General features: G+C 63.8%; 47 protein-coding genes and 1 tRNA gene (1 of these 48 cut by a window edge). 25 read left to right on the forward strand and 23 right to left on the reverse strand.

What is annotated here, in order from left to right; genetic code table 11:
• Nucleotides 1–282: 282 nt before the first annotated feature.
• The 3 genes from RMO51_RS15735 to RMO51_RS15745 all read left to right on the forward strand — a co-directional run bounded on the left by RMO51_RS15735 (nt 283) and on the right by RMO51_RS15745 (nt 2,904).
• Nucleotides 283–951 carry a sugar transferase gene (locus tag RMO51_RS15735; RefSeq protein WP_310396203.1) on the forward strand — a complete coding sequence of 223 codons (669 nt, stop codon included), beginning with the start codon at nt 283–285 and terminating at the stop codon, nt 949–951.
• 7 nt (nt 952–958) lie between these two features.
• A complete protein-coding gene (locus tag RMO51_RS15740) occupies nt 959–1,642 on the forward strand; it encodes an acetyltransferase (RefSeq protein WP_310396204.1) in 684 nt (227 codons plus the stop codon).
• Nucleotides 1,643–1,740: 98 nt separating this feature from the next.
• The gene (locus tag RMO51_RS15745) at nt 1,741–2,904 is read left to right on the forward strand and encodes a DegT/DnrJ/EryC1/StrS family aminotransferase (protein ID WP_310396207.1); all 1,164 of its coding nucleotides are present in this window, start codon (nt 1,741–1,743) and stop codon (nt 2,902–2,904) included.
• Between the two features lie 39 nt (nt 2,905–2,943).
• On the opposite strand, the gene RMO51_RS15750 is transcribed toward RMO51_RS15745, so the two are convergent.
• Nucleotides 2,944–3,345 (reverse strand): PIN domain-containing protein, encoded by a 402-nt coding sequence (locus tag RMO51_RS15750; RefSeq protein ID WP_310396210.1) that lies wholly within the window; start codon nt 3,343–3,345, stop codon nt 2,944–2,946.
• On the reverse strand, nt 3,335–3,589 hold the full coding sequence (locus RMO51_RS15755; RefSeq protein ID WP_310396212.1) for a DUF2673 domain-containing protein: 255 nt from the start codon (nt 3,587–3,589) through the stop codon (nt 3,335–3,337). Before RMO51_RS15755 ends, RMO51_RS15750 begins: the two co-directional genes overlap by 11 nt.
• 297 nt (nt 3,590–3,886) lie before the next feature.
• Here RMO51_RS15755 and RMO51_RS15760 point away from each other — a divergent pair, with 297 nt between their 5' ends.
• Both RMO51_RS15760 and RMO51_RS15765 read left to right on the forward strand, forming a co-directional pair.
• A complete protein-coding gene (locus RMO51_RS15760) occupies nt 3,887–4,465 on the forward strand; it encodes a hypothetical protein (protein WP_310396214.1) in 579 nt (192 codons plus the stop codon).
• Nucleotides 4,466–4,578: 113 nt separating this feature from the next.
• A complete protein-coding gene (locus RMO51_RS15765; RefSeq protein ID WP_310396215.1) occupies nt 4,579–6,366 on the forward strand; it encodes a glycoside hydrolase family 15 protein in 1,788 nt (595 codons plus the stop codon).
• A gap of 239 nt (nt 6,367–6,605) precedes the next feature.
• Here RMO51_RS15765 and RMO51_RS15770 read toward each other — a convergent pair whose 3' ends face one another.
• The 5 genes from RMO51_RS15770 to atpD form a co-directional block, all read right to left on the reverse strand.
• Nucleotides 6,606–8,786 (reverse strand): bifunctional alpha,alpha-trehalose-phosphate synthase (UDP-forming)/trehalose-phosphatase, encoded by a 2,181-nt coding sequence (locus tag RMO51_RS15770; RefSeq protein WP_310396216.1) that lies wholly within the window; start codon nt 8,784–8,786, stop codon nt 6,606–6,608.
• A 109-nt stretch (nt 8,787–8,895) separates the two neighbouring features.
• Nucleotides 8,896–9,579 carry a membrane-associated protein gene (locus RMO51_RS15775; protein WP_310396217.1) on the reverse strand — a complete coding sequence of 228 codons (684 nt, stop codon included), beginning with the start codon at nt 9,577–9,579 and terminating at the stop codon, nt 8,896–8,898.
• A 236-nt stretch (nt 9,580–9,815) separates the two neighbouring features.
• Nucleotides 9,816–10,937, reverse strand: a complete 1,122-nt coding sequence (locus RMO51_RS15780; protein ID WP_310396219.1) for an aminotransferase class I/II-fold pyridoxal phosphate-dependent enzyme — start codon at nt 10,935–10,937, stop codon at nt 9,816–9,818.
• 66 nt (nt 10,938–11,003) lie between these two features.
• Nucleotides 11,004–11,249 (reverse strand): ATP synthase F1 subunit epsilon, encoded by a 246-nt coding sequence (gene atpC / locus RMO51_RS15785; protein ID WP_310396220.1) that lies wholly within the window; start codon nt 11,247–11,249, stop codon nt 11,004–11,006.
• A gap of 90 nt (nt 11,250–11,339) precedes the next feature.
• Nucleotides 11,340–12,845 carry a F0F1 ATP synthase subunit beta gene (gene atpD / locus RMO51_RS15790; RefSeq protein WP_310396222.1) on the reverse strand — a complete coding sequence of 502 codons (1,506 nt, stop codon included), beginning with the start codon at nt 12,843–12,845 and terminating at the stop codon, nt 11,340–11,342.
• Nucleotides 12,846–13,122: 277 nt separating this feature from the next.
• Between atpD and RMO51_RS15795 the strand changes: the two genes are divergently transcribed.
• The 5 genes from RMO51_RS15795 (at nt 13,123) to RMO51_RS15815 (ending at nt 16,902) form a co-directional block, all read left to right on the forward strand.
• Nucleotides 13,123–13,195, forward strand: a tRNA-Gln gene (locus RMO51_RS15795).
• A 205-nt stretch (nt 13,196–13,400) separates the two neighbouring features.
• Nucleotides 13,401–14,327, forward strand: coding sequence for a ribose-phosphate pyrophosphokinase (locus RMO51_RS15800; RefSeq protein WP_310396224.1), 927 nt, complete (start codon nt 13,401–13,403; stop codon nt 14,325–14,327).
• Between the two features lie 386 nt (nt 14,328–14,713).
• Nucleotides 14,714–15,286 (forward strand): 50S ribosomal protein L25/general stress protein Ctc, encoded by a 573-nt coding sequence (locus tag RMO51_RS15805; protein WP_310396226.1) that lies wholly within the window; start codon nt 14,714–14,716, stop codon nt 15,284–15,286.
• A 177-nt stretch (nt 15,287–15,463) separates the two neighbouring features.
• Complete coding sequence (pth, locus tag RMO51_RS15810; RefSeq protein WP_310396227.1) at nt 15,464–16,030, forward strand: aminoacyl-tRNA hydrolase; 567 nt, start codon at nt 15,464–15,466, stop codon at nt 16,028–16,030.
• Between the two features lie 461 nt (nt 16,031–16,491).
• The gene (locus RMO51_RS15815; RefSeq protein ID WP_310396228.1) at nt 16,492–16,902 is read left to right on the forward strand and encodes a BLUF domain-containing protein; all 411 of its coding nucleotides are present in this window, start codon (nt 16,492–16,494) and stop codon (nt 16,900–16,902) included.
• Nucleotides 16,903–17,190: 288 nt separating this feature from the next.
• Here RMO51_RS15815 and metG read toward each other — a convergent pair whose 3' ends face one another.
• Entirely contained in the window at nt 17,191–19,233 is a 2,043-nt protein-coding gene (gene metG / locus RMO51_RS15820; protein WP_310396230.1) for a methionine--tRNA ligase, read from the reverse strand.
• A gap of 233 nt (nt 19,234–19,466) precedes the next feature.
• On the opposite strand from metG, the gene RMO51_RS15825 reads away from it, so the two are divergent.
• A complete protein-coding gene (locus RMO51_RS15825) occupies nt 19,467–20,219 on the forward strand; it encodes a hypothetical protein (protein ID WP_310396231.1) in 753 nt (250 codons plus the stop codon).
• Between the two features lie 106 nt (nt 20,220–20,325).
• Here RMO51_RS15825 and RMO51_RS15830 read toward each other — a convergent pair whose 3' ends face one another.
• The 3 genes from RMO51_RS15830 to msrB form a co-directional block, all read right to left on the reverse strand.
• Nucleotides 20,326–20,682 carry a hypothetical protein gene (locus tag RMO51_RS15830; protein ID WP_310396233.1) on the reverse strand — a complete coding sequence of 119 codons (357 nt, stop codon included), beginning with the start codon at nt 20,680–20,682 and terminating at the stop codon, nt 20,326–20,328.
• A gap of 79 nt (nt 20,683–20,761) precedes the next feature.
• A complete protein-coding gene (locus tag RMO51_RS15835) occupies nt 20,762–21,553 on the reverse strand; it encodes a DUF3050 domain-containing protein (protein ID WP_310396234.1) in 792 nt (263 codons plus the stop codon).
• Between the two features lie 161 nt (nt 21,554–21,714).
• Entirely contained in the window at nt 21,715–22,266 is a 552-nt protein-coding gene (gene msrB / locus RMO51_RS15840; RefSeq protein WP_310396237.1) for a peptide-methionine (R)-S-oxide reductase MsrB, read from the reverse strand.
• 230 nt (nt 22,267–22,496) lie between these two features.
• Here msrB and typA point away from each other — a divergent pair, with 230 nt between their 5' ends.
• Both typA and RMO51_RS15850 read left to right on the forward strand, forming a co-directional pair.
• Nucleotides 22,497–24,308, forward strand: a complete 1,812-nt coding sequence (gene typA, locus RMO51_RS15845; protein WP_310396239.1) for a translational GTPase TypA — start codon at nt 22,497–22,499, stop codon at nt 24,306–24,308.
• 119 nt (nt 24,309–24,427) lie between these two features.
• Nucleotides 24,428–24,760 (forward strand): hypothetical protein, encoded by a 333-nt coding sequence (locus tag RMO51_RS15850; RefSeq protein ID WP_310396240.1) that lies wholly within the window; start codon nt 24,428–24,430, stop codon nt 24,758–24,760.
• Here the strand turns inward: RMO51_RS15850 and RMO51_RS15855 are convergent.
• Nucleotides 24,757–25,584, reverse strand: coding sequence for a TrmH family RNA methyltransferase (locus RMO51_RS15855; RefSeq protein ID WP_310396241.1), 828 nt, complete (start codon nt 25,582–25,584; stop codon nt 24,757–24,759). The two genes, RMO51_RS15850 and RMO51_RS15855, sit on opposite strands and share 4 nt — an antisense overlap.
• A gap of 81 nt (nt 25,585–25,665) precedes the next feature.
• On the opposite strand from RMO51_RS15855, the gene RMO51_RS15860 reads away from it, so the two are divergent.
• From RMO51_RS15860 to nth, 4 genes are all read left to right on the forward strand, one after another.
• Nucleotides 25,666–27,156 carry an ATP-binding protein gene (locus RMO51_RS15860; RefSeq protein ID WP_310396242.1) on the forward strand — a complete coding sequence of 497 codons (1,491 nt, stop codon included), beginning with the start codon at nt 25,666–25,668 and terminating at the stop codon, nt 27,154–27,156.
• Between the two features lie 101 nt (nt 27,157–27,257).
• Nucleotides 27,258–27,668 (forward strand): response regulator, encoded by a 411-nt coding sequence (locus RMO51_RS15865; protein WP_310396243.1) that lies wholly within the window; start codon nt 27,258–27,260, stop codon nt 27,666–27,668.
• Nucleotides 27,669–27,926: 258 nt separating this feature from the next.
• Complete coding sequence (locus tag RMO51_RS15870; RefSeq protein ID WP_310396244.1) at nt 27,927–28,901, forward strand: hypothetical protein; 975 nt, start codon at nt 27,927–27,929, stop codon at nt 28,899–28,901.
• 129 nt (nt 28,902–29,030) lie between these two features.
• Complete coding sequence (gene nth / locus RMO51_RS15875; protein WP_310396245.1) at nt 29,031–29,807, forward strand: Fe-S cluster assembly protein HesB; 777 nt, start codon at nt 29,031–29,033, stop codon at nt 29,805–29,807.
• A 109-nt stretch (nt 29,808–29,916) separates the two neighbouring features.
• Here nth and RMO51_RS15880 read toward each other — a convergent pair whose 3' ends face one another.
• From RMO51_RS15880 to RMO51_RS15900, 5 genes are all read right to left on the reverse strand, one after another.
• Nucleotides 29,917–31,104, reverse strand: coding sequence for a glycosyltransferase family 4 protein (locus tag RMO51_RS15880; protein WP_310396246.1), 1,188 nt, complete (start codon nt 31,102–31,104; stop codon nt 29,917–29,919).
• A gap of 174 nt (nt 31,105–31,278) precedes the next feature.
• Nucleotides 31,279–32,481 carry a threonine synthase gene (locus RMO51_RS15885; RefSeq protein ID WP_310396247.1) on the reverse strand — a complete coding sequence of 401 codons (1,203 nt, stop codon included), beginning with the start codon at nt 32,479–32,481 and terminating at the stop codon, nt 31,279–31,281.
• Nucleotides 32,482–32,544: 63 nt separating this feature from the next.
• Nucleotides 32,545–33,450 carry a LysR family transcriptional regulator gene (locus RMO51_RS15890; protein ID WP_310396248.1) on the reverse strand — a complete coding sequence of 302 codons (906 nt, stop codon included), beginning with the start codon at nt 33,448–33,450 and terminating at the stop codon, nt 32,545–32,547.
• Nucleotides 33,451–33,496: 46 nt separating this feature from the next.
• Entirely contained in the window at nt 33,497–34,627 is a 1,131-nt protein-coding gene (locus RMO51_RS15895) for an ATP-binding protein (RefSeq protein WP_310396249.1), read from the reverse strand.
• 426 nt (nt 34,628–35,053) lie between these two features.
• Complete coding sequence (locus RMO51_RS15900; RefSeq protein WP_310396251.1) at nt 35,054–36,625, reverse strand: L,D-transpeptidase family protein; 1,572 nt, start codon at nt 36,623–36,625, stop codon at nt 35,054–35,056.
• 351 nt (nt 36,626–36,976) lie between these two features.
• Here RMO51_RS15900 and RMO51_RS15905 point away from each other — a divergent pair, with 351 nt between their 5' ends.
• From RMO51_RS15905 to RMO51_RS15925, 5 genes are all read left to right on the forward strand, one after another.
• Nucleotides 36,977–42,526 carry an MG2 domain-containing protein gene (locus RMO51_RS15905; RefSeq protein ID WP_310396252.1) on the forward strand — a complete coding sequence of 1,850 codons (5,550 nt, stop codon included), beginning with the start codon at nt 36,977–36,979 and terminating at the stop codon, nt 42,524–42,526.
• An 8-nt stretch (nt 42,527–42,534) separates the two neighbouring features.
• A complete protein-coding gene (locus RMO51_RS15910) occupies nt 42,535–43,410 on the forward strand; it encodes a hypothetical protein (protein WP_310396253.1) in 876 nt (291 codons plus the stop codon).
• 86 nt (nt 43,411–43,496) lie between these two features.
• Nucleotides 43,497–45,908: a penicillin-binding protein 1C gene (pbpC, locus tag RMO51_RS15915; RefSeq protein WP_310396254.1), complete on the forward strand. Its 2,412-nt coding sequence runs from the start codon at nt 43,497–43,499 to the stop codon at nt 45,906–45,908.
• Between the two features lie 183 nt (nt 45,909–46,091).
• Complete coding sequence (locus tag RMO51_RS15920) at nt 46,092–46,562, forward strand: MaoC family dehydratase (protein WP_310396256.1); 471 nt, start codon at nt 46,092–46,094, stop codon at nt 46,560–46,562.
• A gap of 118 nt (nt 46,563–46,680) precedes the next feature.
• Nucleotides 46,681–48,726: a S9 family peptidase gene (locus tag RMO51_RS15925; protein ID WP_310396258.1), complete on the forward strand. Its 2,046-nt coding sequence runs from the start codon at nt 46,681–46,683 to the stop codon at nt 48,724–48,726.
• A gap of 315 nt (nt 48,727–49,041) precedes the next feature.
• On the opposite strand, the gene RMO51_RS15930 is transcribed toward RMO51_RS15925, so the two are convergent.
• Together RMO51_RS15930 and RMO51_RS15935 are read right to left on the reverse strand one after the other, a co-directional pair.
• The gene (locus RMO51_RS15930; RefSeq protein WP_310396259.1) at nt 49,042–49,443 is read right to left on the reverse strand and encodes a DUF779 domain-containing protein; all 402 of its coding nucleotides are present in this window, start codon (nt 49,441–49,443) and stop codon (nt 49,042–49,044) included.
• A 168-nt stretch (nt 49,444–49,611) separates the two neighbouring features.
• A complete protein-coding gene (locus RMO51_RS15935; protein ID WP_310396260.1) occupies nt 49,612–51,141 on the reverse strand; it encodes an aldehyde dehydrogenase family protein in 1,530 nt (509 codons plus the stop codon).
• A gap of 279 nt (nt 51,142–51,420) precedes the next feature.
• Here RMO51_RS15935 and RMO51_RS15940 point away from each other — a divergent pair, with 279 nt between their 5' ends.
• Complete coding sequence (locus RMO51_RS15940; RefSeq protein ID WP_310396261.1) at nt 51,421–52,353, forward strand: AraC family transcriptional regulator; 933 nt, start codon at nt 51,421–51,423, stop codon at nt 52,351–52,353.
• Between the two features lie 73 nt (nt 52,354–52,426).
• Here RMO51_RS15940 and RMO51_RS15945 read toward each other — a convergent pair whose 3' ends face one another.
• Together RMO51_RS15945 and RMO51_RS15950 are read right to left on the reverse strand one after the other, a co-directional pair.
• Nucleotides 52,427–53,353 carry a bestrophin family ion channel gene (locus RMO51_RS15945; protein WP_310396263.1) on the reverse strand — a complete coding sequence of 309 codons (927 nt, stop codon included), beginning with the start codon at nt 53,351–53,353 and terminating at the stop codon, nt 52,427–52,429.
• 42 nt (nt 53,354–53,395) lie between these two features.
• The gene (locus RMO51_RS15950; protein ID WP_310396265.1) at nt 53,396–53,917 is read right to left on the reverse strand and encodes a GreA/GreB family elongation factor; all 522 of its coding nucleotides are present in this window, start codon (nt 53,915–53,917) and stop codon (nt 53,396–53,398) included.
• Between the two features lie 232 nt (nt 53,918–54,149).
• Here RMO51_RS15950 and RMO51_RS15955 point away from each other — a divergent pair, with 232 nt between their 5' ends.
• Entirely contained in the window at nt 54,150–55,295 is a 1,146-nt protein-coding gene (locus RMO51_RS15955; RefSeq protein WP_310396267.1) for an MFS transporter, read from the forward strand.
• 91 nt (nt 55,296–55,386) lie between these two features.
• Complete coding sequence (locus RMO51_RS15960; protein WP_310396268.1) at nt 55,387–55,923, forward strand: hypothetical protein; 537 nt, start codon at nt 55,387–55,389, stop codon at nt 55,921–55,923.
• Here RMO51_RS15960 and rfbD read toward each other — a convergent pair.
• Nucleotides 55,920–56,783, reverse strand: a complete 864-nt coding sequence (rfbD, locus tag RMO51_RS15965; protein ID WP_310396271.1) for a dTDP-4-dehydrorhamnose reductase — start codon at nt 56,781–56,783, stop codon at nt 55,920–55,922. The two genes, RMO51_RS15960 and rfbD, sit on opposite strands and share 4 nt — an antisense overlap.
• 159 nt (nt 56,784–56,942) lie before the next feature.
• Nucleotides 56,943–56,989, reverse strand: the 3' portion of a protein-coding gene (locus RMO51_RS15970) for a TIGR03915 family putative DNA repair protein (protein ID WP_310396273.1). The gene runs 880 nt beyond the window's last position; only the last 47 of its 927 coding nucleotides appear in the window; the start codon falls outside the window, past its right edge; the stop codon is at nt 56,943–56,945.

A 56,989-nucleotide genomic window follows, 5' to 3' on the forward strand; every position in this document is an offset into this window, starting at 1 on the left:
CGGAACCCGGTAGATCAGCGTTCGTCCTGACTTCTCCAACTCGATCCGCTTGCGTTCGTTCAGGGCCGTCTCACGACGGTGCAGGGCGAGACGCTTCAGGTTGAACCGGATGCGCAACCTCACCCCCGGCCCCTCTCCCCAGGAGAGGGGAGCCTGACAGACCAACACACAAACTTGAAAAGTGCTCTAACAATGAAGAATTTAAGTGGCGGGATGATTCAACTCCTTCTGCCTTGCCGGTTCGCAAAACTACCACCCAAGCCGAGTCGGCTACTTTTGTGTATGCCCGCGGCCATTCCTCATTCTTCATTCCTCATTCCTCATTCCTTCTACCCCCGGTTCGGCAAGCGGCTTTTCGACGTGATGCTGGCCGGGCCGCTGCTGCTGCTGGCCCTGCCGCTGCTGGCGGGTGCGGCGGCCCTGGCGGCGAGCCAGAACTACGGGCGCTGGCTGTTCCGCCAGCGGCGGCCGGGCTGGCGCGGGCGCCTGTTCACGCTCTACAAGCTGCAAACCATGACCGACGCGCGCGACGCCCAGGGCCAATTGCTGCCCGACGCCCAGCGCCTGCCGGCCGTGGGCCGCTGGTTGCGGGCCACTTCGCTCGACGAGCTGCCCCAGCTCTGGAACGTGCTGCGCGGCGACCTCAGCCTGGTGGGTCCGCGCCCGCTGCTGCCCGAGTACCTGTCCTTGTACTCACCGGCTCAGGCCCGGCGCCACGCCGTGCGCCCCGGCCTCACCGGCTGGGCCCAGGTGAACGGCCGCAATGCGCTGGCCTGGGAAGAAAAATTTGCCCACGACGTGTGGTACGTCGAGAATGTGTCGTGGGCGCTGGACCTGACCATCTTGTGGCGCACGGCCGGCCAGGTGCTGCGCGGCCGCGGCGTGACCGCGCCGGGCCAGGCCACCACCACGCCGTTTCGGGGCAGCCCCCCGCCCCCGGTTTCCTCGTAGCTTCTTCATGACCAAGTTATTTTCTTCAGGATACGAAGTGGCCGAACCCGCTCCACCGCTGGTAATTTTCGGCGCCGGTGGCCTGGGCCGCGAGGTGCTGCTGCTGCTGCACCAGCTCAACGAAACCCGCCCCACCTGGGACGTGCGCGGCTTCTACGACGACCGCGCCCCCGCCGCCGCCCCCGTGGCCGGCCTCCCCTACCTGGGCACCAGCGCCGACCTCAACGCCGCCCCCGGGCCGCTGGCCGTAGCCGTGGCCGTGGGCAACCCCGCCAACCGGGCCGCGGTGGTGGCCCGGCTCACGGCGCCGCACCTCACGTTCCCAGTGCTGGTCCACCCGCGGGTGGACCTGGCCCCGCACCAGCGCGTCACGCTCGGCCCGGGCTGCATCGTGCAGCAGGGCTGCGTGCTGACCTGCGACATTACGCTGGGCCGCTTCGTGCTGCTCAACCTGGGCTGCACCGTGGGCCACGACGCCGTACTGGGCGACTTCTGCTCCCTGATGCCGCACGCCAACGTCAGCGGCGGGGCCCGGCTGGCGGCCGGCGTGTACCTGGGCACCAACGCCACCCTTATCCAGGGCGTGAGCATCGGAGCCAACACCATCGTCGGGGCCGGCGCCGTGGCCGTCCGCGACCTGCCCGCCAACGTCACCGCCGTGGGCGTACCCGCGAGGATAATTAAGAATTAAGAATTAAGAATTAACAGTCGGACGCGGTAGACGCGATGGACGACAGAAATATTCATTTTTAATTATTAATTGTTAATTATTAATTCTTAATTATCCACATGCGTAGCCAGGACCACGACCGTCTTTTCCTCTCCCCGCCCCACCTCGGCCGGCACGAGCTGAACTACGTGCACAAGGCCATTGAGGACAACTGGGTGGCGCCGGCCGGGCCCAATCTGGCGGGCTTCGAGGCCGACATTTGCGCGGCGGTGGGCGTGCCCTACTGCGTGGCGCTCAGTTCGGGCACGGCGGCCATTCACCTGGGGCTGCTGGTGTTGGGTGTGGGGCCCGGCGACGAAGTGCTGTGCCCCTCGTTCACGTTCGTGGCCACGGCCAACCCCATCCTGTACCTGGGGGCCACGCCGGTGTTTGTCGACAGCGAGCCCGACACCTGGAACATGTGCCCCCGGCGCCTGCGCGAGGCCCTGGATGACCGCATTGCCCGGGGCAAAAAGCCCAAAGCCCTGCTGCTGGTGCACCTTTATGGGATGCCCGCCAAGCTGCCCGAGTTGCTGGCCCTGGCCGCCGAATACGACCTGCCGGTGCTCGAAGACGCGGCTGAGGCCCTGGGCGCCAGCTGGCAGCTGCAGCCGCTGGGGGGCTTTGGGCGGGTGGGCGTGTTTTCGTTTAATGGCAACAAAATCCTGACCACCGGCGGCGGCGGCGCCCTCGTCACCTACGACCGCGCCCTGGCCGAGCGGGTGCGCTTCCTGGCCACCCAGGCCAAGGACGATGCCCCCCACTACCAGCACTCCGAAGTGGGCTACAACTACCGGCTGAGCAACATCCTGGCCGGCATTGGCCGCGGCCAGATGGAGCTGCTGCCCGACCGCGTGAAGCGCCGCCGCGAGATATTCGACTGGTACCGCCGGCACCTCGCCGACCTGCCGGGCCTCACGGTGGCCCTGGCCCCGGAGCCGGCCGGCAGCCACGCCAACCGCTGGCTCACCACCATCCTGCTCAACCCCGCCGACCCGGAAGACGCCGGTGCAACCGCCGCCACGCCCGAAACGTTGCGCCGGCACCTCGAAACCCGCAACGTCGAGAGCCGCCCGCTTTGGAAGCCGCTGCACCTCCAGCCGCTGTTCGCCGCCGCGCCCACGTACGGCGGCGCAGTGTGCGCCGACTTGTTTGCCCGGGGCCTGTGCCTGCCCAGCGGCACGGCCATGACCGACGCCGACCTGCGCCGCGTGGCCGAGGCGTTGCGCGAGGCGCTGGGGTGAGTGATGGTCTACTCCGTCAGCCCGGCCCGTGCGCCAATCCTATAGCTCTTTGACCAAGATGAGCCCCAACGGCAGCAAATGGTCGAAATCGTGGTCGGCCGTGTGCAAGGGCATGTCTAGGTCGAGCGCCGTGGCTGCAATCCAAAGGTCGTTTTTACCCATGTTGCGGGCCGTGAGACCAGTCGGCAACGGCTGGCCGATGAGCTTGCCCTGGCTGTAGGCATCCACGTGGGCGTACAAGTTGGTTAAGTCTTCAATGATGGCCACCACGGGGTATTGTCCGAACAAGTATTCCAAAAAAGCCACGCGCTGATAACCCCAGTTGCTTTTCAACACGAATGCCCTCAACTCGCCCACAACGACGACGGGTAGAACGGCACGGGCGGGCAAGAGCTGCTTCCGCCGAATGTGCGCGATAACCGCATTCGTGTCAAAGACCATGAGCAGCGGCTTCGCGCTCTTGGCGCAGTACTTCGTCCATAGTTTCGTTTTCCTCGTCCGTAAAGCCTAGGTCGGGTATTTCCAATGGTTCTTTCCGGGCGACCGCATCCAGGAAACGCTCAACTCCCCAACGCTTGATGTCGGCGGGGGAATAGACGTTGACCCGGCTTGGCCGCATGGCGGGAATGGCGTCGGACTGAGTGTCAATGGACATGATGTGGCCTTGAGTGGTGAAAAGCAGCAACCTGACAACTCCTTTGCCTAGGTCAGTGGTTCATCGAAGATACTGCGTTGCCACCTCGACGGCCACGGTGTCACAATCTGTTCATTGTTAAGCTTGCTCCATTTACCGACTACTGCCTCGGTCTGTGCCAGATACGGGGGCAACGTGCGCCGACCTGCGCCGCGCGATTGGGGCCGTGCTAGAACGCCCGAGCTAACGACAACTAGTTGGACCTGGCGCCATTCTTGCCCCTGCGCGCCGGCCGCAGACCATTTGGGCCTGCTTTGCCGTTATAGGCTCGTTCCTCTTTTATTCGCCATGAATTCCACTCCTCGTTTTTTCGCCGCCCTGCTGCTGGCCTTACCCCTGGCCGCCGCGGCTCAAACCACGCCCGCCGCCCGCCCGGCCGCGCCTAACCCCCGCCAGGTTACCGAAGTCACCGAAGACCTGGACCCGGCCACGGGCAAGGTGGTCCGGCGCACCACCCGCACCTACGTGCCCGCCGACACGCCCGCCACGGCCGGCAGCCCGGCGCCCGCCCGGACGGTGCCGGCCCGGACGGTGCCCGCGCCGGCCGCCGTGGCCGACGGCCGCGCCACCGATGCCCAGGTCACGGCTTTCCTGCGCCGCAAGACGGCCGTGGCTACCCTCAGCGCGCCGGCCTTGCTCAATGTGTACGCCGCCTTTCTGGAGCGGGTGAATGCCGACCGCCACGGCTGGCGGGCCGCCGACTGGGCCACCGCTGCCAACGTGCTCAGCGCCCTCAACGCCCGCTACGAGCAGCTTCGCACCTCTTTTTCGTTCGAAGACAAGCTCACCATCCGGTCGCAGCAGGCCGAGTTCCAAACGCTGCGCACCGCCCGGCAACTCTCCGACCAGGTGTCGGATAAGCTGTAGGAAACCACGCGTTGTGGTAACCCCGGCCGGCGGGACGCGGTATTAGCGGGTGGGGCCGCCAGGGGGCGGCCCACTCATGCGGCCGCAATGCCGACCGCGTAGCCCCACTTTTGATGACGAAACACACCTATGACCTGGGCCTGATTGGCAACTGCGCCTTTCTGGGCCTGATTGGCACCGACACGGCCGTGCGCTGGCTCTGCTGGCCGCGCTTTGATAGCAGCTTCGTGTTCGGCAGCTTGTTGGATGAGCAGAAGGGCGGCGAGTTCAGCGTGCGGCCGGCCGGCGGGGCCTCGTTTACTTCGAACCAGTACTACGGGCCCAACACCAACGTGCTGCACACGGAAATCACCACGGCCGACGGGCGCTACCGCGTCACGGATTTCGCGCCCCGCTTCGCGCAGTACGAGCGGTACTACAAGCCGCTGATGCTCATTCGGAAGCTGGAGCCGCTGGCCGGCACGCCCCGCGTGCGGGTAACCTGCCGGCCCGTGGGCCAGTACGGCGAGCTGGCGCTGACGCGCCGCCGCAGCTCCAACCACATTGCCTTTCTGGGCCTGGAAGAGGAAATTCGCCTCACCACCAACATTCCCCTGACCTACGTGCTGGACGAGGAGGATTTCGTGCTGAACGAGCCCCGCTACCTGGTGCTCACCTACGGCGCGCCGCTGGAAGCCCCGCTGGAAAGCACCGCCGAGCAGTTTTTGCGCGGCACCACCGCCTACTGGCAGCAGTGGGTGAAGAGCACCAGCATCGGCACCTTCCACCAGGGTGCGGTGATTCGCTCGGCGCTGGCCCTCAAGATGCACCAGTACGAGGACACCGGGGCCATCATCGCGGCCAGCACCACCAGCCTGCCCGAGGCCCCCGGCAGCACCCGCAACTGGGACTACCGCTTCTGCTGGATGCGCGACACCTACTACATCCTCACGGCCTTCGACAACATCGGCCACTTCGAAGAGATGGAGCGCTACTTTCTGTTCATCGCCAACATCACCGGCAAGGTGCAGGACAAGTACCAGCCGCTCTACAGCATCGGCGGCCGGGCCGACCTGGTGGAAACCGAGCTGCCGCTGGCCGGCTACCTGGGCAACCAGCCCGTGCGCATCGGCAACGACGCCTACACCCACATCCAGAACGACGTGTACGGCCAGGTGCTGGTGGCGCTGCTGCCGCTCTACGTCGACGCCCGCTTCGTGAACCCCACCCAGCTGCCGCCCGAGAAGCTGGCCGCCGAAGCCCTGCATTACATGGAAACCACCCTCGACCAGCCCGACGCCGGCCTCTGGGAATTCCGCCACATCGCGCAGCGCCACTGCTACACCTTTCTCTTCCACTGGGCCGGCGGCCACGCCGCCCGCCAGGTGGCCCGCACCCTGGGCAACGCCGCCATGGAAGCCCGCGCCACCCGCCTGATTGAGGCCGCCAGCGCCCGCATCGAGCATTGTTACGACGCCGAGCGCGGCGTGTACACCAATGCCATCGGCTCCGCCAACCTCGACGCCAGCACCCTCCAGCTCATCCTCATGGGCTACCTCGACCCGGCTTCGGAGCGGGCCCGCCGGCACCTGGCGGAGCTGGAAAAAGAGCTGCGAACCCCCGAGGGCCTGTTCTACCGCTACCGCCACCCCGACGATTTCGGCACGCCCGAAACCACGTTTCTCATCTGCTCCTTCTGGTACGTGGAAGCGCTGGCCTGCGTAGGCCGCCTCGACGACGCCGCCCGCGAGTTCGAGAAGCTGCTGGCCTACACCAACCACCTGGGCCTGCTCTCTGAGGACGTGGACGCCCGCACGGGCTCGCAGTGGGGCAACTTCCCGCAGGCCTACAGCCACGTGGGCCTGGTGAACGCCGCCTACCGCATCGCCCAGCGGCTGGACAAGCCGCATTTCGTGGGGTGAGACGCTGCGCTTAATGAGCAGTGAGCAGTGAGCAGTGAGCAGTGAGCAGTGCGCAGTGCGCAAAAAGACCGTCATGCTGAGCGTAGCCGAAGCATCTCGCGTGTAGTAGTAACTCAATCGTGCAGCGAAGCGGGCGAGATGCTTCGGCAAGCTCAGCATGACGGTCTTTTTGCGCACTGCTCACTGCTCACTGCTCACTGCTCATTCCTCATTCCTCATTCTCAATTAAGCGCAGCGTCTCACCCCAGCAGCTTGCGCAGCAGCTCGCGCACCTCGGTGGGCGAGGCCACGTGGAACCGCGCCGACGAATGCGCGGCTGACCCCACGCGCACGGTGAAGGCCTCCGGGGGCAAGGCCCGGAAGGTGTCCTCGTCGGTGCGGTCGTCGCCCAGGGCCAGGGTGAAGGCGGGGTTGTATTGGCTGAACCAGCGGGCCGCGGCCGTGCCCTTGTTGACGCCGGCATTTTTGATTTCCAGCACCTTGTTGCCCTCCAGCACTTGCAGGTCGGTGTTGGAGGTCATGAACGTGAGGTGGTTGAGCAGCTCGCGCGAGCGCACCACCCCCAGCTCGTCGTCGGCGCGGCGGTAGTGCCAGGCCAGGGAATATTCCTTCTCCTCAATGAACGAGCCGGCCGTGCGGGCCACGTACAGCTCCAGCACCGGGCGCAGTTCGCGCTTCCAGTCGTTGCGCAGGGGCTGAAACAGGCTCCATTCTTCCCCGGCCGCCCGCAGCCACACCCCGTGCTCGGCAATAAAGTCGACGGGCAGGTGGCCCAGCCAGTTTTCCAGGGTGGCCCGGTCGCGCCCGCTGATGATGACCACCCGGTTCCGAGCATCGTCGGCGAGGGCGCGCAGCAGCAGCAGCAGCTCCCGGTCGGGCTGGGCGCGCTGCGGGTTGGGGTGGAAGGGCACCAGCGTGCCGTCGTAGTCGAGCAGCAGCAGGCGCTGTTCGGCGGCGTGGTAGGCCTGCAGGAGCTGGTCGGTGGGGGCCGGGGCCAGGGTTTCGGTGGCCAGGGTTTGCTGTTTCATCTTCGTGTAGGCCAGCTGGTTCAGAAAAAGCCGGGTCCAGGAAAACACGTTGTAGCGCTGCACGAGGACCTGCATGGCGGCCATGCGCTGCACCTGCTCTTCCTCGGGCATCACGAGGGCCTCGTGCATGGTTTCGGCCAGTTGGTTGATGTCGGTGGGGTTGATGATGAGGGCGTCGGACAGCTCGCGGGCGGCCCCGGCCCGCTCGCTCAGGATGAGCACGCCGCGCTGGTCGGTGCTGCTGGCGATGTACTCTTTGGCCACCAGGTTCATGCCGTCGCGCATGGGCGTCACGAGGGCCACTTCCGCAATGCGGTAGAGCGAGGCCAGCTCTTCCAGCGGCAGGGAGCGGTAAAAGTAGAGGATGGGGTTCCAGCCGACGGTGCAGTACGCGGCGTTGATGCGGCCCACCAGCTCGTCAATCTCCTCCTTCAGCGCCGCATACTGGGCCACCTGGTCCCGCGAGGGCACCACCAGCATAATCAGGCTCACCTGCTCGCGCCATTCGGGGTAGCGCTGCAGCAGCACTTCGAAGGCCCGGATGCGTTGGGCAATGCCCTTGGTGTAGTCGAGCCGGTCGATGGACAGGATGACCCGGGTGTCGCGCAGGGCCGCGCGGTACACGGCCTCGTGCTGGCGGGCCGCCGCCGAGTTGGCCGCCTCAGCGTAGCGCTCGTAGTCAATGCCCATGGGAAAAGCGTCGACGCGCACGGCGCGCTGCCCCACCTCAATCTGGCCGTTTTGGGCCGAATAACCCAGCAGCTGCGACACGGCGCTGAGGAAGTGCCGCAGGTAGCCAAACGTGTGGAAGCCGATGAGGTCGGCCCCCAGCATGCCGGCCAGCAGCTGGTTGCGCCAGGGCAGCACCCGGAGCAGCTCGTACGACGGAAACGGGATGTGCAGGAAAAAGCCGATGGTGGCATCGGGCCGGGCGCGGCGCAGCAGCTCGGGCAGCAGCAGCAGCTGGTAGTCGTGCACCCAGATGATGTCTTCGGGGCCCGACTGCGCCAGCACAACCTGGCAGAACTTCTCGTTCACGGCCACGTAGGCGTCCCAGTGGGCCTGCTCGTAGGTGGCAAATTGGGTGAAGTAGTGAAAGGTGGGCCAGAGCGTGGAGTTGCTGAAGCCCTCGTAGAAATCCCGGATTTCGGCTTCCGTCAGAAACACCGGGGCCATGCTCTCGGCGTGGAGCTGTTCGGTCACGTACTGTTCCTCGGCCGCGTCGGTCACGTACAGTCCCGGCCAGCCCACCCACACGTTGCCCGCCTGGCGGTAGATGGAGCCCAGCCCGGTGGCGAGGCCGCCTTCGCTGGGCTGAAAGGTCAGGAGGTTTTCTTCGGAACGCAGAACTTTGGTGGGGAGGCGGTTGGAGACGATTATCGTGCGGGGCATGAATGAAAAAGCGGATGGTCAACCCTTGAGCTTACGGTTTCAGACCAGATTCCGCCGATATTTCCTGCCCACGCCACCCGCATCAGAAGCTGAGTTGCCGACCGCCGGCCTACGCCAACTCGGCCGCGGCCGGCGCCACCGTCGCGCTTGCGGGCGGGGCCGGCTGCCGAAACACCTTGCGCAGCAGCAGGTGCGTGGGCAGGTAGCACACCACGAACAGCGTGGCCATCCAGCCCAGCAGGTACACCGGGCCCGGCAGCCAGGTCTGGGCCTTGGCGTCGTCGAACCCAAACACGTAGTTGATGTTGACCGGAATCTTGGGGTCGGCCATCACCGTGCCGGCGGGCGGCAGGAAGAAGTAGGCCCCCAGGCACAGGGCCCAGCCCAGGCCCGTCCAGGCCCCCAGGGCGCGGCGGTCGTAGCCCAGGCGCTTCACCAAAAAGACCAGCAGAAACGGCAGCCAGCCGTGGAAGAACGAGAGCCCGCGCAGAAACAGCGAGCGGTTGGGGTCGAACATGTACGCCGTCAGGCCCACCAGGTGCACTCCCACCAGCTCACCCAGAAAATCGAGGCACCACAGCGCCTGCGGCAGCAAAATGCCCACGGCCGCCATCGAGGCCGGCAGCGCCCGCTCCGTCCAGAGGCTGATAAAGCACAGCAGCAGGGCAATGTCGCAGAAATACAAGAAGTTGGTGGGGCCGTAATTCTGGTAGTACACCGGCACCATCACGGCCAGAAAAGCCGTGAGTAAGAGTTTGAGCGCAAGCGGTAGTCGGGGCGAAGCGGGGGCCATGGGTGGGTGATGAGTTGGAGTAAAAGTATTGACGCCACAAGCTAGCACCATTATCGGTCAGCTAACCGCTGCGAAATACGTCAACCGCCGCCCAAGGCCCCGCCAGTAAAACGCGACTTCGGGATTTCGCCGGCCGTTCTTCCAGCACCGTAGACCACAATCCATCAAACACTTAATTGCTGCCCGGCGGACTTTTCAGATTACCCAAACCAGCCATTGCGCCGAAAGCACGGCCGCTAGTCCAGCGCCTGCGCCAGGTCGGCCAGCAATTCCTCCACTGGTTCGATGCCCACGCTCAGCCGCACCAGCCCCACGGTGATGCCCAGCTCCGTGCGCTGCGCATCCGTCAGGGCGCGGTGCGAAGTGGAGAGCGGGTGCGAGCAGGAGGAGTCGACGCCCGCCAGCGAGGGCGCAAACGGGAACCGCTGGCTGCGCCGCATAAAGGAATTGACCACGGCCGGGTCGTCGGGCAGCCGAAACGAGAGCATCCCACCGAACCGGCCGCCGCCCTGCGTCATCGCCAGTGCGTGCTGCGAATGCGTGGGCAGGCCGGGGTAGTACACCGCTGCCACAACCGGATGTTCTTCCAAAAACTCCGCCACCGCCCACGCATTTTCGCTGTGCGCGGCCACCCGCAGGCGCAGCGTTTTGAGGCCCCGCACGCTCAGCCAGCTTTCCATGGGGCTCAGCGTGAGGCCAAACACGGTACCGATTTGGCACAGCCGGGCCGCGTCTTCGGCCGTGCGGGCCACCACGGCGCCGGCCGTCACGTCGGAGTGCCCGGCCAAATACTTGGTCACGCTGTGCAGCATGAGGTCGGCCCCGTACGCCAGCGGCCGGGTCAGCACTGGCGTGGCGAAAGTGTTGTCCACCACCAGCCTTAGCCCGTGGCGGTGGCACTCGACGGCAGCCGCGCGCAAGTCCACCACGCGCAGCAGCGGGTTGCTCATCGTCTCGCAGAGCAGCAGCCGGGTGGTGGGCCGCAGGTGGGCGCTCAGGTCGTCCAGCTCCTCGAACGGCACGTAGCTCACCGCGATGCCCAGCCGCGAGAGCTCCAGGTTCAGCAGCGCCGCCGAGCCGCCGTAGATGTCGGCCGCGCACAGCACGTGGTCGCCGGCCTGGCAATACGTCAGCAGCGCCGCGAAGATAGCCGCCATGCCCGAGCCCGTGGCCAGGGCCCCGGCCCCGCCCTCCCAGCGGTTCACGGCGTCGGCCAGCTCGTCGCTGTTGGGGTTGCCGTTGCGCGAGTACAGGTAGCGGCTGCCCGGCTCGTCGAAGTACTGCTGCACCGCGTCCAGGTCTTCAAACTTGAAGACCGAAGTTTGGTAGATAGGCGTGATTTTGGGGCGGATGTTCATGCGGTCTGGAAAGCAGAAAAGCCTTCCCGGTCACAGAAAGGCTTTTCAATGGTTCAGGTAACCAGCTTAGGCCACGGCGCCCTCGGCCAGCACAATCACGTTGTTGCGCAGCACTTCCACCACGCCGCCCTCGATGCGAATGGCTTCGCGCCCGGCCGCGCCCGTCACCGTCACGTCGCCGGCCTTGAGGGCGGCAATAAGCGGGGCGTGGTTGTTCAGCACTTCAAACGAGCCGTCGGCTCCCGGAAACTGGGCCGACGTCACTTCGCCTTCGAAAACCTTGCGGTCGGGGGTGATGATTTCTAGGTGCATGTTTAACAGTGGTTAGTGGTTAATTACGTTCAGTTGCTTTCGTGTAAAATAACATTAATCACTAACCATTGACCACTAACCACTAAATAATTACTTGGCTTCGGCAATCAGCTTCTCGCCTTTCACCACCGCGTCCTCGATGGTGCCCACCAGGTTGAACGCCGCTTCCGGCAGGTGGTCGTGCTTGCCGTCGATGATTTCGTTGAAGCCGCGGATGGTGTCCTTGATGTCCACGAGCACGCCTTGCAGGCCGGTGAACTGCTGGGCCACGAAAAAGGGCTGCGACAGGAAGCGCTGCACCCGGCGGGCGCGGTTCACGACTTGCTTATCCTCCTCGGAGAGTTCGTCCATGCCCAGAATGGCGATGATGTCCTGCAATTCCTTGTAGCGCTGGAGGATTTCCTTCACGCGCTGGGCGGTGTTGTAGTGCTCGTCGCCAATCACGTCGGCCGAGAGAATGCGCGAGGTCGAATCCAGCGGGTCCACGGCAGGGTAGATGCCCAGCTCGGAGATTTTGCGGCTCAGTACCGTGGTGGCGTCCAAGTGGGCAAACGTCGTCGACGGCGCTGGGTCGGTCAAGTCGTCGGCCGGCACGTACACGGCCTGCACCGAGGTAATGGAGCCGCGCTTGGTGGAGGTGATGCGCTCCTGCATGGCCCCCATTTCGGTGGCCAGCGTGGGCTGGTAACCCACAGCCGAGGGCATCCGGCCCAGCAGAGCCGACACTTCTGAACCCGCCTGCGTGAAACGGAAGATGTTGTCGATAAAGAACAGGATGTCGCGGCCGGCCCCGGTGCCATCGCCGTCGCGGAAGTTCTCGGCCACGGTCAGGCCCGAGAGGGCCACGCGGGCGCGGGCTCCGGGGGGTTCGTTCATCTGGCCAAAAACCAAAGTCGCCTGCGACTCCAGCAGCGCGGTTTCGTCGACCTTGCTCAGGTCCCAGCCGCCGGCCTCCATCGAGTGCTTGAACTCCTCGCCGTACTTGATGATGTCCGACTCGATGAATTCGCGCAGCAAGTCGTTGCCCTCGCGGGTCCGCTCGCCCACGCCGGCAAACACCGACAGACCGGCGTAGGCCTTGGCAATGTTGTTCACCAGCTCCATGATGAGCACGGTCTTACCCACGCCGGCCCCGCCGAACAAGCCAATCTTACCGCCCTTTACATAAGGAGCGAGCAAGTCAATTACTTTGATGCCGGTGTAAAGAATTTCCGACGACGTGGCCAGGTCCTCGAAAGGCGGGGCTTGGCGGTGAATCGGCAGCGGGCCGTCGGACTTCGGCTGGGGAATGCCGTCGATGGCCTGGCCAATCACATTGAACAAGCGGCCTTTGATGGCGTCGCCGGTCGGCATCGACATCGGGGCGCCCAGGTCGCGCACTTCGGCGCCGCGGGTCAGGCCTTCGGTCGAGTCCATGGCAATGGTCCGCACCCGGTCCTCGCCCAGGTGCTGCTGGCACTCCAGCACCACCACCTGGCCGTTGTCTTTCGTGACTTCGAGCGCGTCGAGGATGTTGGGCAGCTTCGTGTTTTCACCCGCGAAGCTCACGTCCACGACGGGGCCGATGACCTGGGTGATTTTGCCGGTATTCGCCATTGCGATGTATTATGGGTTGAAGTTGTTGCGGTTTCAGGCCGCAAAATTACGGCAGAAGCACGGCTTTTCCAACCTCTTCCGACGCAATGCCCGCCGCCCAGTTGGCGGGCCCCACCGGGAGTATTACGGCATGAAAATCAGGCGTCAGCGAACCAGATACTGCTTCCAGCCGCTGTGGCGCCTCCCTTTCCCCGGAAAAATTTTCCACAAACTCTTGCCTCGAATTTTTCCGGTAGTACATTTGCAGTCCCAAACGGCGCGTAGCCCGCCGGGAAACTGTCCGATGGTGTAACTGGCAACACGCTTGATTTTGATTCAAGAAAGTCCAGGTTCGAGCCCTGGTCGGACAACGACAAAGCTCGACTAAATGAAAAGGCGCTGGCTGCTCCCGTTTTTCGGAGTAGTCGGCGCCTTTCGCGTTTGTGCGTAGCGCGTAGCCTTTGCTGCGCCTCGTTGAACGTCAGTACCCGTGCGACGAAACGCAGCAAAGGCAGCGTGCCACACCCTAAAAGCGCAGCAGCGGCTGCGCGCCACCTCATCTCAGCACCTTCCCCAATGAAACAGGTCAAAATCTTCGCCGGCAGCGCTTCGCGTGAGCTGGCCGGCAAAATCGCCGACGCTTACGGCACCACCCTCGGTGAGCTCACCCTCCAGCGTTTCGCCGACACCGAGATGGGCCCGAGCTTCGACGAGAGCGTGCGGGGCTGCGAGGTGTTCTTGGTCCAAAGCACCTGCCCGCCCGCCGAAAACCTCATGGAGCTGATGCTGATGGTGGACGCCGCTAAGCGCGCCTCGGCCCACAAAGTAGTCATCGTGATGCCGTACATGGGCTACGCCCGGCAAGACCGCAAGGACAAGCCCCGCGTGAGCATCGGCGCCAAAGTCGTGGCCAACATCATCCAGAGCGTGGGCACCGACCGTCTGATGACCTGCGACCTGCACGCCGGCCAAATCCAGGGCTTCTTCGACATTCCCGTCGACCACCTCGACGGCGCCACCGTGCTGGCCCCCTACATCAAGTCGCTGAACCTGGAAAACCTGATTTTTGCCTCGCCCGACGTGGGCGGCGTGGTGCGCACCCGCGCCTTCGCCAAGAAGTTTGGGGCCGAAATTGTGGTCTGCGACAAAATGCGTCTGCGGGCCAACGAAATTGCCTCCATGCAGGTCATCGGCGACGTGAAGGGCATGAACGTGGTGTTTGTGGATGACATGGTGGACACCGCCGGTACCATCTGCAAAGCCGCCGAGCTGGTGATGGAGCGCGGCGCCCTGTCGGTGCGCGCCGTGGTCACGCACCCGCTGCTCAGCGGCCCGGCCCACGACCGCATTCGCGCCTCGGCCCTCACCGAGCTGATTACGACCGACACCATCCCGCAGCGGCAGGCCAACGAGAAAATTCGCGTCATTTCGCTGGCGCCGCTCTTTGCCCAGGCCATTCGCAACGTGGTGACGCACGAGAGCATCAGCTCGCTGTTCGTGTAAACATTTGTCGTTGCCAGGATGAAAGACGAAGCCCGAGCAGTTTCATAAACCTCGCATTGGTCGTGGTGAGGTTAATTCAGCCGCGCCGTAGACACGGTGCATTCAAACTGCTGTGGTCCTTCTTCTCGCAGCCATCAGCCATCATTCAGCCACCGAGACAAACGCAATAGAGAAACCCGACTTATTTCAGAGCCGAGGCTTCTCACAACCCAGGGGGCAGTCATTGTGGAAGGACAAATTGGCTGCGTTGACCTTTGGTTGCTGCGCTCCGCTCGCAATGACAATGGTTGGCTTTTAATTTTCAGACTATTCCGCTACCTTTGCGGCCCGTTTGGCTCCAGCGCTGGAGCCAAACGGGCCATTTTTTATCTTCAAAAACCACTTTTATGAAAAGCCTCGAGATTGTAGGGTTTAAAAGAGCGAATCTCGGTAAAACGGACGCCAAGGCATTGCGCCTCGACGCCCAAGTACCGTGCGTGTTGTATGGCGGCCAGGACACCGTGCACTTCTCCGTGCCCGCCATCCTGTTCCGCGAATTGTTGTACACGCCGGAAGCCCACATCGTGGACCTGAACGTGGAAGGCACCCTGTACCGCGCCATCGTGCAGGACGCCCAGTTTCACCCCGTGAACGAAATGCTCCTGCACGTCGACTTCCTGGAGTTGCAGGACGGCAAAGAAGTAAAGATGGACATCCCCGTGAAGTACATTGGCGTGTCGCCGGGCGTCCTGGCCGGTGGCAAGCTGGCCAGCAAGCTGCGCAAGGTGAAAGTGCGCGCCACCATGGAAAACCTTCCCGACTACGTGGAGGTCGACATCAGCACCATGGAGCTCGGCAAGTCCATTAAAGTAGGTGCGGTGAAGCCCACCAACTACACCATCCTCACCAGTTCGGAGGCGCCCATTGCCACCATCACCATCCCGCGTGCGCTGAAAGGCGAACTCGCCGCCGGTAAGTAACTGCCGGAACCGCGGATTAGTCGAATTAACCGGATTTCGTGGACGACATTGTGTAATTAGCATCTCAAAAAGCCGTTCCAGAGTTGGAACGGCTTTTTTGTGTGCTACGGGTACGTTTCCTCTTTTTTCATCTACAAGTCTGATTAATTCGACTAATCCGATAAATCCGCGGTCCCGATGAAGTTTTTGATACTCTGCCTGGGCAACATTGGCCCCGAATACGCCGCCACCCGGCACAACATCGGCTTCATGGTGGGCGATTACCTGGCGGCCAAGTTTGGGGCGCCGCGCTTCGAAATCAGCCGCCACGCCTTCGTGACTGAATTCAAGCACAAGGGCCACACCTACGCGCTGGTGAAGCCCACCACGTACATGAACCTGAGCGGCAAGGCCGCAGCGCACTGGCTGGCCACGCTCAAGATTCCGGTGGAGAACCTGCTGGCGGTAACCGACGACCTCGCCCTGCCCTTCGGCAAGTTGCGCCTGAAAGGGCAAGGCTCGGCCGGCGGCCACAACGGCCTCAAAGACATCCAGGCCACGCTGGGCACGGACGTGTACGCGCGGCTGCGGTTTGGCGTGGACGCAAATTTTCCCAAGGGCCGGCAGGTGGATTACGTACTCAACCCTTTTTCTGCCGATGAATTAATCGAGCTGCCGACGCGCATTGAGCGAGCCGCCGAATCGGTTCTGGCGTTTGGCGCGTTGGGGCTGGAACGGGCAATGAACGTGGTGAACGTGAAATAGCTCAATGAGCAGGTCCAGCGCGAACCCCGTGTGCGGAGTTTATCGCCTCGGGGAATACCAACGCGGCGGCTAGAACTTCGCGCACAGCGCCCGCCCAACCGCGGGATATCCGTCGGAAGTAACGAGGAAAGCCCACAGACTCCGTTTCCGAGCGGCGCCACAGCTTCCAGGATGGACCGACTCCAACGAGCAAATACCCCCCTTTGCACTGGCCCACAACCTCGTCGAGCGCTTGCAGTCTTTGCGTAACCTGCCTCCGCCCAACACTCATTTCCGCCCGACAGTCCACGAACCCAACCACTGTGACTAGTGGTAAGGCTCAAGTCTTTACGGGTTTATTTAACGACTAAACATTTGATTATTAATATTTTATTGCTAACTTGAGAAAAGCTAGGCTCCCGGTTTATCGGTCAGCCACGCGCTGCTCGAAGCCACGCTGTCATAAGCTGTAGCCTGTCGCCATGGGCCTGTACCACCTCATCTACCAAAGCCAATCACTGGTTCCCTTTTCACGGCCGGAACTGTTGGCCCTGCTGCGCCAGTGCTGGACCTACAACCGGCTCCACCACGTTACCGGGGTGCTACTGTATACCCCCGACGGCCGGTTCTTGCAGGTGCTGGAAGGCGAGGAAAGCGTGGTGACCCACCTGTACTACGACCGCATCGTCGCCGACCCGCGCCACCACCAGGGCGAGGTGCTCGGCGAGGGCCCTTGCCAGCAACGCAGCTTTGCCAGATGGACAATGGGCTTTCGGACCGCTCAGGCCCACGACCTGCGCGAGTTGCTGGCCGACCGTCCCTCCACGCGCCCGGAGCTGCTGGAAATGCTGCTGGAATTTGCAGCTCCCGGCCAGCGGAAAGACTACCTATAGGGCGGCTGGCCCCGGCAATGCCGGCGATTTAAAGTCGTTCCATGAGGAGCTGCTTGCACGAGGCAAGAGAGAAGTAGAGACCCAACACGTCGCGTCTTCTTATTCAACAACTCTCGAACGGCGCGCTCAACAAGAAGCAAAATGTTGCGTTTTTACGCCGTTCTGACGCTTCAGTAATTACCGTCGCTTTTGAGCTAAAGCCGGCCCTACTTCGCACGAAGAAGGCCGCTGGTGCTCCGGCAATAACGGCCAGGCCCCAGGCCCTGACTCATTGCGATTGTCTTGGCCTTACGCCACGCTGCTGCCGTTGCGCACGGGCACGCTGGGCTGCATTAGCGCCAAACTACCGTCGGCGTTTTCGGCCAGCAGCAGCATGCCCTGGCTTTTGATTCCTTTTATTTCGCGGGGCGCCAGGTTGAGCAGCACCTGAACTTGCTGGCCAATCAGCGCTTCGGGAATGAAATGCTCGGCAATGCCGCTCACGATGGTGCGCTGCTCCAGGCCCAGGTCCACGGTGAGCTTGAGAAGTTTTTTAGTCTTGGCGACTTTCTCGGCGGCGACTACGGTGCCGATGCGCAAATCCATCTGGCCAAAATCATCGAATGAAATATCGGCCTTGCCCGGCGCTACGGGCGTGCTGGCGAGTTGATTTTCTTTTTTGGTGTCGAATAGTTTTTGCACCTGCGTTTCTACCGTGGCGTCTTCTATTTTGGCAAAAAGCAGGGTGGGCTCGCGCAATTGGTGGCCGGCGGGCAGCGCATCGGCACGGCCCGCACTGGCCCAATCACCCAATTCCGAATTAAGCATGGTGGCGAGTTTTTGGGCGGACTCGGGCAAAAAGGGTTCCAGCACGGGAGCCAATGCGGCCGCAATTTGCAAGGCCACGTGCAGCGCCGTGCCCGTGCGCGCCGCGTCGGTTTTAATGAGGTGCCAGGGTTGGGTTTCGGCCAGGTATTTATTTCCCAAACGCGCCAAATTCAATACTTCGGCCAGCGCATCGCGGAATCGATAGTTTTCAATCAACTCCCCAATCCTGCCCGGAAATTCGGCTAATTGAGCGAAAGCGTCTTCATCGATGGAAGTCAATTCGCCCAGAGCCGGCACCTTGCCTTCGAAGAACTTGTGCGTGAGCACGGCGGCACGGTTCACAAAATTGCCGAGCGTGGCCACCAGCTCGTTGTTGTTGCGCGCCTGAAAATCTTTCCAGGTGAAGTCGTTGTCCTTAGTTTCGGGCGCGTTGGCGCACAGCACGTAGCGCAGCACGTCGGCCTGGCCAGGAAAGTCCCGCAAGTATTCGTGCAGCCACACCGCCCAGTTGCGCGAAGTGCTGATTTTGTCGCCTTCCAGATTCAGAAATTCATTCGCCGGCACGTTGTCCGGCAGGATAAATTCGCCGTGCGCCTTCAGCATCACGGGGAAAATAATGCAGTGAAAAACAATGTTGTCCTTGCCGATGAAATGCACCAGCTTGGAACCAGCGTCTTTCCAATACAGCTCCCACTCGTCGGGAAAAGCCTCTTTGGTGGCCGAGATGTAACCAATGGGCGCGTCGAACCACACGTAGAGCACTTTGCCTTCGGCGCCGAGCACCGGCACGGGCACGCCCCAGTCCAGGTCGCGCGTCACGGCGCGGGGGTGCAGGCCCTGGTCAATCCAGGATTTACACTGGCCGTACACGTTGGTTTTCCAGTCGTTTTTATGGCCCTCAATTATCCACTCGCGCAGCCAGGGCTCGTATTGGTCCAGGGGCAAAAACCAGTGCTTGGTGTCGCGCAGCACCGGCTGCGCGCCGCTGAGCATGCTGCGCGGATTAATTAATTCGGTCGGACTCAACGAGGTGCCGCAGCGTTCGCACTGGTCACCGTACGCGTTGTCGTTCCCGCAATTGGGACAGGTGCCCACGATGTAGCGGTCCGCCAAAAATTGCTGGGCTTGCTCGTCAAAATATTGCTGGGTGGTTTGCTCGATAAACTGCCCGGCATCGTTCAACTTAGTGAAAAAGCTGCTGGAAACTTCGGCATGCGTGGCCGAAGAAGTCCGCGAGTACACGTCGAACGACACGCTAAAGTCCCGGAACGAATCGCGAATCAACGCGTGGTATTTATCCACAACCTGCTGGGGCGTAATGCCTTCCTTTTGGGCGCGAATGGTAATGGGCACGCCGTGCTCGTCGGAGCCGCAAATAAATTTAACGTCGCGTCCCGCCGAGCGCAGGTACCGCACGTAAATGTCGGCCGGCAAGTAAACGCCGGCCAGGTGACCAATATGAACCGGACCGTTTGCGTAAGGCAAGGCGGCGGTAACTGTGTAGCGCTTAGGAATGAACGACATGAAAAACCAAGAAATTAAACAGCTGTCAAGTTGTGGTAACCGGTGAAAATCCGAAGCAATTACTACCCACTTCAAAAAACGTGAAGCAAAAAGTGCTGAATTAAATCAACAAATAAATCAATTACTCCGTTTGACAATTAATTTATTTTATATTTGAGTGACGTCAATTACGATTGGCTTGTAAAATCAGCCTACTATTTTTCCTTTTTCACCTTCATTAACCATTTTTTCAGATGAAAAAACCTACTTCTCCGGCCCCGACAGAAAAACGCGCAAAACGCACTCCGGAAGAGAAAACAGTTCGCAAAACGGCCAAGAGCGCCAGCCGCGCGGCATCCGACTTAACCGACGACCGCGCCACTAAAAAGGCCAGTCAGAAGAAGTCGCTCAAGTCCGCGGCCAAGCAATTGCAAAAGGAACTGAACAGCCGCATGAACGAAGTGGTGGCCCGCATCCGCAAAGAAACGAAGGCCAAGCTGAAGGAAGTGGTAAAAGAAGCCACGCGGCGCCTCGACGGCGACACGGAGCGCATGTTCGAGCAGGCCCTTCATACCATCGTGCGGCACTACGACGCGGTGGCGGGCAGCTCCGACGGCACGGCGAACGGCAGTCCCAGCAGCAACGGCACCGGCAAAGCTGCGCGCAACGGCCGCAAGAAAAGCCAAACCCTGAACAAGGACGGCAGCCCTCGCAAGGCCCGCGCCGCCCAGGCCAGCGCCGCCGCCGCCGAGGCACCGGCCGCAACCGGCCCGGCCGCCAAAACCCGCGGCCGCAAGCCCGGGGCAAAGGCTGCCACCGGCGCGCGCCGGGGCCCCAAGCCCGCACAGGCAGCATCCGCGCCCCTCGAAGGCCGGCACGGCCCCAAACCGCCAACGGCGGGCGCCCGCCGGGGGCCCAAGCCCCGTACGCCGGCCGCCCCCGCGCCCGAAACCAGCGACGTACTAAATTCCGCCGACAGCGCCAGCACCGGCGAGGTTAGCGCTTAGTTTTCGGCACCCGGGCGCAGTGCCCACCACGCAAAAGCCCGTCTCCAAATTATTGGGGACGGGCTTTTGGCGTACTAACAAGTTCTTTATTTTCCTTCGGCTAAGGCTAAGGCCGGCGCACGGTATCCGCGGCCGAGCCGTAATTGAGGCGTTGCAGCCGGGTTTCGGGCGTGGTATTGTTGGGGTCGTTGGTGTTGGTATTTTCGATGCGCTTCTGCCGATTGATGTCCGCGGCTTGTTCGCCGAGGCGCACGCGGTTGGGGGTGGCATCGGGCACGGCGGAGTTGGTGCCATTGCTGTTGTAGATGGCGCGCCGGTCGGCGTCGGTGCGCACTTCGCTGGGCACTACCGCCGCCGGGGCAGCCCTTTCGCCCGTTTGCTCGGCGGCAGTGCAGGCGGGCAGCAGCAGCATGGCGCCGATGAACTGCCTCAGGCGGGTGGTGAAAAAACAAAGATTCAGCATGGCCAACGCGCGTTTGAAGGGCGCGGCCAAGTTTGGCCGCGCCCTTCAAACGCGGGCCGGGCGGCGATGGTTGGCCGGGCTACGCAGGCATGGGGTAGGGCTTACCGGGTTTGATGCCCTCCCAGAGCCCGATGCGTGCTTCAAGGCACTGAACGGTCGCCAGCTGGCACTCCATCCAGCGTTCGGGGTCGTCGCCGCACAGTTCGCGCACCATCCGCTGCGCCAGCGGCGCGTGCACTTCCTCATCGAGCTGAATGTGGCGGTCGAGGTAGTAAGTAAACGTATCGAGCTGGCCCGGAAACCGGTCGCGCAGCTCGCCCACCAACTGCCGGAACATGGCCGGGATGAGGTCTTCGCGGCCAAAGGTGAAGGCGGCCGCTACGGTGTGCGGCTTGCCCGACTGGATGATGCCAAACGTGGTTGTGACGAATTGGCGCACCGACTCCGGGGCTTGGGCTGCTTCCAGGGCCTGCGCTACGGGGCGCCCGGCAGCCACGGCGGCCACCAGCCGCCGAATGGGCGCGGTATTGGCCCCGCATTCTTCCATGGCCCGCACGTAGAGCTCGAAATGACTAATGGGGCGGCTCTGCTGGTCGACGTCAGATTCTTCTTCCAGCACAATCTCATTGATGAGGCGCCGCGCGGCCGGGTTGGCCGTGGGCACCCAAGGCACCTGCACGCAGGTCAGGTCGCGCTGCAAGGTTTTGAGCAGTGACATGAAGTCCCACACGGCAAACACGTGGTGCTCCATGAAGCGCCGCAGGTCGGGCAGCGTTTGGAGGCGGTGATACAAGCCGTGATTCAGCAGCAGGTGGCGGGTGGGCGCTACTTCTTGTTGCAGGTATTCGATGGGGTCAGTGAAGTAAGGCATGACGTAAGTTTTTATCTGATTATAATTATTTAAATAAGGCGCCTTCTCGTGCTTCATCACACAAGCAGCAATTGCTGGGCTCATACAAACGAAAAGCCCCCCGTCGTGGATTGACGGGGGGCTTTTCGTTTGTGAATTTTTCCGGAATAATGCCAATCTTTCTATTTCTTTTGCTCAAATACCAGCGCGTTGCCGTCCATGCAGTAGCGCTGGCCGGTGGGCTTGGGGCCATCGTTGAACACGTGCCCCAGGTGGCCGCCGCACTTGGCGCACACTATTTCGTCGCGGCTCATGCCAAAGGCATTGTCCGACGCCACTTTCACGCTGGTGGCCGTGGCGGGGGCAAAGAAGCTGGGCCAGCCGGTGCCCGATTCAAATTTGGTGTCAGAGTAGAACAGCAGGTTCTTGTCGGCCGCGCAATAGTAGCTGCCGGCGGCGTGGTTGTCGTGGTACTTGCCGGTGAAGGGCCGCTCGGTGCCCTTTTCACGCAGGATGTAGAACTGGTCGGGGGTGAGGACCTTGCGCCACTCGGCCTCGGTTTTGCGCACCGGAAACTCGTCGGGCTTGCCCGTGACGGCCTGGGGCTGGAAGTACGTTTTACCAGCCACGGTGCGGGCCGGGCCGGGGGTATTGGCGGCCACGTCACGCTTTTGCGAGCAGGCCGAACCAAGCGTAAGCACCGAAACGAAGAGAACTAACAAAGAGAAGCGCATGAGCAGGGGATGTGAGGGTGAATAAGTGGCCAACATACGGCGCCGGGCCGTGGTTCGGTCGGCGCGACGGACGCGCACCGCCCGGGAACCTTACGCGCCACCTAACCGATTTAGGGCGACGGGCTTGCCCGTGGCCGCGGCTCACCCCCGCCCGCCCGGTGTTAATCCTTGATTACCACAAGGCTTTGCGCCGTTTTCTCCGTACCTTTGCACCCGCAAAAACACCCCATATGGCCCAGAACATTCGGAACATTGCCATCATCGCCCACGTCGACCACGGCAAAACGACCCTAGTGGATAAAATCATCCACGCATCCAAGATTTTCGACGCGCACCAGCACTTCGACGACCTCATCCTCGACAATAACGACTTGGAGCGGGAGCGCGGCATTACCATCGTTTCCAAGAACGTATCGGTACGGTACAAAGACGTAAAAATCAACATCATCGACACCCCGGGTCACGCCGACTTTGGCGGTGAAGTGGAGCGGGTGCTCAAGCTGGCCGACGGCGTGCTGCTGCTCGTGGATGCCTTCGAAGGCGCCATGCCGCAGACGCGCTTCGTGCTGGGCAAAGCCATTGATTTGGGGCTGAAGCCCATCGTGGTGGTGAACAAAGTGGACAAGGAAAACTGCCGGCCCGACGAGGTACACGAGCAGGTGTTCGACCTCATGTTCAACCTCGGCGCCAGCGAGGACCAGCTCGATTTCGTGACGCTGTACGGCTCCTCCAAGCAGGGCTGGATGAGCACCGACTGGAAGACCAAAACCACCGACCTCATTCCGCTGCTTGACGCCGTGGTGGCGTCCATCCCCGCCGCCCCGACCCTGGACGGCACGCCCCAGATGCAGATTACCTCGCTTGACTATTCGTCGTTCGTGGGCCGCATCGCCATCGGGCGCGTGCACCGCGGCACCCTGAAGGAAGGCGCCAACATGAGCCTGATGAAAGCCGATGGCAGCATCAAAAAAGTAAAAATCCGCGAGCTGCACGTGTTCGAAGGCCTCGGCCGGGTGAAGGTGGACGAGGTGAGCAGCGGCGAAATCTGCGCCGTGTCGGGCATTGAAGGCTTCGATATCGGTGACACGCTGGCCGACGCCGAAAACCCTGAGCAATTGGAGCGCATTAGCATCGACGAGCCGACGATGAACATGCTGTTCACCATCAACAACTCGCCGTTCTTCGGCAAGGAGGGCAAGTTCGTGACCTCGCGCCACCTGCGCGACCGGCTGTTCAAGGAGACCGAGAAAAACCTCGCCCTGCGCGTAGAGGCCACCGACAAAGAAGATACCTTCCTGGTGTTTGGCCGCGGCATTCTGCACTTGTCGGTGTTGATTGAAACCATGCGCCGCGAAGGCTACGAACTGCAGGTGGGCCAGCCCCAGGTGCTGTTCAAAGAAGACGAAAACGGCAAGCGCACCGAGCCCATCGAGCTGCTGGTGGTGGACGTGCCCGAGGAATCGGCCGGCAAGGTCATCGAGCTGGTGAGCATGCGCAAGGGCGAAATGACCATCATGGAGCCCAAGGGCGACTTGCAGCATTTGGAGTTCACCATCCCGTCGCGCGGCCTGATTGGCCTGCGCAACAACGTGCTGACCGCCACCGGCGGCGAGGCCATCATGAACCACCGCTTCGTGGACTACGAAGAGCACAAGGGCCAGATTCCGGGCCGTATTGCGGGCTCACTGATTTCGCTGGAAACCGGCGCCGGTACCGCCTACACCATCGACAAGCTCCAGGACCGGGGCTCGTTTTTCGTGGACCCGGGCGAGGAAGTGTACGGCGGCCAGGTTATCGGCGAGCACACCCGCCCGAACGACCTAACGGTGAACATCCAGAAAGGCAAGAAGCTGACCAACATGCGCGCCTCGGGCACGGACGACAACGCCAAGATTGTGCCCAAGCGCCAGTTCTCCCTGGAAGAAGCCATGGAATACATCCAGAAGGATGAGTACCTGGAGGTGACGCCGAAGTCGATTCGGATGCGCAAAATTCTGCTCGACGAGAACGAGCGGTTGCGCTACGCCAAGCAGGCCGATTAATGGTTTTCGAGAAGGCTATAAAGGGGCGTCACCTTTCGGTAATGCCCCTTTTTCGTGAGCTTTACATTGTTTAGCCATTATCTTGTCGGACCTTTCACTTTATTCGTAGTGCTCTTTCCATGGAACCCCGAGACAAGCGCGACCTGCCGGAAGTAGTGGCCGAAATTCTAATTGAGCAGCACGCCATGCGTGCAGACATTGCCGGCCTGCGCCGGGAGATGAAGGAAGAAATCGGTGGCCTGCGCCGGGAGATGAAGGAAGACAACGCGGCATTGCGCGACGAACTGCGCACGGGACTGGGAGCAATGGCCGATACTTTCAACAACATGACCAATGCCATTTTGGACGCCATGAACCGGGGCAATGCCCGGTACGATGACACTGGCCAGGAAATAGCCCTGCTCAAGGCTCGCGTTGGTAAGCTGGAAAATCCCGCTCCCGACGCCGCTTAGCCGGCCTTGCGTTGCCGCACGGCCTCGAACGCCAGCACGGCCCCGGCTACGCTCACGTTGAGCGAGTCGATGCGGCCCAGCATGGGGATGATAATGGTTTCGTCGCAGCCCGCGCGGGTGGCGGCGGTGAGACCGTCGGCTTCGGTGCCCAAAACCAGGGCCGTGGGCGGGCGGAAGTCGCAGGCGGTGTAGCTGCGGGCCCCGGGCGCGAGCGCGGCGGCGTAGGTGCGGATGCTCTTTGCTTGCAGAAAAGCCAGGATGTCGGCCACCGGCGCGGCCACCACCGGCACTGTGAACACGCAGCCGATGCTGGCCCGAATGACGTTGGGGTTGAACAGGTCGGTGCGCGGGTCGCCGATGAGCACGGCGTCGACCGGGGCGGCGTCGGCGGTGCGCAGGATGGCGCCGAGGTTGCCGGGCTTCTCCACGGCTTCGAGCACGATAATGAGCGGGTTGGGCGGCAGGCGCAGGTCGGCCAGGGTGCGGGCGGGGGTGCGCAGCACGGCCAGCAGGCCGTCGGACCCTTCCCGGTAGGCCACTTTCTCGAACACGGAGCGGGTGACTTCGAACAGCTCCGGGACCGAGACGCGGCCGGCCAGCAGGCTTTGCAGCGCGGCCAGCCCGGCTTCGCCCGCTAGCTCGGGGCAACTGTACACGGTGGCCACGGCCACGCCGGCTTCCACGGCAATGGTCAGCTCGCGTAGGCCCTCCACCAGCGTGAGGCCCAGGGCCCGGCGCGCGGCGGCCTTCTGCTGGAGGCGCAGCAGCTGCTTGATGCGCGGGTTTTGGGGGCTGCTGAGGCGGTCGGAAGGGGCAAGCGGCATGGCCGCGAAGATACGGGCCGCCCCGCGGGGCCGCCCCCGGCCCGAGCGTCGGCGTCGGGCGGGCCACTACCTTCGCAGTCCATGGCTGCAAAAACCGACACCAAAATCATTGTGGGCTTTGCCGTGGCCGTGGGCATCCTGCTGCTCACTGCCTCGGCCTCGTTCTGGAGCATCCGCGGCCTGAGCATTCAGACCGAGCGCGTGGAGCACACCTACCAGGTGATGCAGGAAGTAGCCAACGTGACGGCCGTGCTCAAGGACGCCCAGGCCGGCACGCGGGGCTACCTGCTCACCGGCGATACGCTGTACCTGCGCCCCTACAGCATGGCCACCGGGCAGCTGCCCGCCAGCCTGGCCCGCCTCGACGACCTCACGGCCGAAAACCCCGCCCAGCAAGCCCGCCTCGACTCGCTGCGCGCGCTGGTGGAGCAGGAGTTTCGCATCCTGCGCCCGCTGACCGAAATCGACAAGTCGGTCAGCAAGTCGGCCATGCAAACCCTGCTCGACACCGACCGCCAGACCCTGCGGCAGGTGCGCTTGCTCTACGACCGCATTCAGGTGCAGGAGATGGCGCAGCTGGCCCAGCGCAGCGCCCTGCAGGACGTGTTTCAAAAAGCCACGCCCATCGTGGTGCTGGTGTCGGCGGTGCTGGCGGTGCTGATTGTGGTGTGGCTGGTGACCAAAATCGTGAAGGAGCTGGCCGACAACCGCCGCCTGCAGAGCGAATTGGCGGACATCAACGCGGAAGTCGGCCGGCGCATTGCCCAGATTCGGGCCCTGGCCGAGCAAGTAGTGCAGGGGGATTACAGCGTAAAAATCACCGATTTTGAGAACGACAACCTGGGCGGCCTGGCGCTGTCGCTCAACCGCATGACCCAAACGCTGGACGCCAGCTTCAGCGCTTTGGAGAAGCGCAACCAGGAGCTGGACCAGTTCGCCTACGTGGCCTCGCACGACCTGAAGGCGCCCCTGCGGGGCGTCACCACCATCGTGAAGTGGATTGAGGAAGAGCTGAACGCCGAGCTTTCGCCCCAGCTGCGCACCTACCTCGACCAAATGAAGGGCCGCCTGAGCCGCCTGGAGGACCTGATAAACGGCCTGCTGACCTACGCCCGGGTGGGCCGCACCGCCCAGCCCCCGACGACCGTGGACGTGAGCCAGCTGCTGGGCGAAGTGGCCGAGCTGGTGGTGCCGCCCGACTTCACCCTGCGCATCGGGCCCGGGATGCCGGCCTTCGTCACCGACCGGCTGGGCCTGCAGCAGGTGTTCACCAACTTGCTCGGCAACGCCGTGAAGTACCACCAGCGCGGGGCCGGCCACCTGGAGGTGACGTGTCACGAAAACGGCCGCTACTACGAGTTCCGGGTGCAGGACGACGGGCCGGGCATCGCGCCGGAATACCACCAGAAGATATTCTTGCTGTTTCAGACGCTGCGCGACCGGCACACGGCCGAAAGCACGGGCATTGGCCTGAGCATCGTGCAGAAAATCATCGACGAACACCACGGCAGCATTCGCGTGGAATCGGTGCCGGGGCAGGGGGCTGGGTTTATTTTTACCTGGCCAAAATAAACCTCTGACGCCGGGAACCCATCTGATGGATTTTGGGCTTATTCGCCTTAGCAACTTTTACGCCGCACGACCGTGCGCTTACCCGTTTTATCCCCTATTTCATGCGTTCAGTTTTACTAGTCGAGGACGATATTTTTGACACCATGACGGCGGAAAAGTCGTTCGCCAAGTTCAACATCCCGCACCAGTTGCACACCGCTTTCAACGGCGAGGAGGCCCTGGACCTGCTGCTGGGCCGCAACGGCGCCGAGGCCATCCGGCCGCTGCCCGAGGTCATCCTGCTCGATTTGAACATGCCCCGCATGAACGGGCACGAGTTTCTGGCCGAATTGCGCGGCAACCCCGAATTTCACCACATTCCGGTGTTCATCACCACTACGTCGAGCATGGACGTGGACCGACTGAGCACCGACAGCCTGGGCGTGAGCGGCTACATTCTCAAGCCCCTGGATTTTGAATCCGGCACCGACCTTTCGGACAGCCTGAGCCTGCTGGAAAAGCTGCTCAAGTAGCGCGCTAACCAACGGCAAAGCCGCGGCTAGGCAATTTACAGTGGTTCCCTAATCCGCGCAGGCTGAACAGCTTGAACGCGGTTGAGGCGCAATATTTTGCGTCCCGTCGTTGCCCGGCGGCGGCCATGCCGGTTATCCGTCATCGGGCAACGACGGGACGCAAAAGGCCCGCGGTGGGCTTCGCGAACTTGGTTTGGCTTAATTTGCCCGGCGTTGGTACCTTGCTCGGCCTCAACGTTCGTATTGCCGCCTTTTTCTATGAAACTCCCCGTTCTTCTCCCGGCGCTACTCCTGGCTTTGCTCGCAGGCCGCGCGGCCCGGGCACAGGACGACGGCCCGCGCCAACTAGGCGCGCCGCCCGCCCTGCCCGCTCCTGCCCGGCCAACCCCGGCCCCGGCCCCGCGCCAGCTCGAAACCGTGCCCGGGGCCCCGCGCGACACCGCCCGGCGCGCCACGGTGGCCACGCCGCAGCCCGGCCCAGTGGCGGCCCCGGCCCCGGTGTACGCGCCCACGCCCGCGGGCCAGTTGCCGGGCACCAACACCCGCCCCGCCCGCTTCCAGGTGGGGTTGAAAAACGGCATGGTTTACAGCGCCTCCGATGTGGAAACGAAGAGCCCGCTGTTTGGTCGTTCCTACCTGCTGCTGGATGGGCAGCGCAAGTTTGAGCTGGCCGAAGTCGGGTTTTACGAGGATGAATCGGGCCACTACGTGCGCACCACGCTGCCCGGCTCGTCGCGCGAGAGCACGCTGCGGCGCGACAAAACCGGGCGCATCAGCCTGTATTCCATTACTTCTTCGCAGTACAACTCGGGCCCGGGTGGGTTTGGCTACCCTGGCTACGGGGGCTACGGCTACGGTGGCGGGGGGTTCGGAGGCTACCCCTACGGCGGGGGCTACCGCACCGTCAAAACCGAGTACTTCTCCAAGGACAATGGCCCCATTCAAAGCCTGAGCGCCCGGAACCTGATGCTGGCCACCAGCGACAACGCCGGCGCCCAGCAGCTGCTGGCCGAGTCGCAGCGCTACCAGCAAGCCACCGTTGCGAGCTACGTGGTAGGCGGCGGCCTGCTGGTGTACGGCCTGCTCCAGTCCTTGCGCCCCACCGAGGGCGGCCGCAGCGTTTCGCCCCTGATTTACGCGGCCATTCCAATCCTCATCATTCCCGTGGTGCTGCAGGGCAAGCAAGCCAGCAACCAGCGCCAGGCCATTGCCCTGTACAACGCGGGGAGGTGACGCTGCGCTTAATGAGGAGTGAGGAGTGAGGAAGTTTGGCCCTGTCTGCCATAATTCCTCATTTCTCATTTTTCATTCCTCATTAAGCGCAGCGTAAAACATCGTTCCGGTCATGTGCGTAGGCTAGGGATGAAACCTGCCGCTGTGCTCATTCCTGCCGAAACCCTGGCTCCTGAATTTACCGCCCGGCAGGCCAAGGCACTGCTGGTGCACGCGCGGCTGTGCGCCGAGTACGATGCGCCGTTCCCGTTTTTCAGCACCAAGGACCCGCTGAGCGAGCTAATCAGCGCCCTGCTTTCGCACCGCACCAAAAACGCCGACTCGCACCGGGCCTACCAAGAGCTGCGAGCCACGTTTCCGACCTGGGATGCTGTGCGCGACGCGCCCACCGAGGCCGTGCAGCACGCCCTGCGCGCCTGCACCTGGCCCGAGCAAAAGGCGCCGCGCATCCAGGCCGTGCTGCGCGAAATCACCCAGCGCTGCGGCACCGACGCGCCCTGCGCCCTAGATTTCCTGGCCGGAATGCCCGTGGCCGAAGCCCGGGCGTGGCTGGAAAGCATCAGCGGCGTGGGGCCCAAGACCAGCGCCGCCACCCTGCTATTCAGCTCGCTGCGCATCCCGGCCATGCCCGTCGACAGCCACCACCACCGCGTGGCCCAGCGCCTGGACCTGATTGGGCCGAAGGTGACGGAAAACGCAGCCCACAGACTGCTGGCCGCTTTTTTACCGGCCGATTGGGATGCCCAGCAGGTGTATGACCACCACGAGGCTTTCATGTACCACGGGCAGAAGTGCTGCTATTTCCATTCGCCCGCCTGCGCCCGCTGCGTGGTGCTGGACCAGTGCCCGTTCGGCCAGGCCCGGGTGGGTGGTGGCAGAACCGAACCGGCTACTTCCGCCACCTGATGGCTACTTAAAAAAAGTGGAGCTGGCCGATGTGAGCAACGAGCAGTTGCGCGAAGTGCTTGTGCGGTTTCCACCCGGCAAGTTGCCGCGATAGCGCAGCTTGGGCTGTTTATTTCCCGAGTGATTTTGTGACCAAATCGTGCAGTACCTGCTCCGTCAGCTCGCACTGGCGGTGGTGGGAATAGGTAGCCAGGGCCTCGGCCTGCCCCTGCTGGCCCAGCCGTGCGGCGAAGTCCGGCCGCCGCAGCAGCTGCTCGATAACCGCGGCAAAAGCCACCTCGTCGCGCAGGGGAAATAGTAGCCCCGTGCGGCCGTCGGCCACGATTTCGAGGGTGCCGCCGGTGGCGGACGCCACTACCGGCAGCCCGGTGGCCAGGGCTTCGATGGTGACCATGCCGTAGGTTTCGTTGGTGGAGGCGGTGAGGGAAATATCGAGGGCCCGGTAGGCCACCTCGGGGGTGGGCGTGAACGCGCGCACGTGCACCGCGGCGGCCAGGCCCAGCGCCCGCACGCGGGCCAGCACCGCCTCGCGGTAGGCATTGCCCTCGTTGCGCGTCGGCTCGCCCACCAGCAGCAGGTGCAGCTGCGGGTACCGGCGGCGCAGCATCGCCAGGGTTTCCACCACGAAGTCCTGCCCCTTCCCGTCGTCGAAACGGCCAATCAGCCCGAGGAGCACGGCGCCGGCTGGCAAGTTCAATTCCAGCTGCTCCCGCGCCCGGGCCTGAGTCAGACCAGAATGAGCAAATTTTTCCAGCTCGATGCCCAGGGGCACCACGTGCAGGCGGGCGGCGGGCAAGTGGGTTTTTTCGAGCACTTCGGCGGCCAGCCGCCGCAGCGGCGACAGCCACGCATCCAGCGCACGGTAACGCAGGGTATGGATGAGGCCGCGCCGGGTCAGGCCCAGCTGCATGTGCTGCTGGTAGACCAGCCGGAGCGCGGGCAGCCACAGCGTTTTGCAGAGCACGGCCAGCCCCAGGTCGCCGTTGCGGGTGACGATGAGCGCCCGGGCGCCGGAGCCGCGCAGCGCCCCGACCAGGTGGCCGGCCGCGGGCAGGTCGGCGGCTTTCCAGGGGTTGCGCAGCACGGCCACCGGCAAGCCCAGTTCCGCGGCCCGGGCCGCGATGGGCGAGTCCGGCAGCGTGATGACCTGGACGGGCCAGCCCCGCTGCTGCATCCAGCTGGCAAAGCGCACGGTGTTCAGCTCCAGGCCGCCCCAGCTGCTGGACAAGCACAGCAGCGCGATGGGGAAAGTGGCCGGAACCGCCCCACTCCGCTCGGGAGAAATTCCAGAAATCAAGAAGCAGAAAAGTTAATGAGGGCAGCCAGCCGGCAGCGCATAAAACGAAGCTACCCCGGCGCCAGTGACTCCGGTGCCGGGGTGGCGCAAAGGTATTGAAGCCGTTCAGGAATGGGTTGGTGGCGTGGGTGGTGGCGTGGGTAGGCGGCTGCTGCTGTCGCGCGCCAGCAGAAACTACCGGACGGCGCGGCCGGCTACGTTCTCCATGTACTTCTGGCCGTTGCCGGTGTTCAGGAGCAGCACTTTCTCGTCGCGCCGCAGCCAGCCGGTGGCCAATAGCTGGCGGGCGGCCATCCACACGGCCCCGCCCTCGGGCGCCACGAACAAGCCTTCCTGGTGGCCGAGGTCGCGCATACCGGTTAGCATATCTTCCTCGCTCACGCTTACTACCGTGCCGCTGGACTCACGCAGCACGCGCAGCATCAGGCTTTCGCCCAGCGGGTGGGGCACGGCCAGGCCGTTGGCCAGGGTGGCGCGGCCCTGGTAGGCGTGGCAGTTGGCCTGGCGTCCTTCGTAGGTTTCGAGCAGCGGGCAGCAATTTTCGGCCTGCACGGCCACCATGCGCGGCAGGGCCACACCGGGTGCCAGCCAGCCCAGGGCCCGCATTTCCTGGAATGCCTTCCAGATGCCGATGAGGCCCGTGCCGCCGCCGGCGGGGTAGAGCAGCACGTCGGGCAGGGTCCAGCCGAGCTGCTCGGCGATTTCGTAGCCCATGGTTTTCTTGCCTTCGAGGCGGTAGGGCTCCTTCAGGGTCGAGATGTCGAGCAGGGCGCCGTCGGCATTGCGCTGGCGCACGCGGGCCCCGCAGTCGCTGATGAGGCCATCCACCAGTTCGACCTCGGCGCCGTACCAGTAGCATTCTTCTTTAAACGCCTGCGGGGTGTGGCGGGGCATCACCACCACGGCTTTGAGGCCAGCGCGGGCGCAGTAGGCGGCCAGGGCCACGCCCGCGTTGCCGGCCGTGGGGATGATGCAGCCGGCCACGCCCAGCTCCTTGGCCTTGGACACGGCCATGCTCAGGCCGCGCGCTTTGAACGAGCCGGTGGGATTTTGGCCTTCGTCCTTCAGCAGCAGGGAGGGCAGCTCATGGCGCGCGGCCAGGCGCGGCAGACTCAGCAGGGGGGTCATGCCTTCGCCCAGGGTCACTTTGTGGTCGTCGCGCAGCAGCGGCAGCAGGGCCCCGTAGCGCCACATGGACGAATCGGCCTGGTCGATGACGTCGCGGCCGAGGGGCTCGCGCAGGTCGTAGTCGGCCACTAGCGGCAGGCTGCAACAGGCCGAGACGCGCTGCAAATCGAAGGCCGAGTGAGCAGTGCCGCACGCCGAGCAACGCAGCGCGACCAACCGCGAGAGGGATTCAGAGGCTACCAGTTTCATGCCGCAAAGTACGGGATGCCCCTGGCCGCGGTATGCCTGTTGGGGATGGGATTTTGGAATAGCCTATGCCTTATCAGCATAGTAGCGCTTGGTGAAAAGCAGAAAATCTTTGTAGGGCGCGTTGTTCTCCGTGCCCTTGCGCTGGATGAAATTGAACTGCCGCTTCAGGGGGAAATTCTTGATTTTGACTTCTACGAATTCGCCCGAGGCCAGCTCCTTAATCACCGCCTGCCGGGGCAGGAAGGCCAGGCAGGTGTCGACGCGCACGAAGTTTTTAAGGGCCTCGGTGCCGCCCAGGCGCACGCGCACCGGCAGGGCGGCCAGCTTGATGCGGTGCCGGGCCAGGGCTTCTTCCAGCACGGCCAGGGTGCCGGAGCCGGCCTCGCGCAGGGCCAGCGGCGTGGTGAGCAGGTCGGGCACTTCCAAGGTCCGGTGTTCGAGCGGGTTGTGGGCGGCGCACACGGCCACCACGTCGTCGGTGAGCAGGGGCGTGTAGGTCACGTTGCTCACTTTGTGGATGCCCTCGATGATGCCCAGCTCAATTTCGTGGTCGAGCAGAGCGCGCAGGATGTTGTCGGAATTGCGGTTTTTGAGGCTGAGCTGGCGGTTGGGGTGGCGGCGCAGGTAGGCCGACACCACGGGCGGCAGCACGTAGAGCGAAATGGTGGTGCTGGCCCCAATGACCAGGTGCAGCGTCGGCGCAAACTCGGTGCTGAGCGCGCTCATCTCCTGGTGCAGCTCCTGCTGCAGCTGCTTGGCCTGCAGCAGCTTCTGGTACAGCTTCAGGCCCGCCGGGGTGAGCTGAATGCTGCTGCCCAGCCGTTCAAACAAGCCGGTTTTGTAGTGCTCCTCCAAGGCCTTCACCTGCTTGCTCACCGCCGACTGGCTAATGAACAGCGCCTGGCCGGCCTTGGTGAAGCTCAGCCGCTGGGCCACTTCGAGAAAGACTTCGTGCGGGTGCGACAGCATGGGGCAAAGATGCACCCGCGGCGCCCGGGCCGCGGGGCCCGGCTTTTCACTTTTTGGTTTCGACCAGCCCCACCGGAACGTGGCGGCCCAGGGCCTCCGAGCGCGGGATTTCCACCGTAAAGGTGGTGCCTTTGTCCGGCGTGCTTTCGACGGAAATGCTGCCGTGGTGCCACTCCACGATGGTTTTGCACAGCGCCAGGCCCAGGCCGGTGGTGGTTTCGCCCCGCAGCCCCGGCCGCCGGGCCTTGGTGAACCGCTCGAACAAGTACGGCTGCATGGCCGGCGCAATCCCAATGCCGTCGTCCACGACGTGGATGCGCACGCAGTCGGGGCCCGGCTCGACGTGAACGGCCACGTGGCCCTCGTCGGGGGTGAATTTCAGGGCGTTGCTCACCAGGTTGATGAGCACCTGGGTGAATTTGTTGACGTCCAGATTGGCGTATATCGGCTCGGCGGGCAACGAATACTGGAAGTGGTGGCCCAGCAGCCGCTGCCCGGTCTGCAGTTGGTCGAGCGGCACGCGCAGGACGGCCCCGACATCGACCCGGTTTACCTTGAGGTCGCTGTTGGCCGAGGTCAGAAATTCGAGGTTGATGAGCTCCCGAATCATCTTCACGCTGTCGTGGCTGGTGGTTTCGAGCAGGCGTAGCATCTGCGCCACCTGGCCGTTGACCGGCACGGGCATCTCCTCGCCCAGGTATTCCGCGATTTGCTGCACCATGATAAAAGCCCCGCTCAGGTCGTGCGAGAGGATTTCCAAGGTGGCGTTTTTGCGGCTATTGAAGAGGTCGGCGTTTTCCTGGTACCGCTTCATCACGCTCACGTCGCGCAGCGTGCCGCCCAGCAGCACGCGGCCGCGGGCGTCGCGCTGGTAGTACGGGGTGAGGCAAAACCACTGATGGGGCTGGCCGGGGCTTTGCAGGCGGACTTCCACTTCGTCGGTCATCTGGCCCTGCGTCCACTTTTCCCAGTACAGGGCCACGTAGGCCAGGTCGTCGGGGTGGAGGCGCTGCAGCAGGGCGGGCAGCTCTTTATTTTCCTGCCCCAGCGTGCCGCGCAGCACCTGCTGGTAGGCGGCGTTGACAAACACGAAGCGGCAGGCCACGAGGTCGTACACAAACTGGACGTGCGAGCTGGCTTCCGCCTGGTCGATGAAAAAGGCGGCGAAATCAGACATCAGTGATGACAGTGGATTCGGTGCTACGGCGTTGCCAACTTTATGTTCCCCGGCGGGCGCACCGATTGGTCCAGGGCCCGTTCAGGCCTGCGTCCCTGCGGCTTGCCGGCGTGCGTTGGGTGCTGCTGCCGAGCCGCTCAAACAGGCCGGTTTTTAAGACTCCTCCCTGGCTTCGACCTGCTTGCTCGCGGCTTAAAGCAGTTTCACGTGCCATGCACGGAGTTAAAGGTTAAGGTCTGAGGCAAACAGCATTTTAACTTTTAACTCTCAACTTTTAACTGCTTTCAAAATGTACAAGGCCCCCAAAACCGACGTATTAGCTGATTTACAGCATCTGACTAGCCCCGGTAAACCGCAGGCCCCGGGCCGCTTTGTGAGCACGCGCCTGCGGGGGTGACGACGCCCCCGCTCCCAGTTTATGCCCCTTCACGGCGTGGCCGGGCCGCGCCGGGCCGCCAGCACCGCCGCCGGCCGGGTCGGCGCGTCGCGCGCGGGCTCGGTTGCGGGCGGACGGGGCCCGAACAACTGCGCGCGCAGGGCCTCGTCCTGCTCGTACACGTCGGGGTAGAAGCGCAGCTGCCCACCCACCACGGCGCAGGTGGCGTAGCGCACGTGCAGCGCCACCGGCCGGGGCAGCACCACGCGGCGCGGGCGCGACGCGGCAGCAGGCGCGGCCTTGCGGGCGCCTTTAATGGCTTTGGGAGCGGGCTCGGGGGGCAGCATGGCCAGGGTGCTGTCGGCCCCCAGCAGGAAAGCGGCCAGCCGCAGCGGCCGCTCCACGCGCATGCAGCCGTGGCCCAGCGCCCGGTAAGCCTGGGTGAAGTCGCGGGGCCGGGACGTGGCGTGCATGTACACCTCGTAGGGGTTGGCGAAGCGAAAGATGACCGTGCCCAGCGCGTTGCCCTGCCCGGGATTCTGCCGGATGGTGTAGCGGAACCGGTCGGGCCGCACGTCCCACCAATCCACGGCGCGGGGGTTCACGGGCTGCCCCTGGGCGTCGTAAATGACGTAGTTATTGTCGATGGCGTACCGGGGACTTTCGCGTAGTTGGGGCAGCAGCTCCTTGGTGGCGATGCTGTGGGGCACGCGCCACTCGGGCGAGAGCGTGAAAACTTTGAGCTGGCTGCTGAGCGTGGGCGTGGGGCTTTCGGGCTTGCCGATGACGAGGCGGTGGGTTTGCCGCACGCGGCCGCCGCGCACCACTTCGAGGGCGTAGGCCGGCAGGTTCACCAGCACGTAGTCGGAGTCGGAGGCAGGGATGGCCGTCCAGCGCCAGCGCTCCAGCGTGAGGGCCAACTGCTGCGCCCGCTCCCGCCGGGCCACCGAGTCGCGCCCGACCGGGCGCCGCCGCCAGCGGGCCAGCGCCCGCTGCAGCTGCTGGTACTCGCGCTGCGGGGGCTGGCAGCCCAGCAGCGCCGCGGCAAAGTCGGGGGCCGCCAGCGCGCCGGCCACCCAAGCGGCCGGTTCAAACAGCGAATCCGCTTGCTCCAGCGGCGAGGGCGTGGTTTGGCGCAACTGGCCCCGACGCAGGTGCCGCGCAAATTGCAGCAGGCCATCGGTGAGCAGCACCTCGAAACGGGCCTGGGGCAGCAGGCGGCAGGTGGTCGAGTCAGGCTCGGCCAGCTGGTTGGCCAGCGCCCGCAGGGCCGGCGCGTGGTAGTTGGCGGGTTGCAGGCCGTAGTCTTCGGCTTGCAGCAGCAGGGCCAGGCCCGCCAGGGCCGCCGAGCTAGGCTGCGGCCCGGCGCTCCAGGCCGGGGCGTGGCCGCGCCGGCCGTAAAAGGCGCGGGTGGCCTGCACGTCGAGCCAGCGCAGGGGGCGGTGGCCGGCCGGGGCCACCGTGTCGGCCAGCAGGGCCCCAATGTGGGCCGGCAGCGTATCGGCAACGGCGCAGGCGGCGGGCCGCCCGTGGCTTGGCGGCGGCAGTGCGCTGGCTTTTCGCGTCGGCACGGCGCTTAGTGGCAACAGCAAAGCCAGTAGTAAGTACCCGTTCAGTTGCATAGAAAGGCGAAAAGCGGTGCGGTTACTCGTCTAAAATCAGCATTCGCAAACCCTGCCCTCGCGGGCGCCACGCGGCAGCGCGCAGCTGTTGCCGGGCCGTGAATGAGGCCGGCGTATCCCCTTTTTTGCAGACGTATTGAGCAGGTTATGTCTTATTACATCTAATATAATCAATATTTTTAACAATCCTAAATACTCGTTGAGGACGGGGCAATTTGCTGCGTGACTGGCCTTACCGCCCCGGCAGGCAAGAACATGAAAGAGCGAATTCGTACCTCCCGACCGGAAGAAAAGCGCCACAATGCAGCCGCTTCTCGCTACCTTCCGGCCGGATTTTTCCCTCCCCTCCCCATGCTGGCTCGTTTCCGCTTCCTGCCACTGCTGCTCGTGCTGCTGGCCGCTTCGTCATGCGCTAAGAAAACCGCCCAGGAACAGGCCACGGCCCAGGCCGAGACCGATGGCGACGAAATCGACCCCTACGCCAACCTCGTGTTCACCTTTGATGAGAAAGTGGTGGACGAGGCCCAGCTGAACCACTGGGACACCACGCGCTTCGTCACGTTTTCGCCCAACGTGCGCGGCAAATTCAAGTGGACCGGCGACCGGGAGCTGACCTTTTCGCCGCTGGAACCCTTCCGGCCCAGCACCAAGTTCAAAGCAGACCTGCGGCCCGCGACGCTGCCCGGTGGCAAGCAGGCGCTGGCCATCAACCGCTCGCGGTTCCACACGCCCTACCTGAGCATGGCGGCGCCGCAGGTGTTCTACGGCAGCTCGCGGCGGGCGGCGGGCACGGCCGAGCTGCGCGCCAACCTCGTGTTCAACTACCCCGTGCGGCCTTCGGATGTAAAATCCCGGCTGCGGGTGAGCCAGGACGGCAAGCCGGTGGCAGTGGAGGTCAATTCGGCCGAGCCCGACGCGACGGTGGCCGTGACCTTCATGCAGGACGTGCGGCCCGGCTCGCCGGTGCAGGTCGACATCGCGCCCGGCCTCAAGCCCGCCAACGGCACCGAGGCCACCGAGAAAACCCTCACCGCCCAGGCCGAAATCCCCGACCAGAGCGCCCTGGAAGTGCGCGAGCTGACCGGCGCCCTGCTCAACGGCCAGCCCGTGGTGACGGTGCTGCTCAACCAGCCCGTGGCGGTGGCCGACATTCAGGCCAATTTGAAGGTGACGCCCGCGGTGGCCTTTTCGGTGGAAGCCCTGGAAAGTGGCTTTACCCTGAACGGCGGCTTCGAGGTAGGCAAAACCTACCAAGTGAGCCTGACGGCCGGCGCGCGGGGCCTGCTGGGCGGCTCGCTGGCCCAGGCGTTTAGCCAGTCGGTGTCGTTTGCCGAGGAGCGGCCGAGTTTGAGCTTCACCAGCGCCGAGAAGGCCATGTACCTCGACGCGCTGGGGGCCCGCAACCTGGGCCTGCGCATCAACGAGGTGAAGAAAGTGAAAGTGACCATAGCAAAGGTCTACGCCAACAACATCCAGCAATTGCTGCGCGGCGAGAAGCAGTACGGCTACCCGCAGTACGACGAGGACGAGCCCCGGGAGTCGAACACCGACGAGGACGGCGAATACATCGACCGCAGCTTTCAGTACTACGACACCGAGAACATCGGCAACGTGATTTCGGAGCGCACCATTTCGGTGGACGGCCTGCCCAAGCAAGCGGGGCTGCGCCTGCTCACCCTCGACCTGAAGGAGTTGGAATTTCAGGGGCCGATGAAGGGGCTATACGTGGTGCGGATAGAGGACACCGAGCGCCAGTGGCTGCAAGTGAGCAAGCTGGTGGCCGTGACCGACGTGGGCCTAATTGTGAAGCAGGGCGCCACCGGCGGCACCACGGTGTTTGCCAACTCCATCCGCACGGCCCAGCCGCTGAGCGGCGTCACGGTGAACCTGGTCAGCTCGAACAACCAGGTGATAGCCACGGGGCAGACCGACCAGGCGGGCGTGGCGCAGTTCGACTCGGCCGCGAGCATGAAGCGCTTCAGGCTGGGCATGGTAACGGCGGTGAAGGACGCCGACTTTTCGTTTCTGGATTTGACCAAAAGCCGGGTCGAAACCTCGCGCTTTGAGGTGGGCGGGCTGACCTCGAACGCGGCGCGCTACCAGGCGTTTCTGTACGGCGACCGCAACCTGTACCGGCCCGGCGACACGGTGCGGACCAATACCGTCATCCGCACCGAGGACTGGCAGAGCCCGCCCGCCGGCCTGCCAATGAAAATCCGCCTGCTACTGCCCACGGGCAAGGAATACAGCAGCTTGCAGCAGAAGCTGAGCGCGGTGGGCAGCTTCGAGAGCCGCTTCATCCTGCCGCCCACCGTGATGACCGGCCTCTACACGATGGAGGTGCTGACCGGCAACGACGTGCTGCTGACCTCACGCCAAATCAGCGTGGAAGAATTCATCCCCGACCGCCTGAAGGTGACCGTGACGGCCGCCCCCGCCGTGCTGAAGCCGGGGCAGGACGTGACGGCCACCATCGCGGCCGTGAACCTGTTTGGCCCGCCCGCCGCCGACCGCAAGTTTGAGGTTGAGTTCTCGCTCAAGCAGAAGTCGTTTCAATCCAAGGAGCACCCGGATTACAGCTTCGAGATAAACAGCGGCGAGCGGCGCAAAACCACCAATAGCGACGGAGAAGAAAGCAGCAGCGCCCTCACCTCGCGCTTTGAGAAGACGGTGCGCGAGGGCACGACCGACGCCGCCGGCCGCGGCACGGCCGCCTACACCGTGCCCGACTACCGCGACCTCGGCACCCTGGAGGGCGTGGCCTTCGCCACGGTGTTCGACGAAACCGGCCGGCCCGTGAACCGCCTGGCCACCTTCGACGTGCAGACCCAGGCCACGATGTTCGGCATCGGCAACTTGCCCGAGCTGATTGGCACCAAGCAGGCCCTCGCGGTGAAGCTGCTGGCCCTCACGCCGGCCGGGCGGCCCACCACGGCCCAGGCCCAGGTGAAGGTGGTGCGAATGCTCTGGGAAACCGTGCTGGAGCGCCAGGGCGGGCGCTACGTGTACAACTCGCAGCGCCGCGAGCAGACCATTCTGAGCCAGACCCGCGCCGTGGGCGCCGCGAGCAGCTTCAGCTTCACTCCTATCTACTCGGGCGAGTACGAGGTGCGGGTGAGCCGGCCGGGGGCCAGCAGCTACGTCACGCAGCAGTTTTACGCCTACGGCTACGGCGATACGCAGTCCAACTCCTTCGAGGTAAACAACGAGGGCGCGGTGACCATGGAGGCCGACAAGGCCAGCTACGCGCCGGGCGAAACAGCCAAGCTGCTGCTCAAGTCGCCCTTCGCCGGCCGCATCCTGGTGACGGTGGAGCGGGCCAACGTGCTCGACCACTTCTACGTGACCACCGACGGCAAGGCGGCCGAGGTGAAAATTCCCATCAAGGCCGGCCACGTGCCCAACGTGTACGTGACGGCCACGGCCGTGCGCGCCCTCAACGGCACCGACCGCCTACCCCTCACCGTGGCCCGCGGCTTCCTGCCGCTCACGGTGGAGAAGCCCGATTCACGCCTGGCCCTGGCCATTGCCGCGCCGGCCCTCAGCCGCTCCCAGACCTTCCAGACGATAGAGCTGACCACCGCGCCCCGCGCCCAGCTCACCCTGGCCGTGGTGGACGAGGGCATTCTGCAACTCAAAAACTATCAGACGCCCGACCCCCACGCCTACTTCTACCAGAAGCGCGCCCTGGAAGTGGCGGCCTTCGACGTATACCCGTTCCTGCTGCCCGAGCTGGGCACCAGCAGCAGCGGGGGTGACGCCGCCGACCTGGCCCGCCGCACCAACCCCGTGCCCAACCGCCGCGTGAAGCTGGTAGCCAAGTGGAGCGGCGTGCTCACCGCCGACGGCGACGGCAAAGTGCGCTACCGGGTGCGCGTGCCGCAGTTCAGCGGGGCGCTGCGCATCATGGCCGTGGCCTACAAGGACGATGCCTTCGGCTCAGCCGAGTTCACGATGAAGGTGGCTGACCCAGTGGTGATTTCGACGGCGCTGCCGCGGTTTATGAGTCCGGGCGACACGATTGACGTGCCGGTAACGCTGACAAATACGACCAAACAGGCAATAAATGGGGCGGTTGGTATCATCCTTGGAAATAGGGAACAACTATTCAATAGCCCTTTGGAAATTGTCCACAATGAACTGATATCTGACAAGACTTTACCCATAGCTGATGCTAAAGCAGCACAGATTCAAGCTGGAACAGAGAAGAGGATTGTATTCAGGCTATTCGCGAAACCAAGGATTGGGAATGCTTCTGTCAAAGTCTATTTTGAAGCTGGAAAAGAAACCTTCACTGAAGTCATCGAACTCCCCGTTCGCCCCGCCGCCTCGCTCGAAAAGCGCACTGGCAGCGGCGTGCTGGCTGGCGGGGCCACGCTCCCGCTCAACCTGAAAACCGACTTTCTGCCCGCCTCGCTTACCAGCCGGCTGGTGGTGAGCCGCTCGCCGCTCACGGAGTTCAGCAAGGATTTGCGCTACCTGCTGCAATACCCCTACGGCTGCCTGGAGCAAACCGTGTCGGCCGCCTTCCCGCAGCTGTATTACGCCGACTTGGCGGCCACTTTGCAGCAGAAAACCGGCACCGCGGCCAAGGCCCAGCGCTATAACCCGAACTACCACGTGCAGGAAGCCATCCGCAAGATTGAGGCAATGCAGCTTTACAACGGCAGCCTGAGCTACTGGCCCGGCGGCGACTACGACAACTGGTGGGCCACGGCCTACGCCGCGCACTTTCTGCAGGAAGCCCAGCAGGCCGGCTTCGCGGTGAACAAGTCGGTGCTCGACAAAACGCTCAAGTACCTGGCCTTCCGCCTCAAGAAGCGCGAAACCGAGCCCTATCAGTACTTCGACGTGAACAACTTGGCCCGGCAGCGCACCATCGCCAGCAAGGAAATTGCCTACTCGCTCTACGTGCTGGCCCTGGCCGGCCGCCAGGACGCCGTGGCCCTGAACTACTACCGAGCCAACAGCACCCTGCTGGCCCAGGACTCCCGGTTCCTGCTGGCCTGCACCCAGAGCCTGCTCGGCAACCAGCGGCTGTTTCGGCGGATGCTGCCCACCACCTTCGGGGGCGAAACCGCCGCCAAGCGCGCCCTCGACGGCTCGTTCTACTCCCCCATTCGCGACATGGGCCTGGTGCTGAATGCCCTCGCCACCACCGACCCCAACAACCCGCAGGTGCCCATCCTGGCCCGCCAGCTCAGCCGCCAGCTCAAAGCCGCCCCTTGGCTGAACACCCAGGAGCGCGCCTTCGCCCTACTGGCCCTGGGCAAAATAGCCCGCCGCAACGCCGCCAGCACCGCCACCGCCACCCTCACCCTCGACGGCAAACCCGCCGGCAGCTTCACCGGCAAGGACCTGACGCTGCGCAACGTGGCCAACCGCAACCTGAGCATCCGCGCCGCCGGGAGCGGCAGCCTCTACTACTTCTGGGAAACCGAGGGCGTCTCGGCCAGCGGCCAAGTGAAGGAAGAAGACGCCTACCTGCGGGTGCGCCGCCAGTTCCTGAACCGCGACGGCGTGCCGCTGGGCACGCCCACCTTCCGCCAGAACGACTTGGTGGTAGTGAAAATAACCCTGGAATCGGCCGACGCGGCCGGCGAGGTGAAGAACGTGGCCATCACCGACCTGCTCCCCGCCGGCCTGGAAATCGAGAACCCGCGCATCGGCGCCCTGCGCGAGCTGAGCTGGGCCAAGGACGCCAGCACGCCCGACTACCTGGACGTGCGCGACGACCGCATCAACCTGTTCACCACCGCCACCGGCACGCCCAAGTCGTTCTACTACCTGGCCCGCGCCGTGAGCAAAGGCACCTTCAAGCTAGGCCCGGTGAATGCCGACGCGATGTACAACGCGGAATACCATTCGTACAACGGCGCCGGCGTGGTACGGGTGCGGTAGCTTGCGCCATGAATTCGTTGATTTACTTGGCTTACGGCCCCGCTGAACTGCACGCGGAAGCATTTTACAGCCTGCTTTCCTACTACAAAGTGGCTGCCAGCCCGGTGCAAATTCTGATTTACACCGACGCACCGGATGCCTTCACCAGGAACCTTGGCACCCGGCCCGAAATCTACTACCCCGTCGTGACACCTGCCCAATGGCAGGTGTGGCGCGGCAGCAGCAACAAGGTATACCTGCTCAAAATCGGAGTGCTGGCCCACGCGGCCGAGCATTACCCCGGCAACCTGTTATTCGTCGACACTGATACTATTTGGCAGCGCGACCCAGCGCCGCTGTTTGCACAGCTGGCGCGGGGCCAGCGCATCCTGCACGTTAGCGAAGGTCAACTGGCTACCGGCAACGTCTTAAGCCGCAAGGTGTATCGGCACTTGAAAAACCGTGTTTTTACAGCGGGCAACCAGTCCGTGCGCGTCAATCCCAGCACCCTGCTTTACAACTCCGGCGTCATTGGTTTCGCCAGCCCCGTGGCGGCCCAGTTACCGGAAGTGCTGGCTCTGGCCGACCAGCTCTACGCCGCCTACGACAAGCATATGATGGAGCAACTGGCCTTCAGCCTGCGCTTTGCCCTCGATGGGCCTATCGGCGAAGCTGCGCCTTACGTGTTGCACTACTGGAACCTGAAAGCGGCCCGGCCCGTGCTCGCGCGGGTGTTCTCAACCTACGCCGGCCGGCCGCTCGACGAGCTCTACGAGCGCGCTACGAGCCTGAACCTCGCCGGCCTGCACGTGGCCGAGCTGGCCTATCGCAACCTGCCCGGCTGGCGACGTACCATACTCAAGTTACTGGGCCGTCGTTGGCAGATGCCGGAACTGGCGGTGTAATGGCAGCCGCGTAATTTGCAAGCGCCGGGCGCGAACCACTCACCCAAGCAGAGAAAGCAATGGCCTTTGAGGCTATCCGTCGGCTCATGGGTCACTGCTGGCCCGCTGCTCCCAGCCGGCGCCGGTTGCGGCGCACCGGTTGGGGACTGTGCGGGCTCGCACCGCTGGCTGTATTGCTCAACTCGGCGTTTCCCCTCCCGCCGGCCCCGCGCTACTCGCCCATCGTGCTGGCCGCCGACGGCACCGTACTACATGCCTACCTCAACCCCACCCAGAAGTGGCGTATGAAAACCGAGCTGCGCGACATCACGCCCGCGCTGCGCACCACCATCATTGAGAAAGAAGACCGGTGGTTTTACTGGCACTTCGGGGTGAATCCGCTGGCGCTGGTGCAGGCAGCGGGGCGCAACCTCTGGGGCACGGGCCGCACCACCGGGGCCAGCACCATCACCATGCAGGTGGCCCGGCTACTGGAGCCCAAGGAACGCACCTTCGGCAACAAGCTGCTCGAAATGCTGCGCGCCACCCAACTCGAACTTCATTACAGCAAGGCCGAAATCCTGCAGCTCTACCTGAACCTGGTGCCCTACGGCGGCAACGTGGAAGGCGTGAAATCGGCGGCCCTGCTCTACTTTCAGCAGCCGCCCGACTACCTCTCGCTGGCCCAGACCGTGACGCTGGCCATCATTCCGAACCGCCCGCGCGGGCTGGTGCTGGGCCGCAACAACGCGGCCGTGCGCCGGGAGCGCAACCGCTGGCTGCGGCAGTTTCAGCGGCGGCACCTGTTCCCCGACCAGGACATTGCCGACGCCCTGGCCGAGCCGCTCGACGTGCGGCGCCACGCCGCGCCCGCGCTGGCCCCGCACCTGGCGCGGCGGCTGGTGACGCAGTTTCCCGGCCGGGCCATCATCCGGTCCACGCTGCGGCGCGGCCCCCAGGCCCAGGCCGAGGACCTGACCCGCAACTACGTGCGCCGCCTGCGCGGGCTGGGCATCTCGCAGGCCGCCGTGCTGGTCGTGAACAATCGCACCCGCGCCGTGGAGGCTTACGTGGGCTCCGCCGATTTTCAGGACGCGGCCGGGGCCGGGCAGGTCGACGGGGTGCGGGCCGTGCGCTCGCCGGGCAGTACGCTCAAGCCGTTTCTGTACGCCCTGGCGCTGGACCGCGGCCTCGTCACGCCCAAGCTGAAGCTGCCCGACGTGCCCACCAACTTCAGCGGCTTCCGGCCCGAGAACTTCGACAAGAGCTGCGCTGGCGAAGTAACCGTGGAGCGGGCCCTAACCTACTCGCTCAACATCCCGGCCGTGCGCGTGCTGGCCGAAGTCGGGGTGAGCCAGTTCACCGACAAGCTGCGGGCCGCCGGCTTCCGCAGCGTGGCCCGCGCCGCGCCGCAGCTCGGGCTGAGCACCGTGCTGGGCGGCTGCGGCACCACGCTGGAGGAGCTGACGGGGCTGTACGCGGCGCTGGCGGATGGCGGACGGTACGCGCCTTTGTCATTAATTAAAAATGAAGAATTAAAAATTAAAAATGAGTCACGGGCAGTGGTAATTAAGAAAAGTAATACCGGTGGGAAAATTTTTAATTCTTCATTTTTAATTTTTAATTCCCTTTTCTCTCCCGCCGCCGCCTTTCTCATCACCGACATGCTGGCCCAGCGCGCCCGGCCCGACCTGCCGATGGGCTACGAGGGCAGCCGGCACCTGCCCAAAATTGCCTGGAAAACCGGCACCAGCTACGGCCGGCGCGACGCCTGGAGCATCGGCTACAACCGCGACTACACCATCGGCGTGTGGGTGGGCAACTTCAGCGGCCAGGGCAGCCCGGCCCTGACCGGGGCCGACGTGGCCTCGCCCCTGCTCTTCGACCTGTTCAACGCCCTGGCCTACAACTCGCCCAACCGCTGGGCCCCGCCCCCCGCCAGCCTGGACTTCCGGCTGGTGTGCGCCGAAACCGGCCTCGTGCCCGGCGAGCACTGCCCCAACCAGCTCATCGACTACTACCTGCCCGGCACCTCGTCGGCCCGGCGCTGCGAGCACCAGCGGGAAGCGCTGGTTTCGGCCGATGGCGCGGTGGCCTATTGCCGGGCCTGCGTGCCGGCGGCCGGCTTTCGGCGGCAGCTCTTTCCCAACCCGCTGCCGGAGGTGCTGGCGTTTCGCGAAACCCAGGGGCTGCCCACCACCCGCCTGCCGGCGCACAACCCCGCGTGCCGCCTGGTGCGGGGCCGCGACGACGGCGCGGGCCCGGCCCTGGCCATCACCTCCCCGCTCGACCACGCCGAGTACGTGCTCGACCGCGGCGAACAACAGCAACTGCTGCTCAGCTGCGCGGCGGGCAGCGAGGTGCGCCAGGTGTTCTGGTACGTAAACGACCGGTTCCTGCGGGTCGCCGCGGCCACCGAGCGGGTGTTTTTCCGGCCACCCCGCGGGTCAGTAAAAATCTCCTGCGCCGACGACCACGGCCGCAACGTCGACATCCAGCTGCAGGTGGCGGAGCTGTGAGCCAGGGAAGGGGTCGTCCAATTTTCTATTTCGGACAGGGCAATAACGGCGTTGTTGGCCCCGCGCGAGAGCTGGCGCGGGTAGCGTTTGGGTTCCATGCGGCAAAGGTCTGCACCCGGCCGGCAACCCCAGGCCCGGCGCGTATGTTTGCGGCCCTCCCACCCCAAAACGGCCCAGCCATTCATGAGTAAATTGACAATTCGCAGCCTCGCCGAGCTCGAAGCCTGCACTGGTCAGGAAATGGGCACCTCGCCGTTCCATACCGTTACGCAAGCGCAAATCAACCAATTTGCGGCCGCCACCTTCGACCATCAATGGATACACGTCGACGCCGAGCGAGCCCACGCCGAGTCGCCGTTCCAGGCCACCATTGCCCACGGCTACCTCACGGTGGCGCTGCTGCCCTATCTCTGGCAGCAAATTGTAGCCATTGAGAACCTCAAAATGCAGGTCAACTACGAAATTGAAAGTTTACGATTCAATCAGGCCGTGACGGTGGACAGCGCTGTGCGCCTGCGCGCCACCCTGCTGTCGGTGGTTAACCTGCGCGGCATTGCCAAGGCCCGCTTGGGCGTGACCCTGGAAGTTCAGGAGGCCAAAAAGCCCGCGTACACGGGCGTCATTACGTTCTTGTATCATTTTCAGGAACAGTAGAATTACGAAAAGCCAGTGGCCCGTTGAAAAGCGCGCAAGCAGTGACCGTGCGGCCCTGGCTGCGCGGTCTTTTTTGTTTACTTTAGGACCATACTTTCACTTTTTCTTCTGCTTGACTATGAGACATTTGTTTTTGAGCTTGGGCCTGTTCCTCGCTCTGGCCACTCCGCAACCAAGCGCGGCGCAAGCTTCCAAAACCGGCCCTCAGCCGGCGCTCATCGACCGGGACCTGCTGTTTGGCGACCCCGAGATTTCGGGCGCCCAGCTCTCGCCCGACGGCAAGTTTCTCTCCTTCATCAAGCCCTACAACGGCACCCGCAACATTTGGGTGAAGGGCCTGAGCGAGCCCTTCGACAAGGCTCGACCCATGACCAACGACCAAGCCCGCCCGGTGCGCGGCTACTTCTGGAGCCGCGACGGCAAGTACCTGCTCTACAGCCAGGACAAGGGCGGCGACGAGAACTTCAACATCTACGCCGTGAACCCGGCCGAAACCCTGCCCGCCGGCCAGCCCGTGCCCGCCGCCCGCGACCTCACCGGGCTGAAAGGCGTGCGGGTGCAAATCATCAACGACCCGCTCACCGACCCCAACACGCTCTACATCGGCCTCAACGACCGCGACAAGGCCTGGCACGACCTCTACAAGCTGAACCTGACCACCGGCGAAAAAACCCTGGTGCGCCAGAACACCGACCGCCTCGGCGGCTGGGTGTTCGACTGGAACGACCAGCTGCGGCTGGCTTCGCGCGCGAACCCGGACGGCAGCACCGAGTGGCTGCGGGTGGAGGGCGACAAGCTGACGCCGTGCTACAAAACGTCAATTGATGAGCAGAGCTACGTAGCCGGCTTCGCTAAAGACAACCAGCGCGTGTACCTGGTCACCGACCGGGGCCAGGCCCGCAACCTGGCTGAAATCGTGCTGCTCGACCCCGCCACCGGCCAGGAAACCCCTTACCAGACCGACCCGCTGAAGCGCGTGGACGTGGGCGGCCTGGAAATATCGGAGAAAACCCACGAGCCGATGTTCGTAACTTTCGAGGACGACCGGATGCGCCGCGTGTGGAAGGACCCGGCGTTTGAGCAGGATTTCAAGGCCGTGAGCGGGCAGCTGCCCGGCCTCGACGTGAACCCGGTGTCGCACACCGCCGACGAGCGGCTGTGGCTGCTCGCGGCCAGCTCGGCTACCCAGCCCAGCGTGGCCTACCTGTTCGACCGCCAGACCAAGCAGCTCACCAAGCAATACGAAACCCGGCCCAAGCTCCGGGCCGCCGACCTGGCCGACATGAAAGTGGTGCGCTACAAGTCGTCGGACGGCCTGGAGATTTCGGCTTACCTGACTTTGCCCAAGGGCGTGGCCGCCAAGAACCTGCCCGTCGTCATTTTCCCGCACGGCGGCCCCTGGGCCCGCGACACCTACGGCTTCAACGCCTACCATCAGTTCCTGGCCAACCGCGGCTATGCCGTGCTCTCGCCCAACTTCCGGGCCAGTACCGGCTACGGCAAGCAGTTTTTGAACGCCGGCAACAACGAATGGGGCCAGAAAATGCAGGACGACCTGACCTGGGGCGTGAAGTACCTGGTGGCCCAGGGCCTGGCCGACCCCAAGCGCGTGGGCATTATGGGCGGCTCGTACGGCGGCTACGCCACGCTGGCCGGCGTCGCGTTCACGCCCGACCTCTACGCCGCGGGCGTAGCCATCGTGGCGCCCTCCAACCTGATGACTTTGCTCAACGCCATTCCGCCGTACTGGGAAGCGGGCCGCAAGCAGATGTACGCCCGCATGGGCGACCCCACCACCGAAGCCGGCAAGGCCCAGCTCGCGCGGCAGTCGCCGCTGACGGCGGCCGCTAAAATCAAAACCCCGCTCCTGGTGGTGCAGGGCGCCAACGACCCGCGCGTGAACAAGGCCGAAGCCGACCAGATTGTGGTGGCCCTGCGCGACCGCAACTACCCCGTGCAATACATCTGTGCCCCCGACGAAGGCCACGGCTTCGCCCGCCCCGTGAACAACCTAGCCATGCTGGCCGCGTCCGAAAAATTCCTGGCCGCGCACCTCAAAGGCCGCTACCAGGAAAGCATGACCCCGGCCGTAGCCACGCGCCTCCAGGAAATCACCATCGACCCCAAAACGGTGACGCTGGTGAGCAAGACAGCGGTGAAATAGCTAATCTATTAGGAATAAAAAAAGGCCTATCCGTAATGGACAGGCCTTTTTTACATTTAGAACCTACCCGAGAAATATGCTTCCTGCAAAAAGGGCGTCATGCCGAGCGCAGCCGAGGCATCTCGCTGGTGCCGTCAGGGCGGTTCAACGAAGCGGGCGAGATGCCTCGGCTGCGCTCGGCATGACGGGTGATTTATTTTTCGGATAGGTTCTTAGACCGGCGTAGAGACGCAACATTTTGCGTCTCGTCGTTGAACAGCAATGCCTGAACATCTCCCGAACGGCGCGAACGACGAGACGCAAAACGTTGCGTCTCTACGCTGCGGCTTGCTGCTCCAGGTACTCCTCGCCTTCCTGCACCGGCGCCATGTCCTTGGACTCTTCCTCGGTAAACAAGCGCGAGCGAATCAGGAAGCGCACGCCAAGCGGGATTTCCAGCGAGAAGCTGGCCCCCCGGCCTTTGGTGACGTCCACCGTGAGCTGGGTGTGCTGCCAGTACTCGAACTGGCTGGTGCTCATGAAGAAGTCGCAGCCGTGAATCTGGCCCAGCCACACGTCGTTGCCGCCGATGCGAAATTCGCCCTTGGCGAAGCACATGGGCGAGGAGCCGTCGCAGCACCCGCCGCTTTGGTGGAACATGAGCGGGCCGTTTTCGTCGCGCAACAGGTCGATGGTGGCTTCGGCGGCTTGGGTTACTAATACGCGGGGAGTGGGCATCTTTTCAAAGTGTGAATGAGCGAATAGATGGCGGTACGCAAAAAGCAGAACGTCATGCTGAGCCTGTCGAAGCATCTCTCCCACTTCGATGGATTATTCCACCTAACGGCGTGGTAGAGATGCTTCGGCTACGCTCAGCATGACGTTCTTTTTACGACTGCAACTGGCTTAGAAGAAGCCCAGCTTCTGCTGGCTGTAGTTGATGAGCATGTTCTTGCTCTGGCGGTAGTGGTTGAGCATCATCTTGTGGTTCTCGCGGCCGAAGCCGGAGGCCTTGTAGCCGCCGAAGGGGGCGCCGGCGGGGTAGTCGTGGTAGCAGTTCACCCACACGCGGCCGGCTTGGATGGCGCGGGGCATCTGGTACAGCTCGTGCGCGTCGCGGCTCCAGAGGCCGGCGCCGAGGCCGTAGAGCGTGTCGTTGGCGATTTCGATGGCCTCGTCGTTATCCTTGAAAGTAGTCACGGACAGCACCGGGCCGAAGATTTCCTCCTGAAAGATGCGCATTTTGTTGTGGCCCCGGAAGATGGTGGGCTGGATGTAGTAGCCCTCGGCTAGCGCGCCGTCCTGTTGCGTGTAGGCTTCGCCGCCCACCAGCACCTCGGCGCCCTCGGCCTTGCCGATTTCAAGGTAGCTCAGGATTTTCTCGAATTGGTCGTTCGAGGCCTGGGCGCCCATCATCGTGCTCGGGTCCAGGGGGTTGCCCAGCTTCACGGCCTTCACCCGCTCGATGACGCGGGCAATGAAGGCGTCGTAGATGTCCTCGTGCACCAGCAGCCGCGAGGGGCAGGTGCAGATTTCGCCCTGGTTGAGGCAGAACATCACGGCGCCCTCAATGGCCTTGTCGAGGAAGTCGTCGTCGTGGTCCATCACCGACTTGGTGAAGATGTTGGGCGACTTGCCGCCCAGCTCCATGGTGACGGGGATAATGTTCTCGGCGGCGTACTGCAGAATGAGGCGGCCGGTGGTGGTTTCGCCGGTGAAGGCCACCTTCTGCACGCGCTTGTTGCTGGCCAGGGGCTTGCCGGCTTCCAGGCCGAAGCCGTTCACGACGTTGAGCACGCCGGCGGGCACCACGTCCTGAATCAGCTCCATGAGCACCATGATGCTGGCCGGGGTTTGCTCGGCGGGCTTCACCACCACGCAGTTGCCGGCGGCCAGGGCCGGGGCAATTTTCCAGGTGGCCATCAGCAGCGGGAAATTCCAGGGAATAATCTGGCCAATCACGCCCAGCGGCTCCTGAATCACGAGCGAGAGGGTGTCCTGGTTCAGCTCGGTGGCCGAGCCTTCCTCGGCCCGAATCACGCCCGCAAAGTAGCGGAAGTGGTCGATGGCCAGCGGCAGGTCGGCCGCCATGGTCTCGCGGATGGCCTTGCCGTTCTCGACGCATTCCACGGCGGCGAGGTGGGCCAGGTTGGCTTCCATGATGTCGGCAATCTTGAGCAGCATGTTGCTGCGCGTGGTGGGCGAGGTGTGCTTCCAGGTGGCGAAGGCTTCGTGGGCGGCGTCCAGGGCCAGCTCGATGTCTTCCTTGGTGCTGCGGGCCACTTTACAAAAAGCCTTGCCGTCGATGGGCGAGGGGTTGTCAAAATACTGGCCCTTCACCGGGGCCACCCATTTGCCGCCGATGAAGTTGTCGTAATGGGACTTGAATTTGGGGCGGGCCACCACGGTGGTGGTTTCTTCGAGGGTTTCAGCCATGACGTTGGGAAAAGGTTAAGGGTTGAGTGGGGTTGGAACGAGGTAAAGTTCTTTCATTAACCTTTTCGCCGGTTGTGGTATTGTCTTAAAGACTGCGGAAATAATCGCAACTTGTGGAGCGGGATGGATGCACCAGCGCGTCATGCCGGACGCAGCCGAGGCATCTCGCCCGCCTCGTTGAACGATTGAAGTACTCCCCCCCGCAAGATGCCTCGGCCGCGCCCGGCATGACGTTCTTTTTTCCTCCTCTCTCTGCCCTTCTAACCCAACCTCCCACCCATGATGCCTTCCCGCGTCCACCTGCCCGCCGCCATTGCCCCGCTCGCCTTCGACTGCCTGCACTCACTGGTCGAAAACCGGACGGTTTACGCCCTCGACGGGTTCGAGCTCAACGTGTTTGAAACCCACCGCGCCGCCTACCGCGTGCCCCTGCGCCTCGACGGCCTGGCCCTGACCACCATGCTGCGCGGCAAAAAGGTGATGCACCTGCCCGGCCGCGCCGCCTTCGACTACCTGCCCGGCGAGTCGGTGGTGGTGGACAAGAACGAGCTGATGGAAATCGACTTTCCGGACGCCTGCCTCTGCCAGCCCACCCAGTGCCTGGCCGTGGCCATTGCGCCGGACACCATCCGCCACACCGTGGACCTGCTCAACGAGCGGTACCCGCGCGTGGAAACGCACACGCCCTGGGCCCTGGCCGGCCCCGAGCACGCCCACCTCACCAACACCCCCGAGCTCACCGGCACCCTGGAGCGCCTCGTGGCCGTGTCGCGCGCCACCGACGCCAACAAGGACCTGCTGGCCGGCTTCACCCTGCAGGAGCTGCTGGTGCGCCTCATGCAAACGCAGGCCCGCCAGCTCATCTTCCACGACTACGCCCGGCACCTGACCACCCACCGCTTCGCCGCCGTGGTCAGCTACATCCGGCAGCACCTGGCCGAGAGCCTGACCATCGACAAGCTCAGCGCCCTGGCCTGCATGAGCAAGGCCACATTCTTCCGCCTGTTCAAGCGCGAGTTCGGCCTCACGCCGGTCGAGTTCATCATCCGCGAGCGGCTGCGCGAAGCCAAGCGCCTGCTGCGCCACCCGCTGGCCAGCGTGGCCGAGGTCTGCCTGCGGGCCGGCTTCAACAACCTCTCCTACTTCCAGGCCCTGTTTAAAAAATACGAGGGCGTGACGCCGGGCGCTTATAAAAAGCAGATGGTGGCGTAGGTAACAATTAAAAATTAAAAATGAGCACTACCGAAGAGCCATTTTTAATTTTTAATTCTCAATTTTTAATTCCTCAAAACACCACGCTGTACGGCGCGTCGGCCAGGGCGCGCACGTCTTCGTGCAGCGCCACGCCCAGCACCTCGTGCACGTCGGCCCGGATGCGGTTGGCCATTTGAGTGAGCGGGAGGTCGTTGCTGTCCTTGCCGAACGGGTCCTCGATTTCATCGCCTATCATCTCCACGCCCAGCAGCGCGTAGGCCCCGAACATGGTGACGGGAATGGCCAGCAGCTGGTAGGTGTCAAGCAGGTTGAACGGCATGATGAGGATGAATACCGTGATAAATCCTTTGATAAAATAGCTGTAGGAAAAAGGGATGGGCGTTTTCTGGATGCGCTCGCAGGCGCCGGCCACGTCGAGCAAGGCTTCGTGGTGGCGCTGAATGGTGATGAGGTGGGTGGGCAGAAGCAGCTCCTGCGCCAGCAACCGCTCGTAAAATTCCTGCAGCTGGGCGGCAATACGCAGGGGCACGTGGTTGACGAGGCGCAGCTGTTCGAGGTAACCGGCTTCGACTTCCTCCATGTTGTGAAACTTCACGCCTTTGCGCAAGTGGCCGTCGAGGGCAATGGGGAAGTTGGCGAGCAGCCCGGCCAGGTAGGCGCGGTGGGCGCGGTCGGCGGCCGGCAGGCGGGCGTGGAGCAGCACGGCCAGGTTGCGGCAGTTGTTCACAAGCTGGCCCCACAGGCGGCGGCCTTCGTAAAACCGGTCGTAGGCCGTATTGGTCCGAAACACCAGCAGCAGGCTGAGCATGATGCCCAGGAAGGAAAAAAACTCCTTGTCAACGGTGATGGTGAGCTGCGAATAATACGCCGAGCCGGCCGTTAGGGCCGCGGCGTAGAGGCCCACCAGCAGCACCCGCTTCAGCAGCAGGCGAATGATGGGCGAGGAGCGCAGGTGGCGCAGGGCCTCCCACCAGTCGGTCGATTTGTAAACAATCATGGCGCAGAATCAAAGCCGCCTGTGGTAGCACGGCGGCCAAAATTACGCCCCGTAGGCGATGCTGGCTACTTCCACCACTTCTTCCTTCGGCCCCAGTTTCAGCGCCACGGCAGCCCCCAGCTTGGCACCCTGCACGGCCCGCGCCAGGGGCGCCACGAAGGCCACCCGCCCCTCCGCCACGGCGGCCTCGTCGACGCCCACAATGGTAAATTTCCGCTCCAAGCCTGCTTTTCCGCCCGCCACCGTGCGCAGCGTGACGGTGGCGCCAAACCGCACTTCCCGGGCCGGCTGGCCGGCGGGGTCTACCACTTTCGCGCTGCCCAGCCGCTCGGTGAGCAACGCAATGCGGCCGTTGTAGAGCGAGAGCCGGTGGGTGCGGTCGGTGTCGTTGTCGTGGTTAGCCTCGGCCTGGGCGCGCTCGGCTTCGAGGGCTGCCAGCTCGGCGCGCAACAGCTCCAGGCCGCGGGGCGTGACGTAGTTGGGCGTGCCGGCCGGCAGCGCGGCCCGGGGCGGAATAATGGGCGGCGTCTGCGCGTCGTCTTCTTTGGTAAACCCTCGGCTCATGCCCCGTGTGAACGCAAGGTTGGGCGGCGGGTTGTGGCGGGCGTAACCATTGCGCGCGTTGCTCTGTTGGGGCCCACTGCGGGCCGCTCCTGGCCCCGGCCCGCTGGTTTACATGAAAGAATTCTTAATTGACAATACCCGCTCATCCGCCCACGGTACCGCGGCTTTCCCCCTTTCAACCCCGGCTGAGCCAATTCCACCGCAGCCGCTAAGCCCGGGGTTGGTGTGGCTGATGGCCGCGACCTGCGGCCTGGTGGTGGCCAACATTTATTACAACCAGCCGCTGCTGGCCGCCATTGGCCGCACGTTTCACCTTTCGGACAGCGGCGCCAGCCTCGTGGCCACGGCCACGCAGGTGGGCTATACGCTGGGCATGTTGTTCGTGGTGCCGCTGGGCGACATGCTGGAGCGCAAGCGCCTGGTGCTGCTCATGCTGCTGGGGGCCGCCGGGTGCCTGGCGCTGGCGGCGTGGGCGCCCAGCTTCGCGGTGCTGGCGGGGGCCAGCGTGCTGCTGGGCCTGCTTTCGGCGGTGCCGCAACTGCTGGTGCCCCTGGCCGCGCACTTGGCGCCGGCAGCCAGCCGGGGCCGCATTGTGGGCCGCGTGATGAGCGGGCTGCTCGTCGGCATTCTGCTTTCGCGCGCGGTGAGCGGCTACGTGGGGGCACACTTCGGCTGGCGCACCATGTTCGAGTTGGGCGCGGGGCTCATGGTACTGCTCGTGGCCCTGCTGGCCTGGAAGCTGCCCACCGACCGGCCCACGTTCACCGGCTCCTACGCTTCGCTGATGAAGTCGCTACTTACCCTCACCCGCGAGCAGGCGCCGTTGCGGCGGGCGGCATTGGTGGGCGCCTGCCTGTTCGCGGCGTTCAGCGTGTTCTGGACCACGCTGGCGTTTTACCTCGAAGGCCCGTCCTTTGGGTACGGGAGCGACGTGGCCGGTTTTTTTGGCTTGATTGGGGCGTTTGGGGCCCTGGCTGCGCCGCTGGCCGGCAAGACGGCTGATGCCCGCGGCCCGGCCTACACGGTGGCGTTGGGCATTGCGCTGGCGCTGGCGGCCTACGCCGTGCTGGGCTTCGGCGGCGGGCACGTGGCGGGGCTGGTGGTGGGCGTGCTGCTGCTCGACGTGGGCGTGCAGGCCACCCACGTCTCCAACCAATCCTTGATTTTCTCACTGGTACCCGAGGCCCGCAGCCGCCTGAACACGGTGTACATGACGGCCTATTTCATCGGCGGCTCGGTGGGCTCGGTGCTGGGCGGGCTGGCCTGGACGCACGGCGGCTGGCCGGGCGTGTGCGCAGTGGGCGGGGCTTTGGCACTGGCCGCGCTGCTGGCTAGCCGGCTGTATGGACAAGAAAACCCCAGCGGGGCATTGGCGTAGCCGCGTCCACACCGTTGGAACGGTGCTTGGGCATTGTGCGGGCTTGTCGCACTATATTAAGGCCGCGGTTCTTCTCCGCCCTGCGTCTATTATGCTCCGACCATTAGGTGTTATTGCAGTTGCACTACTGCTCGCCAGCGTTAATTTGACCGGCTGCTGCTTCGACTGCGTTGAATCGACGGACACCAGTTTTCTCACCTTCGCTTTTTCCCCCGACAGCGTGGGCGGTACGGGCTTCCGTCGCGCCGAACTGCAGTCGGTGTACGTGGTGACGTATGGGCAGCCGGGCTTCCGAGGCGTTCCCGACACGTCCCGGCAGGTCCGGCCTGGTACTTCCGGGGCGGCTTCGCGTTCGTTGCAGCTTTACCCGTCGCCCACACCTCCCATCGGCCGAATTACGATGTCAGTATACGCCCAACCGGGCGTGCCGTTTAGCTACCGCATAGTTGTGCCGGCAGCTGAACGGGTGTATGCCATTGACGACGTAGTTCACGTTTTCAAAGAAGGCGAGGGCGGTTGCAATTGTCGCACCCTCACCGAAAAGCGCTTCACCGTCGACGGCAGAACCGAGGTACAACTGCCGGAAGGGTCAAATACCGGCCGACCGGCGACGGTATTGGCGCGCTAGCCCTGCTCGGCCAACCGTCTCAGGCACACCGCCAAGCTGGTGCGCCAATGCGGAATGACCACGCCCAACTGGGTTTTGGCCTTGGTCTTGTCCATGACCGAGTATGCGGGGCGGGTGGCCTTGGTGGGGTATTCGGCCGTGCGGATGGGCGTTATCTTGGCCTTTGTCTGGCTCAGCTCGAAGATGGCCGCCGTGAAGTCGTACCAGGAAGTGACGCCCTCGTTGCTGTAGTGGTAAAGACCGTACTGTTGATTCTGGGTTTCAATAATGGTGAGGATGCAACCCGCCAGGTCGATGGCGTAAGTCGGTGTGCCGGCCTGGTCCCAGATGACGCGCAACTCGTCGCGCTCGCGGCCCAGCCGGAGCATGGTCTTCACGAAGTTGTTGGCGTACTCGGAGTACAGCCAACTGGTCCGCAGAATAAAGTACTGGCTCGTATGGGCCGGTACCACCTGCTCGCCTTCCAGCTTGGTGAGGCCGTAGGCGCTGATGGGCGCCGTTTCGTCGGTTTCGAGCAGGGGCTGGTTGCCGGTGCCGGCGAACACGAAATCGGTCGAAATCTGAATGAGCGTTGTGCCAAACTCCCCGCACAGCCGGGCCAAGTTTTCCACGCCGTCGCGGTTGATTTTGCGGGCCAGCTGTATTTCATCTTCGGCCTTGTCCACGGCCGTGTAGGCGGCGCAGTTGATGCAATAAGTCGGCCGGTGCTGCGCAAACAGCGCCGCCAGCCCGGCGGGGTCAAGAATGTTAGCCTCCGCCTCGGGCAGCAACACCAGTCCCGCCGTGCCCCTTTCCCGCGCCACGTGGGCCAGGCATTGTCCCAATTGCCCGGAGGCCCCAAAAACCAGAATGCTACCCATAAACTTTGCTTGCGATGATGCCAAAGCACTGGCCGCGGCAGTCAGTCGTTGCCCCAAATAGTGCCGGCACAAAGTAACGGTGCTTTGGGAGATGGGTGTACTCGGGACCCGGACTTGACCGGCGGCAAGGCCGGCGCGTACAGACTCGCAAAGTCCGCCCTACGGCAAAACTGCCGGGGCTTCACCCGGCGGGCGCTTGTTCTGGA

The organism is Hymenobacter sp. (assembly GCF_031398885.1).
In the GTDB taxonomy this organism is placed as follows: Bacteria; Bacteroidota; Bacteroidia; order Cytophagales; family Hymenobacteraceae; genus Hymenobacter.

Bases quoted from the DNA above. Each gene is read 5' to 3' on its own strand.
- RMO51_RS15735 (WP_310396203.1), top strand. From the start codon at position 283: ATGCCCGCGGCCATTCCTCATTCTTCATTCCTCATTCCTCATTCCTTC.
- RMO51_RS15740 (WP_310396204.1), top strand. From the start codon at position 959: ATGACCAAGTTATTTTCTTCAGGATACGAAGTGGCCGAACCCGCTCCA.
- RMO51_RS15745 (WP_310396207.1), top strand. From the start codon at position 1,741: ATGCGTAGCCAGGACCACGACCGTCTTTTCCTCTCCCCGCCCCACCTC.
- RMO51_RS15750 (WP_310396210.1), bottom strand. From the start codon at position 3,345: ATGGTCTTTGACACGAATGCGGTTATCGCGCACATTCGGCGGAAGCAG.
- RMO51_RS15760 (WP_310396214.1), top strand. From the start codon at position 3,887: ATGAATTCCACTCCTCGTTTTTTCGCCGCCCTGCTGCTGGCCTTACCC.
- RMO51_RS15765 (WP_310396215.1), top strand. From the start codon at position 4,579: ATGACGAAACACACCTATGACCTGGGCCTGATTGGCAACTGCGCCTTT.
- RMO51_RS15770 (WP_310396216.1), bottom strand. From the start codon at position 8,786: ATGCCCCGCACGATAATCGTCTCCAACCGCCTCCCCACCAAAGTTCTG.
- RMO51_RS15775 (WP_310396217.1), bottom strand. From the start codon at position 9,579: ATGGCCCCCGCTTCGCCCCGACTACCGCTTGCGCTCAAACTCTTACTC.
- RMO51_RS15780 (WP_310396219.1), bottom strand. From the start codon at position 10,937: ATGAACATCCGCCCCAAAATCACGCCTATCTACCAAACTTCGGTCTTC.
- atpC (WP_310396220.1), bottom strand. From the start codon at position 11,249: ATGCACCTAGAAATCATCACCCCCGACCGCAAGGTTTTCGAAGGCGAA.
- atpD (WP_310396222.1), bottom strand. From the start codon at position 12,845: ATGGCGAATACCGGCAAAATCACCCAGGTCATCGGCCCCGTCGTGGAC.
- RMO51_RS15800 (WP_310396224.1), top strand. From the start codon at position 13,401: ATGAAACAGGTCAAAATCTTCGCCGGCAGCGCTTCGCGTGAGCTGGCC.
- RMO51_RS15805 (WP_310396226.1), top strand. From the start codon at position 14,714: ATGAAAAGCCTCGAGATTGTAGGGTTTAAAAGAGCGAATCTCGGTAAA.
- pth (WP_310396227.1), top strand. From the start codon at position 15,464: ATGAAGTTTTTGATACTCTGCCTGGGCAACATTGGCCCCGAATACGCC.
- RMO51_RS15815 (WP_310396228.1), top strand. From the start codon at position 16,492: ATGGGCCTGTACCACCTCATCTACCAAAGCCAATCACTGGTTCCCTTT.
- metG (WP_310396230.1), bottom strand. From the start codon at position 19,233: ATGTCGTTCATTCCTAAGCGCTACACAGTTACCGCCGCCTTGCCTTAC.
- RMO51_RS15825 (WP_310396231.1), top strand. From the start codon at position 19,467: ATGAAAAAACCTACTTCTCCGGCCCCGACAGAAAAACGCGCAAAACGC.
- RMO51_RS15830 (WP_310396233.1), bottom strand. From the start codon at position 20,682: ATGCTGAATCTTTGTTTTTTCACCACCCGCCTGAGGCAGTTCATCGGC.
- RMO51_RS15835 (WP_310396234.1), bottom strand. From the start codon at position 21,553: ATGCCTTACTTCACTGACCCCATCGAATACCTGCAACAAGAAGTAGCG.
- msrB (WP_310396237.1), bottom strand. From the start codon at position 22,266: ATGCGCTTCTCTTTGTTAGTTCTCTTCGTTTCGGTGCTTACGCTTGGT.
- typA (WP_310396239.1), top strand. From the start codon at position 22,497: ATGGCCCAGAACATTCGGAACATTGCCATCATCGCCCACGTCGACCAC.
- RMO51_RS15850 (WP_310396240.1), top strand. From the start codon at position 24,428: ATGGAACCCCGAGACAAGCGCGACCTGCCGGAAGTAGTGGCCGAAATT.
- RMO51_RS15855 (WP_310396241.1), bottom strand. From the start codon at position 25,584: ATGCCGCTTGCCCCTTCCGACCGCCTCAGCAGCCCCCAAAACCCGCGC.
- RMO51_RS15860 (WP_310396242.1), top strand. From the start codon at position 25,666: ATGGCTGCAAAAACCGACACCAAAATCATTGTGGGCTTTGCCGTGGCC.
- RMO51_RS15865 (WP_310396243.1), top strand. From the start codon at position 27,258: ATGCGTTCAGTTTTACTAGTCGAGGACGATATTTTTGACACCATGACG.
- RMO51_RS15870 (WP_310396244.1), top strand. From the start codon at position 27,927: ATGAAACTCCCCGTTCTTCTCCCGGCGCTACTCCTGGCTTTGCTCGCA.
- nth (WP_310396245.1), top strand. From the start codon at position 29,031: ATGAAACCTGCCGCTGTGCTCATTCCTGCCGAAACCCTGGCTCCTGAA.
- RMO51_RS15885 (WP_310396247.1), bottom strand. From the start codon at position 32,481: ATGAAACTGGTAGCCTCTGAATCCCTCTCGCGGTTGGTCGCGCTGCGT.
- RMO51_RS15890 (WP_310396248.1), bottom strand. From the start codon at position 33,450: ATGCTGTCGCACCCGCACGAAGTCTTTCTCGAAGTGGCCCAGCGGCTG.
- RMO51_RS15895 (WP_310396249.1), bottom strand. From the start codon at position 34,627: ATGTCTGATTTCGCCGCCTTTTTCATCGACCAGGCGGAAGCCAGCTCG.
- RMO51_RS15900 (WP_310396251.1), bottom strand. From the start codon at position 36,625: ATGCAACTGAACGGGTACTTACTACTGGCTTTGCTGTTGCCACTAAGC.
- RMO51_RS15905 (WP_310396252.1), top strand. From the start codon at position 36,977: ATGCTGGCTCGTTTCCGCTTCCTGCCACTGCTGCTCGTGCTGCTGGCC.
- RMO51_RS15910 (WP_310396253.1), top strand. From the start codon at position 42,535: ATGAATTCGTTGATTTACTTGGCTTACGGCCCCGCTGAACTGCACGCG.
- pbpC (WP_310396254.1), top strand. From the start codon at position 43,497: ATGGGTCACTGCTGGCCCGCTGCTCCCAGCCGGCGCCGGTTGCGGCGC.
- RMO51_RS15920 (WP_310396256.1), top strand. From the start codon at position 46,092: ATGAGTAAATTGACAATTCGCAGCCTCGCCGAGCTCGAAGCCTGCACT.
- RMO51_RS15925 (WP_310396258.1), top strand. From the start codon at position 46,681: ATGAGACATTTGTTTTTGAGCTTGGGCCTGTTCCTCGCTCTGGCCACT.
- RMO51_RS15930 (WP_310396259.1), bottom strand. From the start codon at position 49,443: ATGCCCACTCCCCGCGTATTAGTAACCCAAGCCGCCGAAGCCACCATC.
- RMO51_RS15935 (WP_310396260.1), bottom strand. From the start codon at position 51,141: ATGGCTGAAACCCTCGAAGAAACCACCACCGTGGTGGCCCGCCCCAAA.
- RMO51_RS15940 (WP_310396261.1), top strand. From the start codon at position 51,421: ATGATGCCTTCCCGCGTCCACCTGCCCGCCGCCATTGCCCCGCTCGCC.
- RMO51_RS15945 (WP_310396263.1), bottom strand. From the start codon at position 53,353: ATGATTGTTTACAAATCGACCGACTGGTGGGAGGCCCTGCGCCACCTG.
- RMO51_RS15950 (WP_310396265.1), bottom strand. From the start codon at position 53,917: ATGAGCCGAGGGTTTACCAAAGAAGACGACGCGCAGACGCCGCCCATT.
- RMO51_RS15955 (WP_310396267.1), top strand. From the start codon at position 54,150: ATGGCCGCGACCTGCGGCCTGGTGGTGGCCAACATTTATTACAACCAG.
- RMO51_RS15960 (WP_310396268.1), top strand. From the start codon at position 55,387: ATGCTCCGACCATTAGGTGTTATTGCAGTTGCACTACTGCTCGCCAGC.
- rfbD (WP_310396271.1), bottom strand. From the start codon at position 56,783: ATGGGTAGCATTCTGGTTTTTGGGGCCTCCGGGCAATTGGGACAATGC.